Raw genomic sequence first — 57671 nt, 5'->3', positions numbered from 1 at the left:
ATCCCCAGCGCATCACCAACAAGACCAACGGCATCACATTCCGCCGCTGGCTGATGCTGGCCAATCCGCGCCTGACCGCGCTGTTGCGCGAGACCTGCGGCGAGGCCGTGCTCGACGACTTCTCGCAGCTCGAACGGCTCGAAACCCACTCCAGCGATCTCGAATTCCAGCAACGCTTCCGCGACGTCAAGCACCACAACAAGCTGGCGCTGGCGCGGTTGATCGGCGAGCGCAACAACATCAAGGTCGATCCATCGGCGCTGTTCGACGTGCAGATCAAGCGCATCCACGAATACAAGCGGCAGCTGCTCAACATCCTGGAGACGATTGCGCTTTACCATGCGATGAAGGACGACCCGCAGGCCAATTGGGTGCCGCGGGTGAAGATCTTCGCCGGCAAGGCGGCGGCAAGCTACCGCTACGCAAAGCTGATCATCAAGCTGATCAACGACGTCGCCGAGATCGTCAACAACGACGCCTCGCTCGGCGGCAAGCTCAAGGTCGCCTTCCTCGCCGACTACAATGTCAGCCTCGCCGAGGTGATCATACCGGCCGCCGACCTCTCCGAGCAGATCTCGACCGCCGGCATGGAGGCCTCCGGCACCGGCAACATGAAGCTCGCGCTGAACGGCGCGCTGACCATCGGCACGCTCGATGGCGCCAATATCGAGATCCGCGACTGGGTCCAGCCCGAGAACATCGCGATCTTCGGCATGGAGGCCGGCGACGTCATGGTCCGCCGCAAGCAGGGGCTGGACGCCTCTGACGTGATCCGCAAATCGCCGCGGCTGGAGCGCGCGATCCGCGCGATCGAGAGCGGCGAGTTCTCGCCGGGCGATCCCGCCCGCTTCGCCTCGATCGGACACGCGCTGCGCTATCTCGACCATTACATGGTCTCGGCCGATTTTGATTCATACTACGAGGCGCAGCGCGGCATCGACGCGCGCTGGCAGGTGGCCCCGGCCTGGACCCGCGCCTCGATCCTCAACGTCGCGCGCATGGCGTGGTTCTCCTCCGACCGCACCATCCGCGAATATGCCGAGGACATCTGGCACGTGCCGATACACCCGACCGCGTCGCCACTGTCCGGCGCAAAGCGCGAGGCGCAGGGGTAATCCCGGGACGCGGAAATCGACTACGTCTGACGTCATTGAACTCCGCACCATTGCCGGGATATTGGTGCCCGCGCGACGCCATTGCGGGCGCAGCGAGGCAAGCCATCCAGATATGCGCAGCGATGGTTTGGTTCGTCGGCGCTCCTCGCAATGACGGCAGCGCGAGTTCTTGAACCAAGGATTTTCATGCTCACCAAGACCCCGCACCTTTTCGATGAAGCAACCGCGGTCACTGCCGGCGACAGCCGCTGGCAGGGGCGGACCAGCCCGGACTACTGGGCGTTCGTCGGTCCGTTCGGCGGCTGCACGGCGGCGACGATCCTGCGGGCGTTGATGCAGCATCCGCAGCGCGCGGGCGATCCGCTGGCACTGACCGTCAATTATTGCGCGCCAGTTGCTGAAGGCGTTTTCGATCTCGACGTCCGCCTGGTGAAGGCCAACCGCTCGAGCCAGCACTGGTCGGTCGAGATGACGCAAGGCGCGGGTGACGTCGCGACGCTTGCGACCGCTGTGTTCGCCGAGCGCCGGCCGTCATGGTCGCACCAGCCGGCCGCCTTTCCCGGCGCGACGCCTTTCGAGCAGCTTCGGCCCTATCCAAAACTCGCGATGACCTGGGCCAACCAGTACGACTTCCGTTTCGCCGAGGGCGAACCGAAGCTCGGTGGCGGCGCGGCGAAGGAACCATCGAGCGCCTATTCAAGGCTCTGGATCGCCGACCGCATGCCGCGCAAGGTCGACGCGTTGTCGCTGATGTCGATGTCGGATGCGTTCTTCGGTCGGGTGTTCCATGCCCGGCATGAGCTGGTTCCGTTCGGCACGGTGTCGCTGACGACCTATTTCCATGTCGATGCCGCCGACCTCGACGCCGAGGACATCACCCGCTTGCTCGCGGTGGCCGACGCCAGGATTTTCCACAAGAGTTACGGCGACCAGCACGGTGAATTGTGGTCGCCGTCGGGCCGCCTGCTCGCCACTACCACGCAAATCGCCTATTTCAAGGCGTAGAGCGTTTCGAGCGAGAGCGTTTTCGAGCGAAGTGGATGCCGGTTCGCGTGAAGAAAACGCGTCAAGCTCAAGGTGGGAGACCTGCCGCATGTCCGAAGCCGACACGTCAAAACATCAGCGCATCGCCCTGCTTGGTGTTCCCATCGAGATCGGCGCGTCGCAGGCCGGCCCGCTGATGGGACCGGACGCGCTGCGCACCGCGGGAATCGCCCGCCTGCTCGAGCAGCTCGGCTTCCAGGTTGACGACCACGGCAACCTTGCGATCCCGGCCGTCGTCAACGACGGCCCGGTGCCGGCAAACACCAAGTTCTATGACGAGGTGAAGACCTGGACCCGCGCATTGTCGGAACGCGCCTACTGGCTGGCACATTCAGGCGCGATTCCGATCTTCATGGGCGGCGACCACTCACTGTCGATGGGCTCGATCAATGGCGTCGCGCGCTACTGGCAGGAGAAGGGCCGGCCGCTGTTTGCGCTGTGGGTCGATGCGCATACCGACTACAACACGCCGGCCACCACGATCACCGGCAACATGCATGGCATGTCGGCGGCGTTCCTGTGCGGCGAGGACGGGCTCGACGATTTGCTGGGCGGGCTGCCGCGCGCCACGATCCCGCCCGACCAGCTCGATGTGATCGGCGCGCGCTCGATCGATCCGCTGGAGCGCAAACTGCTGAAGCAGCGCAACGTCTCGATAGCAGACATGCGCCAGATCGACGAGTTCGGCGTCGCCGTGCTGACCCGCCGCGTGATCGACCGCGTGCGGGCGAAGAACGGCGTGCTGCATGTCTCGTTCGACGTCGACTTCCTCGATCCATCGGTGGCGCCCGGCGTCGGCACCACGGTGCCGGGCGGAGCCACCTATCGCGAGGCGCATCTGATCATGGAGTTGCTGCACGATTCCGGGCTGGTGCGCTCGCTCGATATCGTCGAGCTCAATCCCTTTCTCGACGAGCGCGGCCGCACCGCGCGCGTCGCGGTCGAACTGATCGGCAGCCTGTTCGGCCTGCAAATCACCGACCGCCAGACGCCCACCAACGCGGTGCTGCCCGAGATGGGTGAGTAGCGCGAACGGGGAATAGCGAAAGGGCGGAGGTCCGTTCGCTATTCGCAACTCGCTATTCGCTTCTCTCCGGCAACAAAAAGGCGGCCTCGAAGGCCGCCTCTTCATTGCGAGATTCGTGCGGCCTACTCCGCGGCGAGCTTCACTTCGGGGGCGGCGGCACGGACTTCGGCGTCGACCTGCGCTTCGAACTTGGCAAAGTTCTTCTGGAACATGCCGACCAGCGCACGCGCGGTCTTGTCGAACTCGGCCTTGTCAGCCCAGGTCTTGATCGGATCGAGGATGTGCGGCTCGACGCCCGGCAGCGAGGTCGGCACCGCGAAGCCGAAATACTTGTCGGTGCGGAAATCGGCGTTGCGCAAGCTGCCGTTGAGGGCTGCGGTTAGCAGTGCCCGCGTCACCCTGATCGGCATGCGACGGCCGGTGCCGTACTTGCCGCCGGTCCAACCGGTGTTGACCAGCCAGCAATCGACATTGTGCTTGGCGATCAGCTCGCGCAGCAGATTGCCGTAGATCGAGGGATCGCGCGGCAGAAATGGTGAGCCGAAGCAGGTCGAGAATTCCGGCTGCGGCTCGTTACCGAGGCCACGCTCGGTGCCTGCGACCTTCGCGGTGTAGCCGGACAGGAAGTGATACATCGCCTGCGCCGGCGTCAGCTTGGCGATCGGCGGCATCACGCCGAAAGCGTCGGCAGCGAGCATCACGACGTTCTTGGGATGCGGCGCGCAGCCGGTGCGCGAGGCGTTCGGGATGAAATCGAGCGGGTACGCCGAACGGGTGTTCTCGGTCTTCGAGCCGTCGTCGAAATCGGGAACGCGGGTGCGTTCGTTGAGCACGACGTTTTCCAGCACCGCACCGAAGCGTTTGCTGGCCGCGTAGATCTCGGGTTCGGCCTCGCCGGACAGCTTGATGCACTTGGCGTAGCAGCCGCCTTCGAAATTGAACACGCCGTCTTCGCTCCAGCCGTGCTCGTCGTCGCCGATCAGCGTGCGCTTGGGATCGGCCGAGAGCGTGGTCTTGCCGGTGCCGGACAGGCCGAAGAAGATCGCGGTGTCGCCGTCGGGACCGACATTGGCCGAGCAATGCATCGGCATCACGCCCTTCTCGGGCAGATAGAAATTCAGCGTCGTGAACACGCTCTTCTTCATTTCGCCGGCATAATAAGACCCGCCGATCAGGACGATCTTGCGGGCGAAATCGATGGCGACGACGTTCTCCGACTTGCAGCCGTGACGTTTCGGATCGGCGCGGAAGCTCGGCAGGTCGATGATGGTGAGCTCTGGAACGAAGTCCGCGAGTTCCGATGCCTCGGGGCGGATCAAGAGCGTGCGGATGAACAGCGAATGCCACGCGAGTTCGGTGAAGACGCGCGTCTTGATGCGGTGGGTCGGATCGGCGCCGCCGTAGAGATCCTGCGCGAACAGCGTCATCCCTTCGGCATGCTTGAGGAAATCGGCATGGAGCGTTGCGAACTGCTCTGATGTGATCGACTGGTTGCCGGCCCACCACATCGACCTGTCGGTCAGGGCGTCGCGGACCGTGAACTTGTCCTTCGGGCTGCGGCCGGTGAATTCACCGGTATCCGCGCAGAGCGCTCCGTCGGCCGAGAGCACTGCTTCTCCGTTGCGCAGCGAGTGCTCATAGAGCTGTGGCGCACCATAGTTCCAGTGAACGCCCTTGAGATTTTTTAAGCCGAATTTGTCGGCGCCGAAGGCACCGTTATGCACGCCCATTTCTTGCACGAAGAACCTCCTCGAACCCGCGTATCCTTGTTCGCGCGAATCTCTCAAAACGCGCCATGCCGCGGTGACCGTCTTGTGAATATAGCCTTCCGGCCCCAGTCCGGCGACCTAATAGTGAGGAACACCGGGCTTGCCAAGCTAGTCGACCGGGTTTTGGTTTATTCCAAGGCAGGCACGTCATCGGACGCAAATGCTCGCCGCAGTGCGATGGTATTTCGTTTTGCTTTCGCTTTCCTGTCGTTTCCCCGCGAGTTACGCGACTTCCGCCGTTGTTTTCCGGGAAACTACGGCATTTGCGATGCACAAACGGTGCCACCTTGGGTAGTCGCTGCGCAGCGCCGAAGGTAACGAGAATGGCGGCCATGCATTTCGTGCTGTATCGTCCGAGCGTGTCGGTGCAAGCGACGCGGAAAGCGCCCGCACGCGCGAATGGAAGACGCGTTGCGCAAGATCGGTCAACGCTTCGTCGCAAGGCTTGGCTTCGGCTATCGTGTTGCATGCTGATAGCGCTACCGGGTCGACATTGAACTTCCAGCTGCATCGTCGAACGCGATGATCGTCTCGCAATGCGCAGGCCCCGCGAAGGTTCCGCGACACCATGATGATTGCGCTATCAACGTCAAAGCGTATGCCTCGAAAGGTCTCTGCGAATCGGCGATCGCGCATCGCGTAATGTTCGACGTGATGCCGGCCGAACCGCGTCAACCCTTGCCGCGCGCTTCGCCAGCGAGGCGGACAAGCATCCTGCGCAGCCCGCTGCCGTCGGTGACCTTCTCGGGGAAATCGAGCCGCAGTGTCCTGCGATCGGCCTGCATATCCATACCCTCGGGGTCGCAGCCAATGCAGGTCCAGTCCGCGCTCTCCGCGCCGAGCAGGCGCGTGGCGTAGAGATTCATCGCCTCGCGGTGGTCCTCGTTCATGTGGGTCACCGCCCCCGGCTCAGCCTCCAGCAGATCAGAGGCCGCGCCAAGGTCGGTCAGGAACTGCTCCGGCCGGAGATCGACAATGCGACCAAATCCGGCCACCAGGTGGGCGCCGGTCGGCCTAATCCTGAAAAACGAAAAATCCTTAAACGCCACAAAGGCTTCCGCCGACGGATGGGCCGCAAGATAGCGCCTGCGGACAAGTTCGGTCTCGCCGTCAGCTGCCACCCCGGCATGTCCAGCCAGCATGACGCGGGCGCCCTCCAGCGGGTCGCCCGCGGCGCGCTCGTCGAGCATCAGCGACACCCGGCCGTCGGCCAGGATGTTCTTCGTATGCAGCGCCAGCCGTGAAATCAGAAGAATCGGCGAGCCGTCGGGGTGGCTGGCCAGATTGACCAGCGAGCAATAGGGGTCGCCGCTACCGGGCATCAGCGTGGCAAGCGCCCCCTGGCGGCTGCGGCGCAGCAGCGAGCGGGCAAGGCGGGCGGGGTCGAAGTCGGCGGTCGGTTGCATCGGTCTGTCACGTCATCCTGTTGCAGAATGGGCTCTTTTTTGCTGCAAAAAGGGCCTTTTCTCACGGTGTCAGGGTGCTATATGGGGTCAAACGCATGGGCCGCAGAAGCGTTTTTGCGGAACTCGGTCACACTTCAGCCCAGCTTGCACTGCTCGTTGACCGCGTTGGAAGCCCATTTATGCGGCGCGTCGCTGGATTGCCCGCCGTTAAGCCACTCTCATTGTGAAAGCAGCACATGCCCACAATCGCTCTGGTCGACGACGACCGCAACATTCTCACTTCCGTCTCGATCGCGCTGGAAGCCGAAGGCTATCGCATCATGACCTATACGGACGGTGCGTCGGCGCTGGATGGTTTCCGGACCTCGCCGCCCGACCTTGCGATCCTCGACATCAAGATGCCGCGCATGGACGGCATGGAGACGTTGCGCCGGCTGCGACAGAAGTCCGACCTTCCGGTGATCTTCCTTACCTCCAAGGATGAAGAGATCGACGAATTGTTCGGCCTCAAGATGGGCGCCGACGATTTCATCCGCAAGCCGTTCTCGCAACGCCTGCTGGTCGAGCGCGTCAAGGCCGTGCTCCGCCGCGGCCAGCCGAAGGACCCGACCGCGCCGCCGAAGGAGCCCGATGCGCGCGCGCTCGATCGTGGCCTGCTGCGGATGGATCCGGAACGCCACACCTGCACCTGGAAGAACGAGCCGGTGACGTTGACCGTGACCGAGTTCCTGATCCTGCAAGCGCTCGCCACCCGCCCCGGTGTGGTGAAGAGCCGCAATGCGCTGATGGATGCGGCCTATGACGACCAGGTCTATGTCGATGACCGCACCATCGACAGCCACATCAAGCGGCTGCGCAAGAAGTTCAAGGTGGTCGACGATGAATTCGAGATGATCGAGACGCTGTACGGCGTCGGCTATCGCTTCAAGGAAGCCTGATCTGCGCTTCCACAACAGCTTGTTGACTGACACGGCCCGCGCGAGTGAGGTAGACTGGCGCGGGCGATTGATTGCATCGCGGGACGACATCCAACCAACCGGCAGTTTTGCCTGTGCTTGATCGAACGCTGCCTGAGCAGGGCCTGAACAGCGAGGACACGCAGTCCATCGATCAGGACCTTGTCATCGACGAATCGCCGGACAAGGGCTGGCGGCGCCCGCTCGGCTGGCTGCGCCGCGCCGGCCAGTTCTTCTTCGCACTGTCGTTCTCGAGCCTGACCCGCCGCATCGTCTCGCTCAACCTCGCCGGCCTCGTCGCGCTGGTCGCGAGCATCCTCTATCTCTCGCAATTCCGCGCCGGCCTGATCGAGGCGCGCACGCAGAGCCTGATGGTCTATGCCGAGATCATCTCGGAGGCGATCGCGGCCTCCGCCACCGTCGAGGGCAACACCGTTACCATCGATCCGGATCGGCTGCTCGACCTGAAGCCCGGCGAGAGCTTTGGCCAGCCTGACGAATCGGCCGATTTCCCGATCAACCCGGAGCGCGTCGCGCCGATCCTGCGCCGCCTGATCGCGCCGACCAAGACCCGGGCACGCATCTTCGATCGCGACGGCGGGCTGATACTCGACAGCCGCAATTTGTTCGCCCGCGGTGACGTGCTGCGCTTCGAACTGCCGCCGCCGTCTGAAAAGCCGTCGCTGTATGAGAAGACCAAGACCGCCATCAAGACCTGGTTCAACCGCGGTGACCTGCCGATCTACAGCGAGCTCGGCCCGGAGGGCGGCAAAGGCTATCCCGAAGTGGCGCAGTCGCTCGAGGGCGTCAACAGCAGCATGGTGCGCGTCACCGAGCGCGGCGCGGTGGTGGTGTCGGTCGCCGTCCCCGTGCAGCATTTCCGTGCGGTGCGCGGCGCGCTGATGCTGACCACGCAGGGCGACGACATCGACCAGATGGTGATGTCCGAACGGCTCGCGATCCTGAAGATCGGCGGGGTCGCCTCCGCCGTCATGATCATGCTGTCGCTGCTGCTCGCGAGCACGATCGCAGGTCCCGTGCGGCGGCTCGCCGACGGCGCCGAACGCATCCGCCGCCGCATCCAGACCCGCGTCGAGATCCCCGACTTCACCGGGCGCCGCGACGAGATCGGCCATCTTTCCGGCGCGCTGCGCGACATGACCAACGCGCTCTACAGCCGCATCGAGGCGATCGAGATGTTCGCCGCCGACGTCGCGCACGAGCTCAAGAACCCGCTGACCTCGCTGCGCTCTGCAGTCGAGACGCTGCCGCTGGCGCGCAACGACAACAGCCGTGCACGGCTGCTCGCCGTGATCGAGCACGACGTCAAGCGGCTCGACCGGCTGATCTCCGACATCTCGGACGCCAGCCGGCTCGATGCCGAATTGCAGCGGCAGGACATGGCGCCGGTCGATCTGCGCCGGCTGCTGACGACATTGACCGGAGTTGCCAACGAGACGCGGCTCGGCCACGACGTCGCCGTCGAGGCGCGCTTCGAGGGCCGCGGCGCAATCGACACGTTCTCGGTGCCCGGCCATGACTCGCGGCTCGGCCAGGTGATTTCGAACCTGTTGTCGAACGCACAGTCGTTCTCCAAGCCCGGCCAGAAAGTGCGGATCGTCTGTCGCCGAGTTCGCGGCGAGGTCGAGATCATCGTCGACGACGACGGACCCGGCATCGGCCCGGATGCGCTGGAGCGGATCTTCGAGCGCTTCTACACCGACCGCCCGCACCAGGGCTTTGGCCAGAACTCCGGGCTTGGCCTGTCGATCTCCAAGCAGATCATCGAGGCGCATGGCGGACGCATCTGGGCGGAGAACCGCCTCGGCCCGGTCGATGAAGACGGCCAGCTCACGATGGCCGGCGCGCGCTTCGTCGTCAGGTTGCCGGCACAATGAGCCGCAAGACCAGCGTGCACGCGACGGCCGTTCTGGTCGGCAAGCGCGCTGTGCTGATCCGGGGGCCATCGGGCACCGGCAAATCGCGCCTGGCATTCGATCTGATCCTCGCCGGCCGCACCGGGCAGCTTCCCCCGGCCATTTTGGTGGGTGACGACCGTGTCTATCTCGACACAGCCGGCGAACAATTGTGGGTACGCCCAACGTCGGAATTGGCCGGCCTGATCGAGATCCGGGGCCTCGGAATCCGCCGCTGCGACTTCGTCGCCGAGGCTGTGGTCGGCCTTGTCGTCGACCTCGCCGCTGACGACGCGGAGCGGGTGCCGCCGCCGGATGCTCTTAAAACGAGCATCAACGGTGTTGAATTACCGCGAATCCCCGTCTCGGCTAGTTTCCTACCCCTGCCACTGGTTGTCGCCGCGCTAACGACAACCGAAAGTTCATGTTCCCGTAACCTTGCGGCCGATTGTGGGAAGGGAATTGGTAACCATATCACATCCACAATCGCGTCCGATTTGATCGGCGCAGCCTCCCATCTCTACCGCCAGGAACAGGGAGACTAGCCAAGAAGCCCCCTTGCGCGGGGGCTCTGGATGGTCAAAGTGGCGCGTTCGTGCGGTGCACCAAAGGGCGCCCGCGAGGAGTTTCCAATGATTGGTCTAGTGCTGGTGACCCATGGGCGCCTTGCCGACGAGTTCAGGGCGGCGCTCGAACACGTAATGGGTCCGCAGAAGCAAATTGAAGCAATTACGATCGGAGCCGAGGACGATTCCGATCTCTGTCGAAGCGACATCATCGAAGCGGTGAATCGCGTCGACAGCGGCGACGGCGTCGCCATCCTCACCGACATGTTCGGGGGTACGCCGTCCAACCTTGCGATCTCCTGCATGAGCCGCCCGAAGGTGGAAGTGCTCGCAGGCATCAATCTCCCCATGCTGGTCAAGCTTGCCAAGGTTCGCGAGGAGCGCTCGTTGCCCGACGCGATCGCGATGGCCCAGGAAGCCGGCCGCAAATACGTCACCATCGCCAGCCGCGTTCTCGCCGGCAAATGAGCGACGAGGCACCGGGCGCGAATCAGGCGGGCCCGGGCGTGCCTGCAGACGCAATCTCCCGCGAACTCTTGATCATCAACAAGCGTGGCCTGCATGCGCGGGCCTCGGCAAAGTTCGTGCAGATGGTCGAGCGTTTCAACGCCGAGGTCTGGGTCACGCGCGGCGGCGAGACCGTCGGCGGCACCTCGATCATGGGCCTGATGATGCTTGCGGCCGCCCCCGGGACCACAATCGTGGTCTCCGCAAAAGGTCCCGAGGCCGAAGCCGCACTCGAGGGCATCGCCGAGCTCGTCGCCAGCAAGTTCAACGAGGAAGGCACATAGGCGCCGCGCGTGCGGTGCGCTACCTCGCCCCGCTTTGCGGGGAGGCATCACTTCGCTGGCGGCACCAGATAGACTTTCCAGACGGTCGACGGGCCGGGATGGCCACCGAAGAAGCGTTGCGTGGTCATCACCAGCTGCTCCGCGCCCTTCGCATGCTCAGCCATCCAGGTCTCGCAAGGCGTGCGGTATTCCGGCTCCGCGGTGTCGCAGATGCCTATGAAGCCGAGGCGTTTGGCTTCATCAAGCGAGGTCAGTCCCGACGACCACGCCTCGTCAGGCACGATCGCCGCCGGATGATCCGGGCTGTAGAACGTCATTGGTTCGCCGACGTCAGAGCGTGCGGCCACCACCGCCCATCGTGAATGGAATTTGGTCTGCCAGGTCTCGGTCAGTTCACGGGCGAGCTCCGAACGCGCGGCATAGGTCGACGCGCCGGCGTGGCTCGAGGTCATCTCACGCCTGGCGATCGCGGGCGCCGCGAACAACATACCGACCGTGACCACGAACCAGATTACGGTGATCGCCAACAGCGCCGTGCGCGAGATTCGCAGCCAAGGAATCGCGACCAGCGCCAGCGGCAGCAGGAAGAACAGCGGGATGCCCCAGTCGGTCTTGATGTAGACAGTGAACGCCAGCGCGCCGAGCGGCGGCCCGATCGCCACAATCGATTGTATCAGCCAGATGTTGAGTGCCTGCGGCGGATTGACGCCCGGATCGGGTTCATGCAGCCATATCCGCGCCGGACGCCATCTGAGCGAGCTCAATGACAGCGCCAGCAGGCCGAGCAGGACAGGCACGGCAAGCAGCGCAAGATTGTGCCCGACATAGCCGATCACGAGCTCGACGTTGAGCGCGCGGTTGGACAGCGAATAGACGTCGCCGGCATAGGTGAGCGGCAGGAAGTCCACTTCCTCGAGCCAGACCAAATGCGGGATCATCGCCACGGCCATCGTGCCGATCGCGACCCACGGCGCGGGCGAGCGCAGAAACTGCATCCGCTGCGGATGGATCAGCGCGGCAAGTCCAATCGCGCCGATCACCGTCAGCACCCAGTATTTGGCCATCAGCGCCAGCGCCGCGGCAAAGCCGAGCCAGAGGCCCGATTTCACGCTGCGCTTCTCGAACGCGTTCAGATAGGCCAGCACCAGCAGCGGCAGCGGCACCAGCTGCGCGAGGTCGGCATTGAATTTGAAGCCCTTGAAATTGAAGATCGGGTAGAGCGCGAGCATCACCACCATGAAGAACGCGCGGCGCCGGTCGACGACCCGCAGCGCGATCAACCAGCACACCACGAGCGCGAAGCTGAGGGTCGCCATAGCCAGCGCGTAGGTCGACCAGTTGGTGATCGGAAACAGCCTGAACCAGACGCCGGCGATCCAGCCCGACAGCGGCGGATGCTTGCCATAGCCGAGTAGGAAGCGCTGGCCCCAGGCATAGGCCTCCGCGACGTCCATGTGCACGTCCTGCGCGGCCTTGAGCTTGACCAGGATCAGCGTCCACAGCACCGCGTGGACAAGCGCGAAGCTGATCACGAGCCAAAGGCCGGTTTTGCGATCGGTGGCGCGCGCGGCGAGCCATGCGGCGAGGCGGCGGATGGACGCCCGGTGCTTCGCGCGCCGCGCGGCAGGGAGGTAGGAGGCAGTCGACATGGTCCCGTGCCTAGCGCGTTTTTGCACCGAGTGAAATCAGCTTGGCGTGAACGACGGCCGCTTCCGGACTCATTTGCCGAAGAGTTCCGGACGGTATTCGAAGTGCATGGTATCGTAATGGTACCACTTGCCGCCCCAGATGAAGCCGTGACGTTCGAAGGTGTCGACGATCTGCTGCGGCATCCTGTTCTTGTAGGCAATGGTTTTGGCTTTGCTCTTGCCCGCCCATAACCAGTAATCCGAAAATTTCAGGTTGAGGTCGATGGCAGCCGCATAGCCGTGCATGCTGGTCCGGCCGGTATCGGCGACCGCACGGCATGACAGCACGCCGGCGATCGGAAACGCGGCTGCGCGCACCGCGGGTTCGAGCGCATCGATTTCGGCGGAGACCTGCTTGAGCCGCTCGGCCACGCCGTTGACCCGCGTGACCTGGACCGGCTTGCCCCATGAGCGCGGCAGCCAGATGATCGTCACGAGATTGCGTTTGACCTCGCCCGCGTTGCAGTCGCCATACATCTTCTTGAAGAAAGCCTCGTTGCGGAATCGGCCGGGATCGACATTCAGGGCCGGCGGAGCAGACGCACCGACGGGATAGGGCAGCCGGATCTGGTCGAGGATCGAGGCGTTCCGCAGCATTTGATCGAACGATTTGTCGGCAATGCCGTCGTCGACCGGCATGACCGTGCCGTCGCGCCAGGTGATGGTGTCGTCGTCGTGGCCGGACAGCGCATCGGGATAGGCACGGACGAGGCGGTCGAGCTGCTCGCTCCTCGTTTCGGCATGGGAACGCATCGGCATCAGCGCGAGCCATCCGGCGGCGAGAAGGGTCCAGCGCATCGAAAGGTCCCGGATTTCAGGCCGCCAGACCTAACAGAAACAGGCCCGAAAATCGATCACGCCAGGCCCATGGGCCTGCTCCGGCGATTCGCCGTCATGCCCCTGCAAAATACCGCAATTTGGTTGCCCGCGCGGGGGTGCGGATGCTATCCCGCGCCCCATGACAACTGCCCCGATTTCCAACATCCGCAACTTCTCCATCGTCGCCCATATCGACCATGGCAAATCGACCCTGGCCGACCGCCTGATCCAGATGACGGGCGGGCTGTCGGACCGCGAGATGGCGGGCAAGGAGCAGGTGCTCGATTCCATGGACATCGAGCGCGAGCGCGGCATCACCATCAAGGCGCAGACCGTGCGCCTCAACTACCGCGCCAAGGACGGCAAGGACTACATCTTCAACCTGATGGACACGCCCGGCCACGTCGACTTCGCCTACGAGGTCTCGCGGTCGCTGGCGGCCTGCGAGGGCTCGCTGCTCGTGGTCGACGCCAGCCAGGGCGTCGAGGCACAGACGCTCGCCAATGTGTACCAGGCACTCGACAACAATCACGAAATCGTGCCGGTCCTCAACAAGGTCGACTTGCCGGCCGCAGAGCCCGAGAAGGTCAAGCAGCAGATCGAGGACGTGATCGGTATCGACGCATCCGACGCCGTGATGATCTCGGCCAAGACCGGGCTCGGGGTATCAGACGTGCTGGAGGCGATCGTCACCCGCCTGCCGCCGCCGAAGGGCGATCGCGACGCGACCCTGAAGGCGCTTCTGGTCGACAGCTGGTACGACGTCTATCTCGGCGTGGTCGTGCTCATTCGCGTCGTCGACGGCGTGATGAAGAAGGGCCAGCGCATCCGCATGATGGGTACCGGTGCGGCCTATGACATCGAGCGCGTCGGCTTCTTCACGCCGAAGATGGAGCAGGTCGACGAACTCGGCCCCGGCGAGATCGGCTTCATCACCGCGGCGATCAAGGAAGTCGCCGACACCCGCGTCGGCGACACCATCACCGATGACAGGAAGCCGGTCAGCGAGATGTTGCCGGGCTTCAAGCCGGCGATCCCGGTGGTGTTCTGCGGCCTGTTCCCGGTCGACGCCAACGACTTCGAGACGCTGCGCGCCGCCATGGGCAAGCTGCGGCTCAACGACGCCAGCTTTTCCTTCGAGATGGAAACATCAGCCGCACTCGGCTTCGGCTTCCGCTGCGGCTTCCTTGGCCTGCTGCATCTGGAGATCATCCAGGAGCGGCTGTCGCGCGAGTTCGACCTCAACCTGATCGCGACCGCGCCGAGCGTGATCTACCGGATGAAGCTGACCGACGGCACTGAGCTCGAGATCCACAATCCCGTCGACATGCCCGACGTGGTGAAGATCGCGGAGATCGACGAGCCCTGGATCGAGGCCACCATCCTCACCCCTGACGAATATCTCGGCAGCGTCTTGAAGCTGTGCCAGGACCGCCGCGGCGCGCAGAAAGAGCTGACCTATGTCGGCTCGCGCGCGATGGTGAAGTATGACCTGCCGCTCAACGAGGTGGTGTTCGACTTCTACGACCGCCTGAAGTCGGTCTCCAAAGGCTACGCCTCGTTCGACTATCACCTTACCGACTACAAGCCGGCCGATCTCGTCAAGATGCAGATCCTGGTCAACGCCGAGCCGGTCGACGCGCTGTCGATGCTGGTGCATCGCACCCGCGCGGAGGGCCGCGGCCGCGCCATGGTCGAGAAGATGAAGGAGCTGATCCCGCCGCACATGTTCCAGATCCCGATCCAGGCGGCGATCGGCGGCAAGGTGATCGCACGTGAGACCGTCCGCGCCCTGCGCAAGGACGTCACCGCGAAGTGCTACGGCGGCGACATCACGCGCAAGCGGAAGCTTCTGGAGAAGCAGAAGGAAGGCAAGAAGAAGATGCGGCAGTTCGGCAAGGTCGACATCCCGCAGGAAGCCTTCATCGCCGCGCTGAAGGTCGATAGCTAAGGCGAACGCTCGGCAGCATCGAGCTGCGGGGCAAGGAAGCCTATCTCGAACTCCTTGCGCTTGAACAAAAGACGACGTGACAAGTTTGCCAGAGGTACTCTCGTTGGCCCCAGTGCATGAGTCCGGTTCTGCCCCTTCGCGTCATTTCGCGCGTGCACAAGAATCCGGTCGCTTTCGGAGTGAAGCCGACATCGAGTAGTCGGCAGGAAACGGCCGGCTAAGTCGCGAGTTGACCCAAACCGGACCTTCACTTGGGCATGCTCCGCGTGAGATTTGTCGACAAGCGGCACATCGGGATAAGTTACTCGAACACCGCTTTGGTGGCTGGCTCGGCGCGGATCAAGTCCGGTCATTTCCGTATTGTGCTAGACTCGACCATCAATCCGGAGCCAGATGATCATTGCTGCCAGGCACGCGCTGACAAACCGGGAAAACGATCTGATGCCTCGTCCCAATCTTGCGGTCTATTTTCGCGCAAGGGGCGTTCGGCTGTTTTGGGCGCTCGCGGCCAGCGTAGCCTGTGGGCTGGCCTTGGCTCTTTTTATTTTCGTCTCTGGGTCTATGGCTCAAGGTGGGACCACTAAGCTCCGGGTTGCGACCCGAATAGTGCCTCCCATGGTCATTGAGAAGAACGGGAATCTAAGCGGCTTCAGCATTGAACTCTGGAACAGCATCGGCGAGCGACTGAATCGCGAGACCGAGTACGTTGTCGTGTCCGATGTCAGCGAATTGCTTGACGCCGTCGGAAGCGGACGGGCAGATCTCGGGATTGCAGCCATCTCGATCACGTCCGAGCGCGAGAACAGGTTCGACTTCTCTCAACCGATCTTGAATTCGGGTTTGCAAATCCTGGTGCGTGGCACTGCTGGCGACAGTGAGGCAAATCCCTTGCGCGAGCTGATGCAGCTGTTCCTCTCTCGCACTATCTTGATCTGGCTCGGCATTGCGCTGCTCTTGATCCTAATTCCGGCGCATCTGATTTTTTTGGTAGAGCGACGTCATCCCAACGGAATCATTCCAAGCACAAACTATTTTCCGGGAATCTTCCATGCGATGTTCTGGGCTGCGGGCACGCTAGCGACCCAAGCAGATCAAATGCCTCGGCACTGGATGGCGCGGATTGTGGCAGTGCTGTGGATGTTCACGGGGGTAGTGTTCGTGGCCTTTTACACCGCGCAACTTACGGCGTCGCTGACAGTGCAGCAGATCAGGGGACCAATCAACAGCCCGCAGGATCTCGTTGGCAAGAGCGTCGGTACGACTCGGGGAAGCACGGCGACCGCCTATCTGAATGAGGTCAAGGCTCAGGTTCTTGAGTTTGAGAAGGTCGATGACCTCTACAATGCCCTGTTGAACCAGCAGGTGGACGCAGTTGTGTTTGACTCACCCGCGCTGCTCTACTACGCAACTCATGGCGGCAGGCGACTAGCGCGGGTCGTTGGCAACGTATTCCACAAGGAAGACTACGGCATCGTTTTTCCGACCGGCAGTCCATTGCGTAAGCACGTGAACGAAGCGCTTCTGGCATTGCGGGAGAACGACGCGTACCAGAGGATCCACGAGGAGTGGTTCGGCAAGCGTTAGGCCGGTCAGCCGCGCTTGAGGACGGTGCCGCATAGCCATTGCTGCCTCTTTCTTGAAATGCCCGCCCCAGCAGGACTGTGGCCGTTGCGCACAAAATGCACCTCTGGCCTCTCCGTCCGCTTTGCCGGCCAGGCAGTTCTTTCACTAAAGTCGGGTTGTGCCCATCGCGACATTTGCTTCGGTTGCACAGAGGCGATAGGTATCGGGGCAAACCGGACATCGACGAAGATTGATGGGTACGCGCCCCAGACCTCTCCGTTCAACTGCGGATGGAAGGGCTGTCGGCGTCGGCGCGCCTCAAGCCAGCGACGCCGCCAATTCAATGTTGCCACTCGACGTGTTCCCGCAGCCGATTTCGGAATCCACATGATCGTTGCGCCTTGGGGAGCCTTCATCGACGTTACGAAGGTGGATAGCTGAGGCGGCACCGCCGGTGCCCTCGATGGCGATCCTTGTCCCAGCAACAAAGCGCACCACGATTTGAATCGCGTTTGCGCGGCGTGACGACTAAGCTGCGATCATGTTGCGCATTCTGTCCCTCTTCGTCGTCATTCTCCTGTTGTTCCAGCCAGACGTGAGTTCGGCCGCCACGAAGAAGCGGCAGTCCGCCCACTGGCACGGCTACGGCTTCCTGCCCGGCTACCGCCAGCCGCCCAACCCCACCATTCCGGTTTTGGGCCCGCGCGGCGCCGCGCGCGGCTATCCGGACTATTCGCCGCAATACTGGTATGGCGGTGACTGGTATTATTTCGGCCGGCCCGGATTTTATCGCGGCCGCTACAATGGCGGCAGTTACGGCCCGTGCTGGACCTGGACGCCGATCGGCCCGCACTGGAATTGTGGCTAGCTAGCCGTTCAACCGCGACATTTTGACTTTACCTTGATGCGCGCCGAAATCGGGAGCGGCATGCGCCTGCGCGATCTTGTCCTTTGCCGCCTGATGGACCACCATCAGGCAGCGCACCCAACAAGACCAACAGCGCAGAGGAAACACATGAGCAAGGCCGCTCGGTTCGATTATGGCTGGGTCGTCGTCGGCGCGGGCGCGCTCCTGACCTGCGTCGGCTTCGGCGCGATGCTGTCGCTCGCCGTGTTCCTGCAGCCGATCTCGGATGCAATGGGCTGGTCTCGCGCCGGCATATCGGCCGCGGCGACACTGGATTTCCTCTGCATGGGATTTGCGGCGTTTGCCTGGGGCGCATTGTCCGACCGGTTCGGCACCCGCATCGTGGTGCTCGCCGGCAGTCTCCTGCTCGGGATAGGGCTGGTGGCGGCGAGCCAGGCGCAGAGCCTGTGGCAATTCCAGCTTTGCTTCGGCGTGCTGATCGGCATTGCCGTCGGCAGCTTCTATGCGCCGATGATGGCGCTTGCGAGCGCCTGGATCGAAAGGCACCGCAGCCTCGCGGTGTCATTGGTGTCCGCCGGCATGGGCGTATCACCGCTGACGGTCGCGCCGTCCGCAAGCTGGCTCATCACGGCCTATGACTGGCGCACCGCCATGCTCGTCATCGGTGTTGCCGCGTGGGCGCTGCTGATCCCTGCGTCATTGCTGGTGCGCGCCGTACCGCAGGGAACGAGTACCGCCGCTGCCGACACCGCCGACACGCCGGTGACGGAATGGACCGCGGCACAGGCACTGCGCACGCCGCAATTCATCACCCTGGCCCTGGCGCATTTCGCCTGCTGCGCGGCGCATTCGGGGCCGATCTTCCACATGGTATCCTATGCGATGGTTTGCGGCATCGCGCCCTTGACCGCAGTCACCGTCTACAGCCTCGCCGGTTTCTCGGGTCTCGGCGGCCGCCTGCTGCTGGGCACGCTGGCCGATCGTCTCGGTGCCAAGCCGGTGCTGGTCGGCGGCCTGCTGGTGCAGGCGCTATCGATCGCGACCTATCTCGCGGTGGCGCGGCTCGGCGAATTCTACGCGCTGTCGGTCGTGTTCGGCCTCGCCTACGGCGGAGTGATGCCGCTCTATGCCGTGCTGGTGCGCGAGTTCTTCGGCGCGCGGATCATGGGCACGGTGTTCGGCGCGGTATCGGCCTTCGCGAGCCTCGGCATGGCGCTGGGACCCTGGGCCGGCGGCTACGTGTTCGATACGTTCCATGGCTACACCTGGCTGCACGCCGGTTCCTTCGCGATCGGCCTCGGCGCAGTCGCGGTGGCGTTGAGCTTTCCCTCGAAACGCCAGCCCTCCCTCGATCTCGGCCGCGCGCCAGCCTGAGGACCGATACGCTTTGTCAATGGTCGCGCACCAGCGATACATGGCTGATGTGCGACGGTGTCATCCCACCTTGCCCTCTCGGGCCGGATAAGCCACCATCGCGCACCCGCACAACAAGAACTCGAAAAGGGCCGAGGACACCCATGAACAGGCCGCAGGGTTTCGACCTCGTCGAGCGGGCGCGCGCGCTGGCGCCGCTGATCACAAGCGAAGCCGACGAGATCGAACGGACGCGGCGGCTGACGCCGGCCGTCACCTCCGCGCTCGTCGAGAACGGGCTCTATCGCGCGTTGCTGCCGAAGAGCTTTGGCGGCGCCGAAGTGGCGCTCGACACCTTCATGCAGATGCAGGAGGAAATCGCAAAGGCCGATGCCTCGACGGCCTGGTGCCTCGGCCAGTGCAGCGTCTGCGCCATGACCGCGGCCTATCTCGACCCTGATGTCGCCAACGAAATCTTCAACACGGCGCCAGGCATCCTGGCCTGGGGCGCCATCGGCCACGAGGTTCGCGCCGAGCCGGGCGGCTATCGTGCCACCGCGCGCTGGGATTTCGCCTCCGGCTCGCGGCAGGCGAGCTGGCTCGGCGCCCATGTCCGCGTCGTCGAGGCCGACGGCTCTCAGCGCAAAAAGGCCGACGGATCGCCGGAGGTTCGCACCATTCTGTTCCCGATGATTTCGGCCACGATGCACGACGTCTGGGACGTGATCGGGCTGAAGGGCACCGGCACCGATTCCTATTCGGTCGACAATCTCTTCATAGCGGAGAAATTCTCGGCACTGCGCGACGATCCCGCCGCGGTGCGTGAGGCTGGACCGCTCTACAAGCTCTCCACCAACATGGTGTTCAGCATGGGCTTTGCCGCGACTTCGCTCGGCGTCGCCCGCGCCATGCTGGCCGCGGCGACCGAGCTCGCGCGCGGCAAGACCCCGCAGGGGACGAAGGCGATGCGCGACAACAATGCCGTGCAGGGCCAGATCGGCCGCACCGAGGCGACCCTGCGCGCCGCGCGCGCCTATCTCTACACGACGGCGAGCGAGGTCTGGCGCGATCTGTCGCGCGGCGACCCCATCACCGAGGCGCATCGCGTCGCGATTCGCATTGCCTCGACCTGGACCATCCATCAATCGGCCGCCGTGGTCGATATCGCCTATCACATGTCTGGAGCGACCGCGGTGTTCGCGAAGAACCCGTTCGAGCGCCGATTTCGCGACATGCATGCGATCGCGCAGCAGATCCAGGCGCGTGACACGCAGTATGAGGATGCCGGCAAGGCGATCCTGTCGGGCAATCTGGGCGCCCCGCCGACAACGCGCTAAAGGACGGTACCAAATAGCGCCGGCGGCGATGGTCGCGGCACCAATATCGCGGTAGCAACATCCGGTTGTTAAGCATTTTCTGGGACCTTGCGGACGGCGCTAATGCCTGGAGTTCCGATGGTCCCATGTTCAAGCTTCGATCAATTGCCGCCCGACTGATCCTTGCGATTTCACTGACCGTTGCGGTCGCCTGCGCCATCCTCGGCGGCTTCTCCATCAGCCAGCAGCGCGCGCTGACCCGGCTCGCGCTCGATCAGCAGCTCAAGCTGCAATATGACAGTGTGATTGCAGCCGTTGACTATGAGGGGCGCGCCGCCCTTGCCGTTTCGGCGGTGATCGCCGGGTTGCCGCCTGTCGGAGATGCCATCGTCAAGGGTGACCGCGACGGCCTCGGCAAGCTGCTCGGTGATCCCTGGGCGTCGATGAAGGCGCAAGGCATTCCGCTGATCACGTTCTGGCAGGCCCCGGCGACGAGCTTCTATAGGGTCCATGCGCCGAAGGTGTTCGGCGACGACGCCTCGGCGCGTCGTACGACCGTGGTGGAATCGATTAAGGCCGGTAAGCCGATCGTCGGTGTCGAGCCCGGCCGCGAGGCGCTATCGATCTTCGGCATGACCCCGATCATGCGCGACGGCAAGACCATCGCCAATGTCGACATCGGCGTCGCCTTCGGCAAGGAGTTCGTCGACCGCGCCAAGCAGCGCTTCGGCATCGACCTCGCCGTGCATTCCTTCGACGGCCAGAGTTTTCGGCGACTATCCTCGACCTTCGGCAACACGGCGGTGGCGACCCAGGACGAGCTGAAAAGCGTGATGAACGGCGCGGCGCTGCTGCGCGACGCTGTTGTCGACGGCCATCCCGTCGAGCTCTATCTCGGACAGATCAGGAATTACGTCGGCCAGCCGGTTGCCGTGCTCGAGATCGTCAAGGACACCACCGACTACGAGGCGGCGGCGGCGAGCGCGCAGCGCAATCTGATCCTCGGCACGGTCGCGATCCTGGCCGCAGCCGTGCTGCTCGCCTCCCTGCTCGGCCGCGGGCTGTCACGGCCGCTGACCGCGATCACGGCGGTGATGAACCGGCTGTCCAGCGGCGACACCAGCGTCACGATTCCCGGCAGCGAGCGTCATGACGAGCTCGGCACCATGGCCAAGGCGGTCGACGTGTTCCGCCGCAGCATGATCGAAACCTCGTCACTGCGCGAGGCGCAGGAGGCCGACAAGGCGAAGGGCGAGGCCGAGAAGCGGGCGCTGCAGCAGCAGATGGCCGACCGCTTCGAAGCCGACGTCAGGGGCGTGGTCGCCGCGGTTGCGCGCGCAACCGATGACATGCAGGGCGTCGCCCGCGAGATCGCGACGAGCGTCAACGGCACCTCCGAGCGGACCTCGGCCGCGGCCACGGCCTCCGAGGAAGCTTCGGCCAGTGTCAACACAGTCGCGGCGGCGACGGAGGAGCTGGCGTCCTCGATCACCGAGATCGGCCGTCAGGTCACCCACTCCAGCCGCGTCGCCGAGAGCGCCGTGGCCAAGGCGCAGGAGACCACCGACATGGTGACGAGCCTTGCCGCATCCGCCGAGAAGATCGGCGACGTGCTGCGCCTGATCAGCGCGATTGCCGACCAGACCAACCTTCTGGCGCTCAACGCCACCATCGAGGCGGCGCGCGCGGGCGAGGCCGGCCGCGGCTTTGCCGTGGTCGCCGCCGAAGTGAAGGCACTGGCGAGCCAGACCGCGAAGGCCACCGAGGAGATCGCCGGCCAGGTCAGCGCGATCCAGTCGGCCACCGGCGACTGCGTCGGCGCGATCAGCGACATCGGCGGCACCATCCGCGAGATCTCCGGCGTCGCCACCGCAATCGCGGCCGCCGTCGAGGAGCAGGACTCGGCGACGCGGGAAATCGCCCGCAGCGTGCAGCAGGCGTCCGCCGGCACCCGCGACGTCTCCACCAACGTCGCGGGCGCCAGCAAGGCCGCCGGTCAGTCCCGCGCCCTTACCGGCAACTTGCTGGACGCCGCGAGCCAGCTCGGCGATCAGGCCTCCGCGCTGTCGCACAGCGTCGACACCTTCCTCTCCCGGCTGCGCAACGCAGCCTAGCGCGGTGCATGTGACGCTCAACTTCCTGTGCTAGAAGACGGGGTTCATGCGCGGAGCCTGTCATGCCCAAGTCGACGAAACGATCAACCAACAGGCCAACCGCACCCACGGCCTCCGCGAAAGCGCTGTTCGAAGGCTATCCCGCGCCGGTCAAAGCAAGATTGTTGGCGCTGCGCCGGCTGATCTTCGAGACCGCGAAGGCGACCGGGGGCGTCGGCGCGCTGGAAGAGACGCTGAAATGGGGGCAGCCGAGCTACCTCACAACAGAGACCGGCAGCGGCAGCACGATCCGGATCGATCAGGTGAAGCCGGCGGCCGGCCAATACGCGGTCTACTTTCACTGCCAGACCAATCTGGTCGAGACGTTTCGCGAACTCTATCCCGAGCTCAAATACAGCGGCAATCGTGCCATAGTTCTCGATGTCGCGGATAAGCTGCCGGAAGCCGAGCTGCGCCACTGCGTGGCGCTGGCGCTGACGTATCACAAGCGGAAGGCGGGCGGAACATAACCCCCTCAATGCGAGGAGCGACGAAGCAATCATCGTGCCGCATCCGCGGAGCAATGGATTGCTTCGCTTCGCAGGCAATGACGGCGTGGAGGCAACTCGCGCTACGCCACCAGTGCCGACGTCTCCTCCACCCCCCGCTGGGCGCCCAGCAGGCTGACGACCTCGGCATTGGGCCGGGCGCGGCTGAACAGGAAGCCCTGGCCTTCGTGGCAGCCTTCGGCGCGCAGGCAGCTCAGCTCGGACTCGGTCTCGACGCCCTCGGCGGTGATGGTGACGCCGAGCCCCATGCCGAGGCTGATGATGGAGCGCACGATCGCCTGCGCGTCGCGGTTGGAGCCGAGATCGCGCACGAAGGACTGGTCGATCTTGATCTTGTCGAACGGGAAGCTGCGCAGATAGCTCAGGCTGGAATAGCCAGTGCCGAAATCATCCATCGAGATGCGGACCCCGAGCGCACGCAGTGCGTGCAGCGTCGCAAGCACCTGGCTGCTCTTCTCGAGCAGCAGCGTCTCGGTGATTTCGAGTTCGAGCCGCCGCGCCGGCAAGCCCGACTGCTTCAGGGCATCGGTGACCAGCGGCAGCAGGTTGCCGGTGCGGAATTGCAGCGGCGACAGGTTGACCGCAACACGGACGTCGTCCGGCCACTGCGCCGCATCCTTGCAGGCGCGATACAGCATCAGCCCGCTCAGCGCGTTGATCAGGCCGGTCTCCTCGGCGACCGGGATGAACTCCCCGGGCGAGATCATGCCGCGCTCCGGATGCGGCCAGCGCACCAGGGCCTCGAAGCCGGTGATGCGGCCGCTGCCGAGATCGACCAGCGGCTGGTAATACGGCCGCAGCCCCTCGCTCTGGATCGCGTCGCGCAGATCGAGCTCGATCTTGCGGCGGCTCTGGGCCCGCGCGTCCATCTCCGCCTCGAAGAAGGAGAAGGTGCCGCGGAAGTCGCTCTTGGCACGCGATAGCGCCATGTCGGCGCTCTTCAGCAGCTTTTCGGAATCCTCGCCATCGCCGGGCGACATCGCGATGCCGATGCTGGCGCCGATCACCACCGAATGCCCCTCCAGCAAGTAGGGCTCGCCGATCGCTTCCAGGATGCGCCTTGCCAGCAGCACCGCATCCTCGGGCCGCACCACGTCGCTTTGTACGATGGTGAATTCATCGGAATTGAGGCGGGCCAGCGCGTCCTCGTCACGCAACGTGGAACGCAGCCGCTTCGCCACACCCCGCAGCAGCCTGTCGCCGATGCCGTGGCCGAGCGTGTCGTTGACCGCCTTGAAATTGTCGAGCCCGAGCATCAGCACCGCGACCTTGTCGGAGCTGCGGCGGGTGTGCAGCAGCAGCTCGTCCATCTTCTGGCGCAGCAGGTTGCGGTTCGGCAGCCCGGTCAGGCCGTCATGCTGGGCCATGAAGGCGAGCCGCGCCTCGGCGCGCTTGCGCTCGGTGATGTCCATCAGCGCGAGCAGCATCGCCGGCTGGTCGCCATGCATCAGCTGGCGCCAATAGATCGCAAGATCGATCAGCGTGCCGTCGGCGCGCACGTGCTTCCAGGTCCGCGCCGCCTGTTCGTCGCTGCTGCGCCCCAAGGCCCAGGGCAATTCGGCATCGAACGCCTGCAGACTTCGGATCGTCAGCTTCTCGAACTCGGCACGGGCATAGCCGTAATGGGCAATCGCCGCGTCGTTGACGCCGAGGATCCGTTCGCCATCGAGCGCGCACACGATCATCGGCACCGGGTTGCCGTCGAACAGCAGGCGGAACGAGGCCTCGCGCTGCTTCAGCTCGGTGATGTCGACGCGCAGGCCGACGATGCCGCCATCCGAGGTGAGCCGCTCCTCGATCAGGACGACGCGGCCATCGGCCAGCGTCTGCTCATGCCGCTCGCCCGGCTGGTACATCTTCTGCAGCCGCTCCGCGACCCACTCCTCCTCGCGGCCTTCGGCTTCGGGATAGTCGCCGCGCTCGACGCCGATGCGGATGGTGTCTTCCAGACGCGCGCCGTGCTCGAACAGGTCAGAACTGCGCTTGTAGATTTCTGCGTATTTCTTATTCCAGAGGATGTAGCGTCCCTCGGCGTCGAGGAACACGATGCCTTGCGGCAGGATATCGATCGCCTCGCGCAGCCGTTCGTTCGACTTGCTCGCCTCCGCAATCGCTGCCTCAGCCTGCGCGCGCTGACGCGCCACCTCATCGAAGTCTGCCGAGGCGCGACGCCAACGGCCCGGCGATTTCGCTGCAAGATCGCGACGACGGGTCAGCTTGGCCTGCTTCGGTTTCCTGGTTCTCTTTGGCCGCATCATCGGTATCGCACGCCTCACGCGCGTCACAACTCGCCAGGCTTTCTGCGATAAGTGTCTGAAAAATTGGTGTCTATTGGCAGGCGACCACGTTGAACGAGGATTCGCGGCCTGCCTGCTTTGAAGGCGAATTCGCGCAGGCCGCGAACGGCCTTTGCCCTGCAAGCGCGATCGACAGCCAATTCGCAAGCCGATGCACCGTGCCGTGGTGAGAAATGCATACACGGATGTGCGGTTGCACAATGAACGCGCGGGATTCTCGATCAGCGCATCAATATGTGTCAACGAGCGACACGGTTATCGCGGGGTTAAGGGCGACGCAGTTCACCTCTCCCGCGGCTGCAAACTTCCGCAAATACCAGTGGTGCGCCATCATCTGCGGACCGCAAATGCCGTTCGCGGGTGATCAAGCGATTGCGATCAGGGCCCGGTTCGCGAATGTCGAATCCGTGTTAGCCTTGCGCAGACAGAGTGATCCGATGACGCCCCGCCTGCTTCTGATCCCGCTCCTGCTATCCATCCTTGCGGCCTGCACCACAACCGCGTGGGCGCAGGACAAGGGCTCGCTCAACCCGAAACCGCTGCCGCCGCTCGCCAACCCGAACGACCCGAAGATCGGGGCCAAGGAGCTGTTCGCGCGCAAGCTGCTGCCGGCGGCGATGCCGACGCAGTCGATCGGCGGTTACGCGAAGGGCTGCCTTGCCGGTGCCGTGCAGATGCCGCTCAACGGCGACACGTGGCAGGTGATGCGGCTGTCCCGCAACCGCTATTGGGGTCACCCCGACATCATCGCGCTGCTGAAGCGGCTTGCCGCCAAGGTTCACAAGGATGCCGGCTGGCCGGGAATCCTGGTCGGCGACATTGGCCAGCCGCGCGGCGGGCCCGCGCTGAGCGGCCATGCCAGCCACCAGATCGGGCTCGATGCCGACATCTGGCTGACGCCGATGCCCGATCACAAATTGTCGCGCGAGGAGCGCGAGGAAATGTCGGCGGTGATGATGGTGCGCGACGACCGGCTCGACGTCGATCCGCGCGTCTTCACCCCGGGTCATGTGCTTTTGCTCCGCGACGCGGCGCAGGAGCCGGCCGTGCAGCGCATCTTCGTCAACCCGGCGATCAAGAAGGCGCTGTGCCGCGAGGCCAGGGGCGACCGCAGCTGGTTGTCCAAGATCAGGCCGTGGTGGGGGCACGACTACCACTTCCACATCCGCCTCAAGTGCCCGCCCGGCAGCCCCGCCTGCGAGGGACAGAAGCCGCAGTCCGCCGACGAGGGCTGCAAACCGTCCGACCTCGCCTACTGGTTCAAGGATTCGGTGCTGCATCCAAAACCCCCGCCGAAACCGCCGAAGCCGCGCCCGCCGATGACCCTGGCGCAACTGCCGGCGGCCTGCAAAGCCGTGCTGAGGGCGCCCGACGCGAAGCAATAGCGGTGCAGAGGCGGATTTCGCCAATGGCATTCACTGTCGCTGCAACCTCAGTTAGTCTTACCTTTCGAACGCAGCGGTGACGACCATCGACCGGAGAGCCGACATGCTTCCCAGAATTGCGATGACGGCAGCACTGATCGCAACACTGCAATTCCTCGCAGGGTTGGCCACACAAGCGTACGCCGCCGACGACCAGGGGTCGCCAAACGTCCCCTCTTCGGAAATCCACGCATCGGATATCCGCTCTTCAGACATCCCTTGGCCGACCAAAGCGTGGCCGATTTCGACGCCCGAGGAGCAAGGCATGGATTCGGCAAGCCTCGCCCGGCTCGTCGAAAGCGTCGGCAGCTACAGGCATGACAGCCTGATGATCATCCGGCACGGGCATATCGTCACCGAAGCCTATTATGCCCCCTATTTCGCCGGCATCCGTCATGACCTGAGATCGGTTACCAAGAGCGTCGTCTCGACGCTGGTCGGGATCGAAGTCCAGCGCGGTGAACTGGACAACGCCAATCACGGGATTCTCGACCTGTTCTCCGACAAGCCGCACGCCAACGACGATGACAACAAGCGGGCGATGACGGTCCAGCACCTGCTGGACATGACGTCGGGCATCAAATGGCTGGAGAAGGCCTATACGCCGGACGAAACGATCATGCAGATGTATCGAAGCCCGGACCGGACCGCGTTCGTGCTCGATCAGCCGATGTCGAATGCGCCGGGAAGCCAGTTCTACTACAACGGCGGCAATCCCTATTTGCTCTCCGCCTTGATCACCCGGAAGACCGGGCAGAGCGCGCTCGACTTCGCGAGGAAGGAACTGTTCGCGCCGCTCGGCATCACCAGCGAAGCGTGGGGCCGCGTCGACGCCCAGGGCGTCAGCGACGGCGAAGCCGGCCTCTATCTTTCACCGCACGACATGGCGCGGATCGGCTATCTCTATCTCCACGACGGAATGTGGGATGGCAAGCAATTGATCCCGCCGTCATGGGTCGAGCGCGCGAAGGCCGGCCCGGTTCAGGCGAGCTACGGATTCCATTATGGAAACCTGTGGTGGTCGCTACCCGAGAAAGGCGCCTACATGGCGCGTGGCCGCCATTCGCAACTGATCCTGTTGCTTCCGAAGCTCGACATCGTTGCGGTGACGACCGGCACATTGCGGGACGATGAATACTATTCGGTTCCGCGCCTGATCGACGATATCTCGCGCGCGGTGAAATCCGATACCGCGCTGCCCGCCGACCCGATCGCGCAATCCCTGCTGGCCGCATCGATCCGGCAGGCTGCGACGGAACGGCCGTCGGCGCTCGGCGGGACGCCTGAACTCGCAAAGCTCGTCTCGGGACGGACCTATCGGCTCGACGTGAACGAGCTGCACGTCAAGACCTTCACCCTTAACTTTCTGGACTCTGACTCCTCCTGGGTCATCACGACCGACAGCAGCAGGGCGGATCGTCCCGAGGAGCGCTTCGCGGGACTGATGGGGCTCGACGGCACCTTCCGGAAGAGCCCGCCGGCGAACTACGGCATCAATGCCGCCAGGGGCCGCTGGCTCAACGAACATACCTTCGCGATCGAGCGCCGGATTCTGGGGCATGGTGAAGTCCAGACCTGGTCCCTGACATTCGACGGCAACAAGGTGACGGTCGCGTTCGAGAACACCGACGGCGCCAGGGCCGAACTGCATGGAGAGGCAACGGAGTGAACCAGGTTTTCATTCTCCGTCGAGATGCGCTAGGCTTTGACGTCGTCGCGCCGTAAGCGCGTTCGAGCAATGGATCGGGGCCGCTGATCTGTTTCGTCTGTCATGATTGCAAGTGGACCCGACATGCGCAAATCACTCCTCACCGCATTGCTGTTGATCGTCTCCGTGCCCGCTTATGCAGCGGAGGAGCCGAGCGGCTGCGACAAGTTCAAATGGTCGATCGACCACGAGCGCGCCGCGCTCACCGCGCCCGATCGCACCAAGCTTGCATCGGGAAGCGAACAGGCGTCGCTGCCGTCGACGGGCATCACGCTGGCACTGGTTGCTCCGGCCGATGCCAAGCTTCCCTCGCCGCCCGAACGAGGGCCGAAGGATGGCACCTTCGCCGGCTTCACCAGCATCAAGGCCGCGAAGGCCGGGCTCTACACCATCAGCCTGTCGGCCGGCGCCTGGGTCGACGTGGTGCAGGACGGGCACTTCCTGAAGCCGAAGGCATTCAGCGGTGCAACCGATTGCGACGGTATCCGCAAGACCATGAAGTACGAGCTCGCGGCGAGCCCCTTCCTGCTGCAGGTCAGCGGTGCAAAGGATAATTCGATTTCGATCGCGATCCTGCCTTCGGAATAGCTCGATCCGTTGGACAAAGGGCCGCCTTTACCCCATTCACCAGCCTGATATTGTTGGGCTATCGCGATATTCCGGTGGCCGTAAGCCGCCGGGAAACCGGCAGAACAGCGCTTCGGCCTTCGCAGCTCAGAAACCCACCAACGCCCGACTTGCGCGTGCCCGTTCGCGTGCGAGTTCGCACGGAGCGCTCCCCATGTCACGTATTGCCGGACTCTTCACCGCCTTCGTCATCCTGCTCGGCGCGATGCATGCGCCCGCCAGAGCTGAGGACAAGACGCTCACCGTCTTTGCCGCGGCCTCGATGAAGAATGCGCTCGATGATATCGACGCGGCCTATACCGCCAAGACCGGGATCAAGATCAACGCCAGCTATGCCGCAAGCTCGGCACTCGCCAAGCAGATCGAGCAGGGTGCGCCGGCCGACGTGTTCGTCTCCGCCGACACCGACTGGATGGACTATGCGATCAAGCAGAAGACCATCAACGAGCCGACCCGGGTCAACCTGCTCGGCAACTCGATCGTGCTGATCGCGCCGAAGGACTCCAAGATCGACAACGTCAGTATCGGCCCCGGCTTCGACCTCGCCAGGCTCGCCGGCGACGGCAAGATCGCGACCGGCGACGTCAAGGCGGTGCCGGTCGGCAAATACGCCAAGGCCGCGCTGGAGAAACTCGGCGCTTGGCAGGCGGCAGAGCCGAAATTCGCGATGGCCGAGAGCGTGCGCGCAGCCTTGACTCTGGTGGCGCGCGGCGAGGCCGTGCTCGGCATCGTCTACTCCACCGACGCCAAGGTCGAGCCTGATGTCAAGGTCGTCGGCACCTTCCCGGCCGACACCCATCCCGCCATCATCTATCCGGTCGCCGCGACCACGACCGCGAAGCCGGAGACATCCGATTATCTCGCCTTCCTGCGCACCTCGGCGGCGAAGGCGATCCTCGAGAAGTATGGCTTCAAGTTCCTGGTCAGCCCGACGACATAAATCGCGTGATCGAGATATCGCCCACCGAATGGACGGCGATCCTGCTCTCGCTCAGGGTCGCGGTGATCGCGACGCTGGTGGCGACCCCGTTCGGGATCGCACTGGCATGGCTGCTGGCGCGCCGCGATTTCTGGGGCAAGTCGCTGCTTGATGCCGCCGTGCACCTGCCGCTGGTGCTGCCGCCGGTCGTCACGGGCTATCTGCTGCTGCTGACCTTCGGCAGGCGCGGCCTGGTCGGCGGCTGGCTCGCCGACCATCTCGGCATCGTGTTCGCTTTCCGCTGGACCGGCGCCGCGCTGGCCTGCGGCGTGATGTCGTTTCCGCTGCTGGTGCGGCCGATCCGGCTCTCGATCGAGGCCATCGACCAGCGGCTCGAGCAGGCCGCCGAAACGCTCGGCGCCGCGCCCTGGCGGGTGTTCGCGACCGTGACCTTGCCGCTCGCGCTGCCCGGGGTGCTCGCCGGTATGGTGCTCGGCTTCGCCAAGGCGATCGGCGAGTTCGGCGCGACCATCACTTTCGTCTCCAACATTCCCGGCGAGACCCAGACCATTTCGTCGGCGATCTATTCGCTGATCCAGACGCCGGACGGCGACAGCGCCGCGGCGCGTCTCGTCGTCATCTCGATCGTGCTCGCGCTCGGCGCCCTGGTCGCGGCGGAATGGTTCGCGCGCCGCGCGACCGCCCGCCTGCACGGACAATAGCCATGCTGCGCGTCGACATCACCAAGCGGCTCGGCGAGTTCACGCTGTCCGCCTCCTTCACCAGCGAAGGCCGCGTCACCGGCCTGTTCGGCGCGTCCGGCTCCGGCAAGACCTCGCTCATCAACATCATTGCGGGGCTGCTGCGTCCCGACCGCGGCACCATCGTGATCGACGGCGAGACCGTCGACGATAGCACAGCCGGCATCCACGTCCCGACCTGGCGCCGTCGCATCGGCTATGTGTTCCAGGACGCGCGGCTGTTTCCGCATCTCGATATCAGGCAAAACCTCGACTACGGCCGCAGAATGAACGGCCATGCCGACGACCCCGCGCAACGCAAGCGCGTCGTCGACCTGCTCGACATCGCCGCCTTGCTCGACCGGCGCCCCGGAAAGCTCTCCGGCGGCGAGCGCCAACGGGTCGCGCTCGGCCGGGCGCTGTTGTCGAGGCCCCGGCTGTTGCTGCTGGACGAGCCGCTTGGCGCGCTCGACGAGGGCCGCAAGCTGGAGATCCTCCCCTATCTGGTGCGGCTCCGCGACGAGGCCGGCGTCCCCATGGTCTATGTCAGCCATGATGCGGCCGAACTGCGCCAGCTCGCCACCCGGATCGTCATGTTGCGCCACGGCCAGGTGACCGCCTTCGGGGGCGTCAAGGTGCTGACGGCCTCCCCCTAGCTGGCCGTTTCCCCCAATCCCGGCATAAGATAGCCAAGCTTGTCCGCTAGGCGCTCAGCCGAGCGTCGGGTCGGACGCATCGAGAAGGGCCCGCTGGTGCGATTCATAGGCTGGATATTGCTGCTGATCGGTGCCTTGCTGTGCGCGACCATCGCATGGGCGGCGCTCGGCTTCCTGCTGATGGGGATCGGCCTGATCTCGCTGCAGGTCGCCGAGCGGAGCCGGCGCCGGCCGGATTTCTCGGTGGTGACCCCGCCGGGCATCGACCGCGCCCTCAAGAGCCCCGGGCTGCAGCCGCCAAAATTCGAGCCTGTACCCGAATCCGCGCCGCCGCGCCAAGCCAGCCGCGTCGCAAGGCTCGCCAAGAGCCGCGGCGAGCCATACGACAAGGAGGCGTGGCGCGTGCTGATCGAGCGCGATCCCGACCTCGCAAAGCTCACTCAAGTGCTGGCCGATTATGGGCCGCAATATGTCGATGAGCTGGCGATCAGCTATCTCGCGGTGCCCGACAAGACCCGCTTGGGCGCGATCGTCGACGGGATCATCGCGCGCGCCCGCGACGGTCAGGGCGTCGCGCCGCCCGCTCCCGCCAGCGGATCGCGACCGCCGCCGCTGCCCCGGCCGGAGCCGCAAATCGCGATCGCCGCCGAGGGCATCCGTCTCGGCGCATCACGCCCGTCCGCTCCGGCCAGCACGGCCGATGAGCTCGAGGCCTCCCTCATCGCGGCCATCGAAGGCTCCTCCATCAAGGCCACCGCCGCCCCCGTCGAGCCGCCGCGACCCGCCCGGGAGAACCGGCCATCTCAGCCGACCCGGCGGGAGCCGGCCTTCAGCAGCGTGCCGAAGGATCCCAAGGCGGACCTCAAGCCAGCCCTCAAACCGGACCCCGAGCCGGGTCCCAGGGCGGATCCCAAGGCCGAACGGTCTCCGCCGCCGTTACCGGAAGACGAGCGGCACGCTTTCGAATTGTCGTTGCTCGCGGCCATCGCCGAGGCGTCCGTCAGCCGCGCCAATCCGCCAAAGCCCGCTGCGCCCGCCCTCGTGGCGAAGCAAGACCCGGAGAGCCGCACTGCGCCCGGGGAGGTCAACCCCCCGCCGGCCCCGCTGCCCGCGCCCGCAAGCGCGTCCGCCGCCCTCGAGGCCTCGCTCCTTGCCGCGATCACGGAAGCCTCGGCCAGGCGCGCCGATCCGCCAAAGCCGGTTTCCCCGACGGAGGTGACGCCGGAGCCCGACGCAAGCAGCACGTCGCAGAACCCGAAGCCCGCTCCACGGCCGGCCTCGCCGGCCGGTCATCCCGACGATTCGCTGCTTGCGGCGCTCGCGGAAATCTCCGGCGCGAACCTTCCTGGTCCCGCCGGTCCCGCCAAGCCGGAAGCGGCCAAGGACGCAGCCAACGACACCGCCAAGGACACAGCCAAGGATGCCTCCAACGAGCCCCTGAGCGCGCCTGACGATGACGAACTCGGCGAGATGATCAGGAAGTTTGCGCCGGATTCGAGCTTCCTGCGCAAGCAGTGAGGCGCGGTCTCAGACACCCGCCACCGACGCCCAGATGTCCGCGAGCTTGCGCCGGATCGTTTGCATGCGGGTTCGAGGCACGACCACCTCCTCGTCCTCCGGCAGGCGGAGGCCGACCACGTTGACGCGGCCGCCGCCGATATTGCGCGCCACCAGCACGATCGAGTCGAGCGTGAGCTCGGCGCCCTCCTTTGGGGCATGATCGAGATAGACGTCGAAATAATCCGACAGCGTCAGCTTGGCCTGCTGTTCGTCGACCTTGACGGCGTAGATCTCGGCGAGTTCGCCGAGCGTGTGCTCGCCCGACACCATGAAGTCGCCGAGCAGATGCGGATCGGGCGCGGTCGACGGCGCCATGTCGACGAAGAAGCGGTCGAGCGCCTCGGCGCGCTCCGGCGGCGCAAGCAGATAGAGGTAGTCGCCGGGCGCGATCGGATCGGCCTCGACAGGCGTCAGGATCCGCTCATCGCGGATCACCAGCGTCGGCTTTGACCAGGACGGGATCAGTCCGCGGCGAAAGTACAGGCTCTTCGGCCGCACCGGATAGCCGACCAGTTGCTGCTCGAGCTGGCCGGGCAGGTCGAGCTCGACGCGGCGCGGCCCGCGCTCGGCGCGCGGCAGCGCGACATGCAGCCGCCGCGCCGCCGGCGCCAGGGTCCAGCCCTGCAGCAGGAGCGAGATGATGACGACGACAAAGGCGACGTCGAAGTAAAGATAGGCCTTCGACAGGCCAACCAGCATCGGGATCGAGGCCAGGAAGATTGCGACCGCGCCGCGCAAGCCGGTCCAGGCGATGAACACCTTCTCCCGCCAGTTGAACTTGAACGGCGCGAGGCAAATCATCACCGCCAGCGGCCGCGCCACCAGCATCAGCGCGAATGCCACCAGCACCGCGCCGCCGACGCTCGAGAGCAGGCGATGCGGCGACACAAGCAGGCCGAGCAGCACGAACATCACGATCTGCGCCAGCCAGGTCGCGGCGTCGAGGAATGTCACCACCGAATTATGCGCGCGGGTCGGCCGGTTGCCGATGATGATACCGGCGAGGTAGACGGCGAGGAATCCCGAGGCATGAACGATCTGCGAGCCGCCGAAAATCACCAGTGCCGCCGTGGTGACGAACGGCGCATGCAGGCCCTGCGGCAGCGCCACATGGTTCAGCGCCAGCACCACCAGCCGGCCGCCGATCACCCCGATGATCGCGCCGAGCAGGGCCTCCTGGAGGAACTCCATCGCGATATGGGACGCCGAGCTCTGGCCGACCGAGATGAATTCGACAAGCATCAGGGTGAGGAAGATCGCGAACGGATCGTTGGTGCCGGACTCCGCCTCCAGCGTCGCGCCGACGCGCGGGCGTAGCCGCAGGCCCTGGGTGTGCACCAGCAGGAACACCGCCGCCGCGTCGGTCGAGGCGACGACGGCACCGACCAGGAGCGACTCGGTCCAGTTGAGATCGAGAACGTATCTGGCGACCGGCGCCGTGATCAGTGCGGTCAGCAGTACGCCGATGGTCGCCAGCATCATCGAGGGCGCCAGCACGGTGCGGATGCTGGGGAATCGCGTCTTCAATCCGCCGTCGAACAGGATCAGCGCCAGCGCCACCGAGCCGACCAGGTAAGTGGTACGGACATCGTCGAATTGCAGCCGGCCAGGCCCGGAATCGCCGGCCAGCATGCCGATCAGCAAGAACACCAGCAGCAGCGGGGCACCGAACCGCAATGCGAGCAGGCTCGACAGGATTCCGGCCATCACCAGAACCGCGCCGAGCAGGATCGCTATGCTGACCGAGTCGAGGGATGCCATGCGCCTGTCAGAGGGTCTCAAATACTTGCAATTGCATCCTTATCGTCGCCACACTTGGACGCCAACCCATTTCTGACAGCAGCGGCAATGTGCCCGGTTTGCCGGATCATGCTCAGCATCGCCGTGACACTGCGTTGTATCGATGGTCGCCCGGCCGCCTTTGTGGGATTCTGCCGGCCATTCGAATCACGTTTTGCTGACCTCGCGCTTCAGTTGAGACCTTGCCGATGGACACGAGCCTGAAGGACATCCTGGAACCGATCCAAACGGCGGCGCGCTCGTTCGGCGCCGAGATCGCTTCGCCCTGGTTCTATCTGCAGTTCGGCATCATCCTCGCCGCCGCGGGCATCGCCTACGCGGCCGACACCGCGATACATGCCCGCATCCGGACGGACTCGCTGGCGATGCGCTGGCCGCTGCCATTCCGCCACTTCTTGCGCGTGATGGTGGCAAGCGCCTCGACCGCCGTATTCACCGTGCTGATGATCATCTCGCGCATCGTGATGTGGCACGCGACCTGGCCGAGCCGCAGCTACCTGATCGCCGTCTCCGCCAAGCTGGCGCTGGCCTGGCTGGTGATCCGCCTCGTGACGTCGGTGATCGACAATGCCTTCATCGTCAAGCTGGTCTCGATCGCGGCCTGGGTGGTCGCGGCGCTCAGCATCGTCGGCCAGCTCGGCTGGGCTGCGGACACCCTGGATTCCGTCGCCATCGTGGTCGGCGGCCTCCGCCTGACGCCGCTGTTGCTGATCAAGGCCGGCGCGGTCCTGATCGTGGCGCTGTGGCTGACCAACATCGCCAGCAATTTCGCCGAAAGCCGCATCTACCGCGCCACCGACCTGACGCCGTCGATCCAGGTGCTGCTGGTCAAGATCATCCGCATCGGGCTGATGGTGGTCGCGATCGCAATCGCGCTGGATGCAGTCGGCATCAACCTCCAGGCGCTCGCCGTGTTCACCGGGGCCGCCGGCGTCGGCATCGGTCTCGGCCTGCAGAAGATCGTGGCCAATTTCATCAGCGGGCTGATCCTGCTGGTCGACAAATCGGTGAAGCCCGGTGACCTCGTCACGATCGGCGACAGCCAGGGCCGCATCTCGACCATGAAGACCCGCTACATCTCGGTCGCCGCCGGCGACGGCCGCGAGTTCCTGATCCCGAACGAGGACCTGGTGACACAGAAGGTCACCAACTGGACCTATACCGACAAGAACACGCTGGTGAAGATCGCTTTCTCGACCAATTACGACGCCAATCCGAGGCAGGTCTGCAAGCTCGCGATCGAGACCGCCGGGGCGCATCCGCGCGCCACCAAGGGCAAGCCCCCGAACTGCATCCTGACCGAGTTTACCGAAACCGGCATGAAGTTCTCCCTGACCTTCTGGATTGCGGACCCCGACGGCATGGACAATGTGAAGAGCGACGTCATGCTGTCACTGTGGGATGCTTTCAAGCAGGAAGGCATCAAGGTGCCCTACCCGGTGCGGGAACTCCGCGTCCGCGGCGGCGCGCTCCCGGTCGAGACCATTATCGATGCTTCCAGCTAGCATACACCTTTTGGGATCATCCCCATGCCCAAGCTTGGCTTGCACCCGCCGCCCCGATCATTAGATTAGGCCCTCAAATCAGCCCTTTGCTTGCGAAACCGACCCGCCCATGAGCTATATCGACGCCACCGACACTTCGCTCCGCAAAACCGGACAGATCAAGCTGCACGGCCAGAGCGGCTTTGCCGGCATGCGCAAGGCGGGCGCGCTGGTGTCGAAATGCCTCGATGCGCTCACCGACATCGTCAAGCCGGGGATCCCGACCTCGGTCATCGACGAGTTCGTCCGCAGGTTCGCCTTCGATCACGGTGCCTATCCGGCGACACTGATGTATCGCGGCTACCGCTACTCGACCTGCACCTCGATCAATCACGTGGTCTGCCACGGCATGCCTGGCGACCGGCCGCTGAAGGAAGGCGACATCGTCAATGTCGACGTCACCTTCATCGTCGACGGCTGGTACGGCGATTCCAGCCGGATGTATGCAATCGGCCCGATCGCCCGCAAGGCGGAGCGGCTGATCGAGGTGACCTATGAGGCGATGATGCGCGGCATTGCGGCGGTGAAGCCCGGCGCCACCACAGGCGATATCGGCCACGCCATTCAGAGCTATGTCGAGCCGCAGGGCATGAGCGTGGTGCGCGATTTCTGCGGACACGGCCTCGGCCGCCTGTTCCACGACGAGCCGAACATCATCCATATCGGCCGGCCCGGCGAGGGCGTGCCGCTGCGGCCCGGCATGTTCTTCACCATCGAGCCCATGATCAATCTCGGCAAGCCGCATGTGAAGATCCTGTCCGACGGCTGGACCGCCGTGACCCGCGACCGCTCGCTGTCGGCGCAGTTCGAGCACTCGGTCGGCGTCACCGCCGACGGCGTCGAGATCTTCACGCTGTCCGAGCGCCACGGCGAGCAGCCTTGGCTCACAGCATAAACGGGTTGCGGCCTGAACTGAGACGCGCCGTTAATCATTGCCCCGCATGCGGCGGGTGATCTCCTCTGCCGCATAATTCTCTCCGATCGAGAGCGCGCAGATGCGCGAGATGTGCACGCGAGGCAGGCCGGTCTCCTCGGCCCAGGCGTTGAATTGCGCCTGCACCTTGGCAAGATCTCGCTTCGACTTGACCTCCTCGGCGATGTCGAGACCGGCGTCGCGCAGGCAGGCGATGACGTCGCGCGAGGTGACGAAGCCGTCCCAGCCGAGGAAGCGCAGCAGCATCTGGCCGGTATTGCCGCCGAGCCGGCTGCCTCGCTTGACCAGGAGATCCAGCAGGCCGACCTCGTCCGACGACGGCCACGCCGCCAGGAACTTGCCGAAACTGCCGTGTTCGCGTGCGATCTCCTGCACGAAGCGGCCATTGTCGCGCACCGACATGATCTTGGCGCCGTTGCGCACGATCCGCGTGTCACTGGTGAGCTTCTCCCAATATTCGTCGGGCTTGAAGGCGAGCTTGGCCGGTGCAAAGCCGAGGAAGGCCTCCTCGAAGCCGGGCCATTTCGCATCGATCACGCTCCAGGCAAAGCCCGCGCAGAACACACGCTTGGTCATCTCCGCCAGCACACGGTCATCGCCGATCTTCGCCAGCACCTTGGCGCCCGCGACCGGTGGCAGCAGCTTCTCCAGCGCCTTCGCCCCACCCTTGCGCTTCTCGGCGCGCGCCCGGATCACCTTGAATGAGGTCACGTCAACACCTCCCTCGGCCATGCCGGGCCGCAGGCGAACGGTAGTTCAGCGGTTCGACCAAGGCAAACCACCAAGAGAAACCGGTGCGGTCTGCCGCGATCCGGTCAGCCCTTGCAAAACCCGGCGGGCACGGCATGGTTGGGAGCGATGCCCGCCAAGCCCCCCCACAGCCCCGACGTAACGGACGAAACGCCGCATTATCACGGCCACCGCGAACGGCTGCGCGAGCGCTTCTATGGCGCGGGCCCCGAGGCGCTGAGCGACTACGAACTGTTGGAGCTGGCGCTGTTCGCGGCGATCCCGCGCGTCGACACCAAACCTCTGGCAAAGGCGCTGCTGAAGAAGTTCGGCTCGCTCGCCGAGGTCGTGCATGCGCCGGCGGCGCGACTGCGCGAGGTCAAGGGCGTCAAGGATGCCACGGTCAATCAGCTCAAGCTGCTGGCCGCGGTCGCTGACCGGATTGCCAAGGGCGAGGTCAAGCGCAGCGTCGCGCTATCATCGTGGAATGACGTGATCGACTACTGCCGAACCGGCATGGCCTTCGCCGACAAGGAGCAATTCCGCCTGCTCTTCCTCGACAAGCGCAACCAGCTGATTGCCGACGAGGTGCAGCAGACCGGCACGGTCGACCACACGCCGGTCTACCCGCGCGAGGTGATCAAGCGCGCGCTGGAATTGTCCGCGACCGCGCTGATCCTTGTGCACAATCATCCAAGCGGCGACCCGACGCCGTCGCAGGCCGACGTCCAGATGACCAAAGCGATCATCGAGATCGCCAAGCCGCTGGGAATCGCGGTCCATGACCACATCATCGTCGGCAAGAACGGGCATGCGAGCCTGAAGGGGATGAGATTGATATGATTCGGCTGCGTTGAGACGCCTCCACACGACCACCGTCCGTTCCTGCCCCCACCCACGGAGAAGTCGATCATGTCGAATGGTCCCAGCGCGGTGCTCTCTTCCAATGAGATCGGCGCGATTGTGCGTGATGCCGTTGCGGAAGGACAGGCGGGCCGCAAGCAGGCGGCATCGCAGACAATCCAGCCCTTGCGAAAGGCCCAGCGCCACCAACCTGGAGCCGCGATGGCATTGTTGTGGATTATCGACCAACGAGGCCTCGCAAGGGAGGAAGCGGCAGACGTTCTTTCAGAGATAGCAGACGCCCATAATGACGATGTGGTAGTCCTCTCGGCGCTTGGCCTGTGCCTCGAAGCCGTCCGCGACATCGATGATCTGAACGCGCCACCGCCCGGACAATCAATATTCCAGACGATGGTCGAGAAGCTGGAGCGCCTGGGCAAGGTCCACGAGAGGCAGGCCGAACAGGAGCGGATCCTCCGCGGGCTCGCCACGTCGGCGCGAATGATGGCGCGCCAGAAGGACACGATTGCCGAGAGCAGCCTCCGGAAACTGACCGAAATTGATCCGCAAAACAGCGCGCACTACTACAATCTGGGCCTCTTCTACAAGACACGGGGCAGATTCGCGGAAGGCGTGGTGGCAAACCGGGCGGCTGCAAGCCTGCACCAAGAAATTGTCGAAAGCACCGAGTGGAATCTCGGAATCTGCGCCACGGGCGCCAGAGACGCTGCGACGGCTCTGGATGTGTGGAAGCGCATGGGCCAGAAAATCGAGCTTGGACGCTTCGGGCTGCCGGAAGGCAGATATTCGACCTGCAAGGTGAGGCTCGCCGAACGGCCTCTCGCGGAGCGTACCGCAGACCTTGACGATCCAGGCCAGGAGGAAACGATATGGATCGAACGGCTGAGTCCGTGCCATGGCATCATCCGCAGCGTGCTGTACGGCAATCTCGGCGTCGACTATGGCGATGTCATCCTGATGGACGGCGCCCCGATTACGCATCACACCTATGGAGAGCAGCAGGTCCCGGTCTTTCCCCATCTGGCAACGCTTCTGCGGCGGAACTACCAGTTCTTCGATTTCGCGGGCACGCAGGAGACCGCACGGCAATTGGCCGACCTGAGCGAAGAATTGGATGGCGACGCCGTCATCTATTCGCACTCCGAGAGCTTCAAGCTCATGTGCGCAAATTGTTGGCGCAACCCCGATATCGATCACGCTGATCACGAGGCAATGGAAAAGCACGTCGTCACCGGACGCATTGCCGCACCGTCCGACTTTGCGCCTGCACGGCTTCTGGAGCTGATCGACAAAGCCATCGAGAAGCGCGGAAACTGCCAGCTCTATGCACCCGATCTTTGCGCAGCGGCGGGAGCGTCGGTGCGCGAGCGGATCGACCGACGCCGGTTTGCGCTGCTGAGGGACAACTAGCGACACCACCTCGCATAAACTTAAGTGTTAAGAACTGGATGGCGCCATTAGTCCGCCTCCGTCTCGTACTTGATCCTCGATTTTCCGATTGTCGCTTTGCCAGCCCGATCGAAACTGACAACGACCTTGCGTGTGGCCGTGATCGTGTGGCCTGCTCCGTCGATCATGGTAACAATGGTCACGACGAGCGAGCCGTCCTTCTTCCATTCCTCCGCTTCCTGCCAGTTCATGTTGGCGAAATGCGGGAATTTATGGCCGTGCTTGAGCCGCTCCGGGATGTTCGCCTCGGGCAGGTCAGGCAGATCGATCTTTCGAAACCTGTCGCCGGTTCGGAAATAGACGTCCACTCCTTGAATCGGATGACCCAACCTTGTCATCAATGCGAACCGGTTCGAATCGGGTGCCCAGAGCACATGCCAGCCAGTCTGGCTCGAATCGTCCTCAGCAATCCGCTGCAGTTTTTTACGGGATTTCTGATCGATCAGGTCAATGGTGTTCAGGTCCTCGCTATGGGTCGAGAGAAAGGCAAATTTCCCGTCCTTTGACGGCCAATCGATGCTTCCTTTCGTATCGCCCGCGGAGGAACCTGGAGAGGCGACCGGCTCCTCCGCCCACACCGTCGTCATGGGCGCGACCAGGCCGACCAGGCAAAGCAGCAGCCGGATCACCTTCTGCATGTGCGTCGCTCCGGTCAATTGGCCTCGTCATGCTGCGATCGTAGCCGCCTGGCCGTCGGGGGCCGGCAATTCATGCGGCCTGTGCCCGCAAAACCAATGGGCGAAAGACGATGTGATAGTAATGCGGCATCGAGGCCTGCTGCAAATCAACGGGCCGGATCGTCGCGACGCTTGCCTGCGACTGGCAACGATAGATCTCTCCTTCCCGATTGATTCCGTCCAGATCGAGCGAACCCGACGCGTCACGACGCACGCGTCCGTCGCGGCTCAACAATTCGATCTTGTCGATTTGCAGCCATTCGTAGTGCTCGCCGAGGAACATCTTCACTGTGACGCCGCTCGCATAGGGCAGCGTCACCGAGAAATAACCATCGTGGGTATGCGGCACCCTCAGCGAGAACGCCTTCGATTCCTGCTCCCGTCCCAGCCAGATTTTCAGTGGCGAGAAGCGCACGTTCATGTCTTCCGGAGCCAGATCCAGCTGGAAGGCCCGCTGCATCAGGCCGCTGAATGCGGCGTCAAGCCCGAGGCCGCGCGCCTCATAGGTCCCGAGCCGATGCGGCGACGGCACGCCCCGCGCATGCTTCAAGCCGGTCTTCAAATCATAGATCGTCTTTCGGCGGTCCGGCGTCCCCATATCCTTGTCGTGCTGGAAGTTCCTGAAATAGTCCAACTCCGCCTCGACCGGCATGTAGACATGTCGAAACAGCGCGGCATGGGCAGCCCGCTGCAAAATTGAATAATCGTGCGTCACGCCGGACTTGGCAAAGAAGGTCTTCGCATCGTGGATGAAGCGCAGGCACTCGGCCTGGATGTCGGTGACCTTCTGGTACTGCTCGTCACTCAGCCTGATCTCCTCGAGAACCGGCTCTCCCTCCAGATCGTAGTCCTTGACCGCTCCTTCCCTGAAGGTGCAGCTCTGCTCGAACAGGCTGTGATCGCACCAGGACGTTGTAATCAGCGACTTGCTGTTCGACGGACGGTCGGGCTCGTCAGAGGCGAGTACGTAGCGGCCCAATATGTCGACGTTCAATTCCTCGCTGAAGGTTCGGGTCAGATAATCCTGCGTTACACCGGTGTAGCCCGTATCCGCCAGGATGATAGTATCGCCCTGCTCCAGCTCCATCTCCTTCAGCATGTAGCGCTTCAGGCGGTCTCGATAGGCGGACGAGTTCTTGAATATCAGTCCCAGAATATCCTTGTCGTGCAGCAGCTGATGAAAGGTCGCCTGCGGGTCGGCCGACTGATGGGCGATCTGTAGCAACACCTCGGTCAGCTCGCGCGGAAGCAGGAGCTGCTCGGCAACGACATGGAAATTGTAGTGCTCGGGCCTGATTCCGCTGATGTAATGGTCGACATCGGCGCGCGTCCTGAAGGAAGCCGCGACCGCGATGAGCTTGCGGAGCCGGACCAAATTGCCGACGGGCTTGCGCGCATAGGCTTCGCACGCACGCGAGAGAAGGTACCCGTCGCGCAACAGGAAGAAGACCTTTACCCGCTTGCCCTGCCGTTGCAGTTGCTCCACCTCGTCCATGAGAAAGCGGGCATAGGCGTACAGAACCGGACCAAACGACATGTAGCCGATCATCGTCTCCGGCGCGTACGGCTGCAGTTCCGCCACCGAAAAGACCGGCCGGAACGGACTGTAACGCGGCAGAGCCGGAGTTTCCTGCGCGGCCTGGCCGAGCACGGCGAGGGAAGTTGCCGCATGCTGCAAGCGCAGAAAATCCGCAACCTCCCGGTCGAACTGGAGGAAATGCAGCGCGCGCATGCCCAGCTTGCGCGGCGCCAGCGCATCAGCGGCTTCATTGTCGCCGATATGGAGGATTTGCGATGCGGGCACATCGCACTCCTTGATGACGATCGGAAAAAGCGCGTCGCTTTTCGCCGTTCCATAATCGACGGAGCAATAAATCTTGCTGATTGCCTGCATTGCGTCTGCGGGCAGATTCCGCGTCAGAAGGCGCCTCAGCTCGCCCTCGCGCAGATACATGTCACTCACGATGATGATTTTGATGCCGCGGGCGTGCGCCTGCCTGATCAGCTCCACACACGGAAAGAACGCGAAGCAAATATTCGCTTCGGTCTCGACCTCAGCTTCGGCCAGTTGCGCCTGTGTTTCGGCGGAAAGCGACGAAAACGAGCGATAGATGTCGCCGATATCGATCTGCCTGGATCCTGTCTCCAGGAGCTTTGCCCGATAGGCGCGCGCGGCGGCACTCATGCGCTGTTGAGGTGTGATCCCCAGGCTGCTCACGGCAGGATGGGCAGACAGCGCGGCGAACACGTCCCTCGGCGTCGCCGTCTTGCGCCACAACAATGTATCGAAGCAGTCGAGCGAAAGCACCTTGATCGAGTCGCCGTAGTCATCGAGCACATGGGGGAGATCGCTGGCCGCGACTTGCGTCTTCTGCGAGTTCAGGTTGGACAAAGAGCCGTGCATCACTCCCCCATAAAGCCGCTCAGGATCGACGATCCCTAGGATTGATAGTCATTGCCCTTGATATAGAGCGTCAGCGCAAGCGTATCGCGCACCTGTTCATGCTCGCCGAGTTGCTTCACACTGTGCCAGCTCTCGTCGGTTCGCACGAATGCGTAGGCCGAATTCGGCTGGAATAGATTCGTTTTCAGCAACTGGAAGCCTCCCGGCTTCTTCAAATGGAATGAGGTGCCCAGATGAATTTGGGATCGGTCCTTGGGAAGGTAGAATTGCAATGTCGCGATCTTGTAGGGCGCATCCGGATGCACACCGATGAAATATCCGGGATAGTCGCGGTAAAAGATCGGAACCAGCGCCATTTCGGGGATGTTTTTCCCAAACTGTAGCCGAATGCGGCTCGCGAATTTTCCTACAATGGAATCCACCAGCCGATCCGACGTCATCACGCTGCGCATGTCGCTCCAGAAGGGGCGATCTTCCGGCTTCATCCGCTGAATGGTCTTTTCCGTGAGATCCAGCAGCTTCCGCGTTCTGCGCCCATCCGGAAGCATTGCATCAGGATGATCGATGAACTGAAAGACGTCATCTCCCGGCAGACGCCGCGAGACCTCGCGGTAGACGTCGGGATCGAACACGTCCTCCATGTACAGATTTTCGGAGGGCAACGGATCGATATCGGCCTGCTGGATCTTGCCGACCAGTCGCTCCAGTATATGCTGCATGGTAATCCCCCTTACGTGGCAACTCCCGAGAGTGCGACGCTCCATGGTGTCAGCGGACATCCGGCGGCGCTATCTTATCGGCGGCTTGCCTGATGAAGCTGATTGCGGAGCCATGCGTTCTCCTGCTCTAGCGCCTGGTTCCACGCCAACAATCCGAAGCGCTTCGAGTTCACCCGGGACCAGAACGCGCTCGGCGCGCGCCGCCGCAGCGGAAGGACGGCGATGGCGATCGCGCACTGGCTGCCCATATCCATGACTTCGCCGAGCTCGGCGAGGCCGAAAGGAATGGGCGATTCGCTCGAGCCCGCAAAATCGCCCGGATCGCTGCGCGCGGCTTCGAGCGCGGTGTCGAAGCCTATCTGGAAGAATGACAACGCTTTAGCTTCGTCCTCGAATGTCAGCGCGATCCGGGCTGCATGAAAGGCCGCCGCAATGGTCTTGGTGGTCAGGATGGGGGAAAAGGATCGCCAGTCCAGCCGGGCCGCCAATGAAAACCATTTGAGCGCGTCGTCCAGCGCGCCGGATAGTTCCGACAGACAGCCTGCGAGAAAGGCCAACGAGATGCGCCAACGCTGCACATGAGGGTTCGTGGTGTCTTCGGCGCTTCGACAATAGCTCTCTATCCTGCGAACCAGCTCGCCCGCCTCTTTTGCCTGGCGACGTTCGAGAATGCGGTAGCCCGTGACGCAAAGCGCGGCGCCCTGATCTGCAGATCCCGGGCGGGCATTTTCGGCAACCCAGTGGGCGAGCCGGCCCAGCACCGCGTTGTCGCTGAAGCGCTCACCGACCTGGACCAAGGTCCGGTACAGCCATGGATTGTCGTAGTGTGAGCCGAAATCGACGACCACCGCTCCGCTCGCGGACAGGGCGTCGGCAAACGCGGGGTGGCGGTATGAAGCGCGCAGCTCCTCGGCCCTCGCAAAGGGATTGGCCGATGCCACGACCAATATCCATTCTCCTTCGACACCGCTTTCGAAGGGGACGCGCCGCAGCTGACGCGGAGTCTGCGGCCATTTGAAGCCGCCGGGCGCTGTCTGCACATAGCGGGATTCAAGAACGAAGTCCTCGGCCAGACCTTCACACAACTTGCTCCAGTCGAAGACATGGTAGTGGTAGGGGTTGGGGTCGTTTCCGGTATCGTCCATCCACCTGTCCGGAACGCTCGCAACCAGCCGCCCGTCGGGCTTCAACACCCTCGCGAATTCCTTTGCTACGGCTTTCCAGTTCTCGACATGTTCGATCGTCTCCATCGAAACGATGAAGTCGACGGAGGCGTCGGGGATATGGGCGAGGGCGGACGCGTCTCCGGCCTCGAAACGGACGTTTTGCTCGCCGTAATTCGCGTTGGCGTAGGCCACCGTATCTGCATCGACATCCACGCCGATGACCTTCGAGGCTTGTGTCGTCGCGGCGATCACCGCGGAGCCGTAGCCGAGCCCGCACGCGCAATCGAGAACGACGTCACCAGGTCGGACCAGCGAGGCAGCAAGTGCATAGCGGACGACATGGGCATCGGCGCGCGAGCCGCTCTCGCGCAGCATGTCCATGTGGAGATTGCGCTCTCTCAGCAGATCTTCGACGGGCCACCCGGCAGCGGCCTGCGCCGGGACGCGCTGGTAGATGGAATGCAGCGGGAGCATGTCGTCGCGCATTCCCTCGTAGTCCGACATAGCGAGTGAGGCCGGGTGGCGTCGCCACCCCCGAGCGAACAGTTGGTTCTCGAGCGGTCTGCGGACCCCGGAAAAGCCGGGACCTATCAGGAAGAGGTTCTGGAGATGATCGAGGCTTGCGAGGGTATCGATCAGGAGGAGCGCATCCTTCTCGGCGGCGACCTCGACGACAGCAATCGGTTTGTGCGGAACAGGTACCTCGGCCCGGGATGAAATCCAGCGGGAGTTTTCGAATGAGTGCTGACCGACCGCATAGGCATCGCACCCCAGAAGGAGCAATTCCTGAAGCAGACTCGAATCACGGGCATTCCACTGCACGATTTGGCACGGGCCAAAGACGCGCGTGATTGCAGCGGCGGTTTCAATCGACATCTGACCCGGACCGGCGAGGGCTTGACAGGGTTAATCGTCATTTAAACGTCCCCACCTTGAGAATCAGGCGAATTAATCAAGCAGGTATCTCGACATGAGTCCGGATTTCCGCGGCACGATGTGTCCGAGTCCTGCTCTTCGTTCCGCCCTCTCCTCTCGCGGAGGGCGCAGGGAATGCCGGGTGCCAGTTGCACAGGGTCCGGGGCAACAAAAAGCACCGGGGTAGGCGTGGCTACCGGCGCTAGGCATGCAACGTTTCCCGCGCGGCGGCGTTTCTTGCAGGTTGCATTGACGGCTGTTGTTCGGCTTGGGGGTTGCGATGACCGATTTCGTCGTTGAGGAAGGCCTGCCCTATCCGCTCGGTGCCCATTGGAGCGGCAACGGCACCAATTTTGCGGTGTTCTCGGCCAACGCCACCAGGGTCGAGGTCTGCCTGTTCGACGGCGCGCGCGAGACCCACCGCTTCGAGCTGCCGGAATATACCGACCAGGTGTTTCACGGCTTCATCAACGGCGTCCAGCCGGGCACCTTCTATGGCTATCGCGTTTACGGCCCCTATCAGCCGGACGGCGGCCACCGGTTCAATCCGAACAAGCTCCTGCTCGACCCCTACGCCTGCGCCCATGCCGGCGCGCTGACCTGGAATCCGGCGGTGTTCGGCTACAAGATGGAGACGGGCGACGACCTCACCTTCGACGAGCGCGACAGCGCGCCCTTCATGCCGAAATGCGTGGTGGTCGACCCAAATTTCGACTGGGTGCAGGAAGCGCAGCGGCAGAACGTGCATTGGGACGAGACCGTCGTCTATGAGACCCACGTCAAGGGTTTTACCAGGCAGCACCCCGGCATCCCCGAAACCCTGCGCGGCACCTATGCCGGCTTCGGATCGAACGCCGCGATCGACTACCTGAAGGCGCTCGGCATCACCTCGGTCGAGCTGCTGCCGGTGCATTCATTCGTCAACGACAGCAATCTCCTGGACAAGGATCTCGTCAACTATTGGGGCTACAACACGATCGGCTTCTTCGCGCCGGATCCGCGCTATGCTGCCGACGTCCCCAACAGCCTGCGCGAATTCAAGGAGATGGTGTCGTGGCTGCACGGGGCCGGGCTCGAGGTCATTCTGGATGTCGTCTACAACCACACCGCCGAGGGCAATGAGCGCGGCCCGACGCTGTCGTTCAAGGGCATCGACAATGCGAGCTACTACCGGCTGCTGCCCGACAAGCGGCGCTACTACATCAACGACACCGGCACCGGAAACACCGTCAATCTGTCGCATCCGCGGGTGATCCAGATGGTGATGGACAGCCTGCGCTACTGGGCCGGCCACATGCATGTCGACGGCTTCCGCTTCGACCTCGGCACCATCCTGGCGCGCGAGGTCTATGGCTTCGATGAACAGAGCGGCTTCCTGAAGGCGATGAACCAGGACCCGCTGCTATCAGACGTCAAGCTGATCGCGGAGCCCTGGGACTGCGGTCCTGGCGGCTACCAGGTCGGCGGCTTTCCCGCCGGTTGGGCCGAGTGGAACGACAAGTTCCGCAACACGCTACGGGATTTCTGGCGCGGCGAGGCGCCGCCTTCCGCACTGGCGCCGCGGCTGCTCGGCTCGCACGATGTGTTCAACCGCGAGGGCCGCCGTACCTGGGCCAGCGTCAACTTCATCACCGCGCATGATGGCTTCACGCTGAACGACTGGGCGAGCTACAACACCAAGCACAACGAGGCCAACGGCGAGAACAACAATGACGGCTCGTCCGACAATCACTCCTGGAATTGCGGCGCCGAGGGCCCGACCGACAATCCCGGCATCATCGCGTTGCGCGAACGCCAGAAGCGCAACATGCTGGCGACGCTGTTGGCCTCGCAGGGCACGCCGATGCTGCTCGGCGGCGACGAGTTCGGCCGCACTCAGCGCGGCAACAACAATGCCTATTGCCAGGATAACGACATCTCCTGGTTCGACTGGAACCTCGGCGCCGATGCCGAGAAGCTGCTCGCCTTCACGAAGCGGATGATCAAGCTCAGGCGCGACTATCCGATCCTGCGCCGCAGTCGCTTCCTCTCCGGCGACCGCGATGCGCAGCTCGACATCCGCGACGTGGTCTGGATCAACGCGTCGGGCGCGGAGATGACGCCGGCCGACTGGACCACCGGCTGGATCAAATGCTTCGGCGCCCTGCTCGATGGCCGCGCGCGCAAGACCGCGATCGCGCGCACCGGCGAGGACGACACCGTGCTGATGGTGCTGAACGCCTTTGAGGGCGAGGTCGATTTCAAGCTGCCGCTGACGTCGGCCGGCCCGCGCTGGTCGCGGCTGCTCGATACGGATGTGCCGGAGGAGCCGGCGGGCGGGCATTTCGAGTTCGGCAGCACGTACAAGGTAACGGGACGCTCGCTGCTGCTGTTCACAGCCGGCGAGCCCAAATCATGATGGGCTGGGTCGAACGTCAGCCACCCGTCGACCCCGCTCCCCTCTCCCGCTTGCGGGGGAAGTGGAACGAGTTTGCGGTCCGTATACACCTCCTCCTCCCCCAAACGTCCTCCTCCCCGATCCTGCCAGCCAATTGACATTCGCTCGCCGGATGCCAGACTTCGGCAAAAATACAGGGTGGAGACTTCTGGATGGCCAATCTCGCGGCCTCTAATCATGTCGCCCGTGTTTTGTCGGCGGCCAACCATCTGGCCGGCGTCGACACCGAGTCGCGGATCGCGACCTCCTGGCGGCGATGCCTGGTCAATCACAAGCTCGATCCCGCCCGGCGCGGCCCGCCGCAGACGCTGACGGAGGCCGAGGTCCGGCATGTCGCCGAGCCGATGGAGGAACTGATCCGGGTCGCGCTCCCGGAACTGGAGGACCTCGCGCTGGTGCTGCGCGACGCCGGCTATTGCGTCAATCTCGCCGATCCCAACGCCACCATGCTGGTGAGCCGCCTGCCCGAGGGCGACTATGCGCGGATGTTCCTGGAGTGGAAGATCTACACCGGCTCGAACTTCGCCGAGACCTTCGAGGGCACCAACGGGCTCGGCACTGCGTTGGCCGAGCAGCGGCCGATCCTCGTGCACGGCGACGAGCATTTCCGCGAGCAGTGGAGCATGTTCACCTGCGCGGTGTCGCCGCTGTTCGATCACACCGGCCAGCTCGCCGGCGCCGTCAACATCTCCTCATGCCGCAGCGATCTCGGCCGCGGCGCGCATGAGCTCGCGCTCGCCGTCACTACGCAGGCGACGCGGCGGATCGAGCACGCCTTCTTCCGCCGCCATTACCGCGCCTCCTGGATCGCAACGCTGCCCGCCAGCGAAAGCGGCGGGCTGATCGCCTATGACGACGACCGCCGGGTGGTCGGCGCCTGCCGCAACGCGCGCAGTGCGCTCGGATTGACCGATGCGATGATATCTGACGGCATCGATCTGTCGCATCTGATCCAGCTCGACGACAGCGCGACGCGCGCGCCGGAGGGGAGCGTCGCGCTGCGCCGTGCCGACGGCACGCCGTGGGGTTCGGGCCGCGTCGCGCCGCCGCTGCGCGCGCGATCGCGATCCGTGCCAGCGCCGGCGCGCGATCAACCGGCCGGACAGTTCAACGGCCTGCACAGGCTGGCCGGTCGCGATCCCGTGCTGGTCAGAGGCGTCAAGCGGCTGATGACGGTCGGCAATCTCGATCTGCCGATCCTGCTGCACGGCGAGACCGGCGCCGGCAAGGACGTGTTTGCGCGCGCCATCCATGCCGCAAGCAACCGCGCCGGCCGCAACTACGTCGCGCTGAACTGTGCGGCGATGCCGGAGAGCCTGATCGATGCCGAACTGTTCGGCTACGAGGCCGGTGCCTTCACCGGCGCACGGCGCGAGGGATCGAAGGGCCTGATCGTGCAGGCGAGCGGCGGCACGCTCTTCCTCGACGAGATCGGCGACATGCCGCTGGCGTTGCAGACAAGGCTGCTGCGCGTTCTGGAGAACCGCGAAGTGTGGCCGCTCGGCGCCTTGAAACCCGTTCCGGTCGACATCCGCCTGATCAGCGCCACCCATCGCGACCTCGCGCGGATGGCCGAGGCGGGCTCCTTCCGCTCCGATCTCTATTATCGGCTGCGCGGCATGGAGATCCGCCTGCCCGCGCTGCGTGAACGCGCCGACAAGACGGATGTCATTGCGCTGATTGCCGATGAAGAAGCCCCGAATTGCCGTATCGCCCCCGGTGCCTGGGCGCAACTCGTCGCCTATCCCTTCCCCGGCAACATGCGCCAGCTCCGCCACGTGCTGCGGCTCGCCGGCTGCACCGCGGAAGGCGGGGTCATCACCGAGGCCGATCTCGATCTGCCGGCGGTGGGCGCGCGGACAGCGCAGGATCAGGCAAGCACCGAGCGTACGGTGATCGTCGACGCGCTACGCGCCCATGGCGGGCGGGTGAGGGACGCCGCGAGGACGCTCAAGCTCAGCCGCGCGACGCTGTATCGCAGGATCAAATTGTTGAAGATCGACCTGGATGGCTAGTGCTGCTATTCATAAGCGAGGCTCACCGCGCGCCAACTGGAGGGGCTTGTGCACGGCACGAACTGCGAACGCCAGACGGTCGCCAGAACGGTTCCTGCCTGGGTCAGATCCGGCATTCTCGATCGGATCGATCCTGCGGGGGTGAAGCAACGGGCGCGCGCGCCGTCAATTCTCCTGAAAGCCGCTGCTGCCGCCGCGGCGCTGCTTTCATTCTCCGGATCGGTCAACGCACAGACCACCATGGATGCGCAGGCTCAATGCACGCTGTCCGCGATGCGTGACACGCGATCCGCCCTGGCCATCCAGTCGATCCGTTCAGCCTGCAATTGGCTCGCGGTCAACGGCAACTCCTTGTTGAACGAATCCAGCAGGGGCTACTATCTGTGTCTGGTGCGGCAGCTGTCGGGTGCGCAGGCCGATGAAGCCGCTTCGGCAATTATCTCGGCATGCCGCACGTCCAATCCGCTATAAGCGCCGGCTCGGACTCTACGAAAACTCGTTCCAGCTGACGCGTCGCGCGTCGAGATCGCCGAGCACGACGGGATCGCGGATGTCGCGCACGCTATGGAAGCCGCTCTTCAGATAGACCAGCGGATCGACCGCTGTCGCGCTGCGCACATGCTGCACCTCGCCGATGAAGACCGAATGGGTCCTGGTCTCGAGCTCCTGGGTCAGCACGCAGTCGAACGCTGCCACCGCATCTTCCAGCACCGGCGCGCCGGTGGCGCCCGTGGTCCAGCGGCCAAAGCCGAAGCGGTCATCGCCGTTGACGCCCTTCTGGCCCGAGAAGGTCAGCGCCAGCAGCGCGTGCTCCTCGTTCAGGAAGTTGATGACGAAATGGCGCTCTTCCAGGATACGGGCGTGGGCGCTGGCGCTGCGGTTGACGCAGACCAGCACCGACGGCGGATTGTCGGACAGCGAGCAGGCCGAAGTCACGGTCAGGCCGGTGCGCTTGCCGGGCTCCGAGCCGACCGTCACCAGCGCGACCGCGCCGGCGCAATGGCGCATCGCCTGCTTGAAACTCTGTGCATCGACGCTCATCCGCAGCCCCTGTGCCGAAATACCTTTCCCCAAGATAAGGGACGCGGGGGGCGAGGCAAGCCCCCGCACCCCGCCCAGCTGTCATGCGGCCTTCTCGAACTCGGCGCCGAGATGCTTGAGCCGCGGCATTACCTCGTTCTTGAGCAAGTCCAGCGAGCGCCGCCAGGCCTCCGGCTTGTGCTTGTAGTCGAAGCCGAACACCAGGAGCACGCCGAAACCACCGACCTCCTGGTAGATCTGCTCGATCTTCTCGGTGACGGTGGCGGGCGAGCCGACGATCCAATTCCGGCGCGCGCAATATTCGACCGTGACGTCGCTGTCCGGTACGTCGGGCGCGTGCTTCAAATAGTCCTTGAAGCCGAAATGGCCGAGCAGCGGCAGGAAATACTCGCTCATCATCCGGCCCATCATGTCGCCGGTCGACAGCTTCCACGCCTCCTGGTCCGTGTCGGCGACGAACACCTCGCGCACCAGCCGCCAGTCCTTGCGGCTCGGCTTGCGGCCGGTCTTGGCGGCGCCGGCTTCCACCGAGTCCCAATGGCTGCCGACATAGGCCGGGTTGAGGTTGAGGCTCATCGGGATGAAGCCGCGCTCGCCGGCGAGCTTCAGCGTGTCCGAGTTCTTCGACAGCCCCGCAACGCCGATCGGCGGATGCGGCGCTTGCTGAGGCTTGATATGCGGCTTCAGGAAATCGAACATCGTGTCCGGTTTGCTCACCGTCCAGAATTTGCCCTTGTGCGTCCATGGCGCCGGGTCGGTCCACAGCTTCAGGATGATCTCCAGCGCCTCGCGCGTCATGTCGCGGTTCTGTCCCGACATGCCGTCGACATTGAACATCGCCCAGTCGCTCGGCAGGCCCGAGGCCGCGACGCCGAAGTTCAGCCGGCCATTCGAGAGGTGATCCAGCATCGCGACGCGGTTGGCGAGCTCGGCCGGGTGATGATACGGCAGCAGGAAGCCGCCGGGCCCGATGCGGATGTTCTTGGTTTGCAGCAGCGCCTGCGCGACCAGGAGATCGGGTGACGGATGCGGCTCCCAGGGCGCGGTATGATGCTCGCCGATCCAGGCCTCCTGGTAGCCGAGCTCATCGAGCCAGCGCAGGGTCTGCAGATCCCAGTCGTGGCCCTCCTTCAAACCGCACTCCGGCGGATGCGAGGGCATGGTGAAATATCCAAGCTCCATGGCGTTTCCTTTCTTCTCGCTGATGGGTTCAGTCGTGCAATGCGTCTTGCCGCGCATTCCACCAACAATTTAGCAAGCGGCGTGCCAGCGGGGGCGAATCGCGGGGAATGGCTGGAAGGGCTGGTTTTCGCGATGCTGCACGCCGATGTGCAGGTACACACGGCGTCAGCCTGTCTCATCGTCGCGAGACGCTGTCGCAACGGTGAGACTGTCATCGCAGTGGATCGAACGCGCCGCGGCGGGACTGCGCTCCGTCGCCCCGTTCTTACGGGGCGAGGTGAAGCGAAGCCTACTGCTCTACCCCGTCGCGCGGCGCGGCATCGCGCTGTCGTCGCGCTCCGGCGGCGCAGGGATCTGCATCAGGATGGTCTGGCCCATCGAAGCGATCTCGATGCCGTTCTCCTGGAAGCGGCGCTTCATGCGGCGGTTGAACTCACGCTGCACCGGCCAGCGGCCGCCATCGGTGCATCGGATCTGGCCGACGATCGTCACGACGGAGCCGTCGACCTTGTCCACGCCCCAGAGCTCAAGATCGCCGCGGATCACCGCGCGGTACTCCGCCTCGCGACGCATCTCGGCGACGATGTCCTTCAGGATCTGGCCGGCCCGGTCGGTGTCCTCCTTGAAGGCGACGTTGACGCTGACCGCCGCGTTGCCGGCGCCACGGCTGGCATTGGTGATGGTCGTCACCGCGCTGAACGGCACGACGTGAACTGCGCCGTCGCCGGCGCGCAGCCTCATGGTGCGGATCGAGACGTTCTCGACCACGCCCGAAAGTCCCGACACGGTGACGGTGTCGCCGACCTGGACGGTATTCTCCAGCAGCAGGAACAGCCCGGTGATGAGGTCCTGCACCAGCTTCTGCGAGCCGAAGCCGATCGCGATGCCGACTATGCCTGCGCCGGCGAGCAGCGGCGCGACGTTGACGCCGATCTCGCTCAGCGCCGTGAGGCCCACGACCGCGACGATCAGGCAAAGCAGTGCGGTGCGCAGCATCGGCTGGAAGGTACGCAGCCGCGCGGCGCGGGCGAAATGCCCCTCGCGCGACAGCGCGTTGATCTGGCGGTCCATCACCGCATTGGCGACCTCCCAGATCACGGCCGCCGCGAGCGCGGCGATGCCGATCGTCACCACCGCCGAGATCAGGCGGCCGCCGATCTGGCCGCCATAGAACCAGACGATGGCATCGACGCCCCAGACCTCGAGCAGCGCGACAAACCCGATCAGGGCGATGACGGCCGCGACGATCCTGCGCAGCAGCGGCAGGTAACGGTTGGCGCGCATCTCGAGCCCCGGGAAGCGCTGCAGCAGATCCGGTGAGATGCGGAAGCCGCGATCGATCAGGCTCAGCACCACCATGGTCACGAGCCGTGTGATCAGCAGCACCGCGATGGTGCCGACGAAATATTGCAGCAGCAGCGAGTAGCCGTTGCGGATGTTGAGCGCCCACACTGCCCACAGCGCGAGGTCGAGCGCGATCGCCAGCACGTGCCAGAGCCCGGCGACGCGGTTGCGGATCCGGGCCGCGAGGCCGATACGGTCGGCAGGCGCGCGGATCGCATCGGCGACCTGGCGGCGGCATTGCAGGATGATCACGACGATGAAGAGATGCACCACCAGCATCACCAGCCGCAGCAGCGCGGCGTAGCCGGCGCGGTGCAGGCCGAGCAGCAGCGCCACATTGGCAAAGCAGATGCCTGACACACCGACGGCGACGATGCGGCGGGCCCAGATCTCGATATAGGCCGCGGTCTCGGCGCGCACCCGGAACAGGCCGAAGGGACTGACGAGCGCGCGCACCGCACAAATCAGCGCACGCGAGAAGGCGTAGGCATTGACCACCGCAAGGATCACGAGCCGCGTGGTCGACTGATCACCGATCTCGGTGCCGAGCAGCGCAGTAGCGATGCCGACGAACACGAGCACGGGCAGTAGTTCGAGCACGAGCCGCCCGAGCACGAAGGGCAACCGGATCAGCGACTGCCAGGCGTGCGCCAGGCTGAGCCTCCGGCGGTGCAGTTCGGGTTCGTGAGTCACATCCGTGACCGACGAGGGCGGATCGGCGCTCGCGAGCACCTGCGCCGGCACCCGCGCGGTCTGTGGCAAATGCTGCTCCAGGAACGCGACCGGCCGCTTGATCAGGCGGAACACCACCCATTCGGCGGCAAGCGCGCAGCCGAACACCAGCGCCAGCTTCCAGGCGATATCGATCATCAGGCCATAAGCGTCCGGATCATTGGCGGTGCGGACGATCCAGTAATAGAAGGCGGGGAAATGCGTCACCGTGCGCGCGACATCGGCGACCTCGTGCGAAATGTCGGTGACCTGCTCCGAAACCATCAGCAGGAGCTGCGCGCCGAGGCTGTCGTCGGCGAGCGGGATCGGAGACGACTGCGGCTCCGGCGCAGGCTGGGCGGCCTTCGGCGAGGCATTGGCGATCGCGCGTAGCGTGTCGATCATCTCGCCGCGCTTCTTGTCGTCCTGCAGCGTCTCGAGCGCACGCTTCGCCTGCTCCGGCGTCAGCACGTCGCTGGTACTGGCTTGGGTGTTGGCTGGCGGCGGCGCCGGCCTGGCGCCGGGCTGCGCGACAGCAGGAGAGATGACCAGCGTGAAGGCGAGAACGATCGCCAAGCGAAGATGGTTCGACACGAGGGCCCCTTCCCAAAATAATTGCGCCACGGCAAATTCTTGGGGGGAATCTGCCCTCGCGCTCGCGTCATGTCGGAAGCGCCCTTTTCGCCCTCATGATGTGTCGGAAGTTTGCCGTCGTGGCGGCGATGTCTTGGCATTTGTCGCTGCACAAAATCGTCACAAGCGTTGCGCGGCGTTTACCGGTCCGGACGGTGCGGCGGTGCCGATCGAGAGGCTCTCACCGACACCATCACACGCCCAGGATGCAGTTGAATATCTTTCGCTTGACGGGTTCCAATTCGTATGATGTTCTGTTTTTGTTCTTGTTGTTTCCAGATGTGTACCGAGGTCTCCATGCACGACGTGTTCGCCGACGACGGCCCCGTTCAACTTTTCATTCATGACGACGATGAAACGCCGCTGGAATTCGTGCAGGACTTGTTGCGCACGGTGTTCGGCAAATCCAAGCAGGAAGCGATCGCCTCCGCGGCCTTGATCGAAGCCAAGGGCGCCATTCCGTGCGGCCCTTATCCGGCTCCCGTCGCACGGGCCTTGTTCAACTCCGCGAAGTGGCTGATCCGTTCCAATGGCCAGCCCTTGATGATCACCACCGAGTCCGCTGACGCCAGCCGGCCCTGCGATCTCTGCGAGGCACCGAAGGCCGTGAGCGAGATTTTTCTGTCGGGCACGACGGCTTCCCTGTGCTGCGATTGCCTGCTTGCCGCACGCCGCAGTTCGGAAGAATTGCCGGGTGACGCGTTCAAGTTTGCTGCCACAGCGCTCGATTGGCATTTTGCCGGAATGCCACGCAACCAGATCCTGACGCGATCGCGGCAATTTCCCGGTCACATGCGCGCAGACGTCCAGATCGCGATCGACAGGCAGCTCGCCAAGCCGATTCACTTCTTCGGCATTCACGAGCAGTATCGCTACGAGACGCTTGATTTCGCGGCGTTGATGAAAGCCGGCCGCTACGCACCGGCGATCGCACCGCCGCAGTACCACGACGTCGATATCGGCGAGGCCGAACCGGTGAAATGCCTCGTCAACGGGTTATGGCTTTGCAGCAGCGACGAGCTGCGCTACGCCGTGCTGCTCACCTTCCATCGCGAGTACAATTACGAATCGTCGCTCAGGATCGAGCTCATGGTACCTGCCGGTGCCGCCGGCAATGCCTTCGTGCAACGGACCTTTGCCGAGCTGGAGACCGCCGTGGATGTGGCGCGGTCGTATCGCGGCAAGATACTGTCGCTGGAAGTCGGCCCGAACTATCGCGGCCGTGCGCGCGGCGTGGCCGTGCATCGCCTGCCGACGGTTGACCGCGACGAGGTGATCCTGCCGGAACGGACGCTGCGGCTGCTCGACGGCAACTTGCTCGACTTCGTCGGAAGCCGCGATCTCTTGCGCAAGCTCGGCCAGTCGACCCGCAAGGGCATCCTGCTCTACGGCCCTCCCGGCACCGGCAAGACCCACACCATCCGCTATCTCGCCACCAACTTGCCCGGCCACACCACGCTGATCATCACCGCCGAGCAGGTCGGTCTGCTCGATGCCTATATGAGCCTCGCGCGCCTGTTGCAGCCGGCGATGGTGGTGATCGAAGACGTCGACCTGATCGCGCGCAGCCGCGAGGACATGGGTGGACCGTGCGAGGAATCGCTGCTCAACAAGCTGCTCAACGAGATGGACGGGCTGAAGGAGGATTGCGATATCCTGTTCGTGCTCACCACCAACCGGCCGGAAGAGCTCGAAAGCGCGCTCGCCGGCCGTCCCGGCCGCATCGACCAGGCAATCGAGGTGCCGCTGCCCGACACGGTCGGGCGTGACAAGCTGATCCGGCTCTATGGCAAGGGCCTGCCGCTCGAGCCGTCTGTCATCGATGAAGCGGTGCAGCGCACCGCCGGCGTCAGCGCCGCCTTCATCAAGGAACTGATGCGCCGCATCGCCCAGACCAGCATCGTGCGCGACGGCGGCGAGACGGTCACGGCGGCCGATATCGACGACGCCCTCAACGAGATGCTGTTCGATGGCGGCCGGCTCAACGTGAAGCTGCTCGGCGGCGCCCAGGGCATGAGCGCGTCGTAACGGGAGCGCGGGGAAGCGCGCTCTCTCCGTTCACCCCCGCGCTGCCGGCGGCAACAGCAGGTCGCGCTCGCCGGCGGCGACACGGGCGAGTTCGGCGGACATTCGCTCCAGCACGCGGTCCCAGGCCTGGGGCTTGTGCTGGCGGAACAGTCGCATGGTCGGATACCAGGGCGTGTCCTCGCGGTCGCGTAGCCAGCGCCAGTCGAGCGCATAGGGACAGAGCATCCAGACCGGACGACCGAGCGCGCCGGCCACATGCGCCACCGCGGTGTCGACGGCGATGACGAGGTCAAGCGCCGAGACCGCAGCGGCCGTATCGGCGAAATCGCCGAGCGCCG

General features: G+C 64.3%; 45 protein-coding genes (2 of these 45 only partly in view). 30 read left to right on the top strand and 15 right to left on the bottom strand.

Annotated elements, in window-relative coordinates; translation table 11 throughout:
* The 3 genes from JQ586_RS09545 to rocF all read left to right on the top strand — a co-directional run.
* Positions 1 to 1115 carry the end of a glycogen/starch/alpha-glucan phosphorylase gene (locus JQ586_RS09545; RefSeq protein ID WP_212394272.1) on the top strand. The gene continues 1396 nt to the left of window position 1, outside the view, so only the last 1115 of its 2511 coding nucleotides appear in the window; the start codon falls outside the window, past its left edge; its stop codon occupies positions 1113 to 1115.
* A gap of 186 nt (positions 1116 to 1301) precedes the next feature.
* Complete coding sequence (locus JQ586_RS09540; protein ID WP_212394271.1) at positions 1302 to 2120, top strand: acyl-CoA thioesterase II; 819 nt, start codon at positions 1302 to 1304, stop codon at positions 2118 to 2120.
* An 88-nt stretch (positions 2121 to 2208) separates the two neighbouring features.
* A complete protein-coding gene (gene rocF / locus JQ586_RS09535) occupies positions 2209 to 3186 on the top strand; it encodes an arginase (protein ID WP_212394270.1) in 978 nt (325 codons plus the stop codon).
* Positions 3187 to 3308: 122 nt separating this feature from the next.
* Here the strand turns inward: rocF and JQ586_RS09530 are convergent, their stop codons facing one another.
* Both JQ586_RS09530 and JQ586_RS09525 read right to left on the bottom strand, forming a co-directional pair.
* Complete coding sequence (locus JQ586_RS09530; RefSeq protein WP_212394269.1) at positions 3309 to 4925, bottom strand: phosphoenolpyruvate carboxykinase; 1617 nt, start codon at positions 4923 to 4925, stop codon at positions 3309 to 3311.
* 701 nt (positions 4926 to 5626) lie between these two features.
* Positions 5627 to 6361 (bottom strand): HugZ family protein, encoded by a 735-nt coding sequence (locus JQ586_RS09525; RefSeq protein ID WP_212394268.1) that lies wholly within the window; start codon positions 6359 to 6361, stop codon positions 5627 to 5629.
* A gap of 236 nt (positions 6362 to 6597) precedes the next feature.
* Here JQ586_RS09525 and JQ586_RS09520 point away from each other — a divergent pair, with 236 nt between their 5' ends.
* The 5 genes from JQ586_RS09520 (at position 6598) to JQ586_RS09500 (ending at position 10590) form a co-directional block, all read left to right on the top strand.
* The gene (locus JQ586_RS09520; RefSeq protein ID WP_139479670.1) at positions 6598 to 7299 is read left to right on the top strand and encodes a response regulator transcription factor; all 702 of its coding nucleotides are present in this window, start codon (positions 6598 to 6600) and stop codon (positions 7297 to 7299) included.
* Positions 7300 to 7412: 113 nt separating this feature from the next.
* Complete coding sequence (locus tag JQ586_RS09515) at positions 7413 to 9215, top strand: sensor histidine kinase (RefSeq protein WP_212394267.1); 1803 nt, start codon at positions 7413 to 7415, stop codon at positions 9213 to 9215.
* Positions 9212 to 9778 (top strand): HPr kinase/phosphorylase, encoded by a 567-nt coding sequence (locus JQ586_RS09510; RefSeq protein ID WP_212394266.1) that lies wholly within the window; start codon positions 9212 to 9214, stop codon positions 9776 to 9778. Before JQ586_RS09515 ends, JQ586_RS09510 begins: the two co-directional genes overlap by 4 nt.
* Positions 9779 to 9865: 87 nt before the next feature.
* The gene (locus JQ586_RS09505; RefSeq protein ID WP_021076632.1) at positions 9866 to 10267 is read left to right on the top strand and encodes a PTS sugar transporter subunit IIA; all 402 of its coding nucleotides are present in this window, start codon (positions 9866 to 9868) and stop codon (positions 10265 to 10267) included.
* Positions 10264 to 10590: an HPr family phosphocarrier protein gene (locus JQ586_RS09500; protein ID WP_212394265.1), complete on the top strand. Its 327-nt coding sequence runs from the start codon at positions 10264 to 10266 to the stop codon at positions 10588 to 10590. Before JQ586_RS09505 ends, JQ586_RS09500 begins: the two co-directional genes overlap by 4 nt.
* A 47-nt stretch (positions 10591 to 10637) precedes the next feature.
* On the opposite strand, the gene JQ586_RS09495 is transcribed toward JQ586_RS09500, so the two are convergent.
* Both JQ586_RS09495 and JQ586_RS09490 read right to left on the bottom strand, forming a co-directional pair.
* Entirely contained in the window at positions 10638 to 12239 is a 1602-nt protein-coding gene (locus tag JQ586_RS09495; RefSeq protein ID WP_212394264.1) for a glycosyltransferase family 39 protein, read from the bottom strand.
* A 69-nt stretch (positions 12240 to 12308) separates the two neighbouring features.
* On the bottom strand, positions 12309 to 13076 hold the full coding sequence (locus JQ586_RS09490; protein ID WP_212394263.1) for a M15 family metallopeptidase: 768 nt from the start codon (positions 13074 to 13076) through the stop codon (positions 12309 to 12311).
* A gap of 160 nt (positions 13077 to 13236) precedes the next feature.
* Here JQ586_RS09490 and lepA point away from each other — a divergent pair, with 160 nt between their 5' ends.
* The 7 genes from lepA (at position 13237) to JQ586_RS09455 (ending at position 22771) form a co-directional block, all read left to right on the top strand.
* Positions 13237 to 15048 carry a translation elongation factor 4 gene (gene lepA, locus JQ586_RS09485; RefSeq protein WP_212394262.1) on the top strand — a complete coding sequence of 604 codons (1812 nt, stop codon included), beginning with the start codon at positions 13237 to 13239 and terminating at the stop codon, positions 15046 to 15048.
* A 393-nt stretch (positions 15049 to 15441) separates the two neighbouring features.
* Positions 15442 to 16632, top strand: a complete 1191-nt coding sequence (locus tag JQ586_RS09480) for a transporter substrate-binding domain-containing protein (RefSeq protein ID WP_212394261.1) — start codon at positions 15442 to 15444, stop codon at positions 16630 to 16632.
* 520 nt (positions 16633 to 17152) lie between these two features.
* On the top strand, positions 17153 to 17479 hold the full coding sequence (locus JQ586_RS09475; RefSeq protein ID WP_212394260.1) for a hypothetical protein: 327 nt from the start codon (positions 17153 to 17155) through the stop codon (positions 17477 to 17479).
* Between the two features lie 147 nt (positions 17480 to 17626).
* Positions 17627 to 18853, top strand: a complete 1227-nt coding sequence (locus tag JQ586_RS09470; RefSeq protein WP_212394259.1) for an MFS transporter — start codon at positions 17627 to 17629, stop codon at positions 18851 to 18853.
* A gap of 143 nt (positions 18854 to 18996) precedes the next feature.
* Entirely contained in the window at positions 18997 to 20169 is a 1173-nt protein-coding gene (locus tag JQ586_RS09465; RefSeq protein WP_212394258.1) for an acyl-CoA dehydrogenase family protein, read from the top strand.
* A gap of 125 nt (positions 20170 to 20294) precedes the next feature.
* Positions 20295 to 22262, top strand: coding sequence for a methyl-accepting chemotaxis protein (locus JQ586_RS09460; RefSeq protein ID WP_212394257.1), 1968 nt, complete (start codon positions 20295 to 20297; stop codon positions 22260 to 22262).
* Positions 22263 to 22324: 62 nt separating this feature from the next.
* Positions 22325 to 22771 (top strand): DUF1801 domain-containing protein, encoded by a 447-nt coding sequence (locus JQ586_RS09455; protein WP_212394256.1) that lies wholly within the window; start codon positions 22325 to 22327, stop codon positions 22769 to 22771.
* Positions 22772 to 22872: 101 nt separating this feature from the next.
* On the opposite strand, the gene JQ586_RS09450 is transcribed toward JQ586_RS09455, so the two are convergent.
* Positions 22873 to 25065, bottom strand: a complete 2193-nt coding sequence (locus tag JQ586_RS09450) for a bifunctional diguanylate cyclase/phosphodiesterase (RefSeq protein ID WP_212394255.1) — start codon at positions 25063 to 25065, stop codon at positions 22873 to 22875.
* A 479-nt stretch (positions 25066 to 25544) separates the two neighbouring features.
* Between JQ586_RS09450 and mepA the strand changes: the two genes are divergently transcribed.
* The 7 genes from mepA to JQ586_RS09415 all read left to right on the top strand — a co-directional run bounded on the left by mepA (position 25545) and on the right by JQ586_RS09415 (position 32699).
* Positions 25545 to 26492 carry a penicillin-insensitive murein endopeptidase gene (mepA, locus tag JQ586_RS09445; RefSeq protein ID WP_212394254.1) on the top strand — a complete coding sequence of 316 codons (948 nt, stop codon included), beginning with the start codon at positions 25545 to 25547 and terminating at the stop codon, positions 26490 to 26492.
* Between the two features lie 304 nt (positions 26493 to 26796).
* Entirely contained in the window at positions 26797 to 28200 is a 1404-nt protein-coding gene (locus JQ586_RS09440) for a serine hydrolase (protein ID WP_212394253.1), read from the top strand.
* 123 nt (positions 28201 to 28323) lie between these two features.
* Positions 28324 to 28827: a hypothetical protein gene (locus tag JQ586_RS09435; protein WP_212394252.1), complete on the top strand. Its 504-nt coding sequence runs from the start codon at positions 28324 to 28326 to the stop codon at positions 28825 to 28827.
* 193 nt (positions 28828 to 29020) lie between these two features.
* Positions 29021 to 29806: a molybdate ABC transporter substrate-binding protein gene (modA, locus tag JQ586_RS09430; RefSeq protein ID WP_212394251.1), complete on the top strand. Its 786-nt coding sequence runs from the start codon at positions 29021 to 29023 to the stop codon at positions 29804 to 29806.
* A 5-nt stretch (positions 29807 to 29811) separates the two neighbouring features.
* Positions 29812 to 30507: a molybdate ABC transporter permease subunit gene (modB, locus tag JQ586_RS09425; protein WP_212394250.1), complete on the top strand. Its 696-nt coding sequence runs from the start codon at positions 29812 to 29814 to the stop codon at positions 30505 to 30507.
* Between the two features lie 2 nt (positions 30508 to 30509).
* On the top strand, positions 30510 to 31181 hold the full coding sequence (gene modC, locus JQ586_RS09420) for a molybdenum ABC transporter ATP-binding protein (RefSeq protein ID WP_212394249.1): 672 nt from the start codon (positions 30510 to 30512) through the stop codon (positions 31179 to 31181).
* A gap of 39 nt (positions 31182 to 31220) precedes the next feature.
* Entirely contained in the window at positions 31221 to 32699 is a 1479-nt protein-coding gene (locus JQ586_RS09415) for a hypothetical protein (RefSeq protein ID WP_212394248.1), read from the top strand.
* A 9-nt stretch (positions 32700 to 32708) separates the two neighbouring features.
* Here the strand turns inward: JQ586_RS09415 and JQ586_RS09410 are convergent, their stop codons facing one another.
* Positions 32709 to 34502 (bottom strand): potassium/proton antiporter, encoded by a 1794-nt coding sequence (locus tag JQ586_RS09410; protein ID WP_212394247.1) that lies wholly within the window; start codon positions 34500 to 34502, stop codon positions 32709 to 32711.
* Positions 34503 to 34729: 227 nt separating this feature from the next.
* Between JQ586_RS09410 and JQ586_RS09405 the strand changes: the two genes are divergently transcribed.
* Both JQ586_RS09405 and map read left to right on the top strand, forming a co-directional pair.
* Complete coding sequence (locus tag JQ586_RS09405) at positions 34730 to 36046, top strand: mechanosensitive ion channel family protein (protein ID WP_212394246.1); 1317 nt, start codon at positions 34730 to 34732, stop codon at positions 36044 to 36046.
* A gap of 109 nt (positions 36047 to 36155) precedes the next feature.
* On the top strand, positions 36156 to 36980 hold the full coding sequence (gene map / locus JQ586_RS09400) for a type I methionyl aminopeptidase (protein ID WP_212394245.1): 825 nt from the start codon (positions 36156 to 36158) through the stop codon (positions 36978 to 36980).
* A 30-nt stretch (positions 36981 to 37010) separates the two neighbouring features.
* Here the strand turns inward: map and JQ586_RS09395 are convergent, their stop codons facing one another.
* Complete coding sequence (locus tag JQ586_RS09395; RefSeq protein ID WP_212394244.1) at positions 37011 to 37730, bottom strand: DNA-3-methyladenine glycosylase I; 720 nt, start codon at positions 37728 to 37730, stop codon at positions 37011 to 37013.
* 147 nt (positions 37731 to 37877) lie between these two features.
* On the opposite strand from JQ586_RS09395, the gene radC reads away from it, so the two are divergent.
* Together radC and JQ586_RS09385 are read left to right on the top strand one after the other, a co-directional pair.
* A complete protein-coding gene (gene radC / locus JQ586_RS09390) occupies positions 37878 to 38591 on the top strand; it encodes a RadC family protein (protein ID WP_212394243.1) in 714 nt (237 codons plus the stop codon).
* A gap of 69 nt (positions 38592 to 38660) precedes the next feature.
* Positions 38661 to 40022: a prenyltransferase gene (locus tag JQ586_RS09385; RefSeq protein WP_212394242.1), complete on the top strand. Its 1362-nt coding sequence runs from the start codon at positions 38661 to 38663 to the stop codon at positions 40020 to 40022.
* A 47-nt stretch (positions 40023 to 40069) separates the two neighbouring features.
* Here the strand turns inward: JQ586_RS09385 and JQ586_RS09380 are convergent, their stop codons facing one another.
* The 4 genes from JQ586_RS09380 to JQ586_RS09365 form a co-directional block, all read right to left on the bottom strand.
* The gene (locus JQ586_RS09380; RefSeq protein ID WP_212394241.1) at positions 40070 to 40699 is read right to left on the bottom strand and encodes a hypothetical protein; all 630 of its coding nucleotides are present in this window, start codon (positions 40697 to 40699) and stop codon (positions 40070 to 40072) included.
* Between the two features lie 70 nt (positions 40700 to 40769).
* On the bottom strand, positions 40770 to 43130 hold the full coding sequence (locus JQ586_RS09375) for an HAD family hydrolase (RefSeq protein WP_212394240.1): 2361 nt from the start codon (positions 43128 to 43130) through the stop codon (positions 40770 to 40772).
* A 47-nt stretch (positions 43131 to 43177) separates the two neighbouring features.
* The gene (locus JQ586_RS09370; RefSeq protein ID WP_212394239.1) at positions 43178 to 43921 is read right to left on the bottom strand and encodes a hypothetical protein; all 744 of its coding nucleotides are present in this window, start codon (positions 43919 to 43921) and stop codon (positions 43178 to 43180) included.
* A 14-nt stretch (positions 43922 to 43935) separates the two neighbouring features.
* Positions 43936 to 45903 carry a bifunctional 2-polyprenyl-6-hydroxyphenol methylase/3-demethylubiquinol 3-O-methyltransferase UbiG gene (locus JQ586_RS09365; protein ID WP_212394238.1) on the bottom strand — a complete coding sequence of 656 codons (1968 nt, stop codon included), beginning with the start codon at positions 45901 to 45903 and terminating at the stop codon, positions 43936 to 43938.
* Positions 45904 to 46222: 319 nt separating this feature from the next.
* Here JQ586_RS09365 and glgX point away from each other — a divergent pair, with 319 nt between their 5' ends.
* The 3 genes from glgX (at position 46223) to JQ586_RS41295 (ending at position 50865) form a co-directional block, all read left to right on the top strand.
* A complete protein-coding gene (glgX, locus tag JQ586_RS09360; RefSeq protein ID WP_212394237.1) occupies positions 46223 to 48340 on the top strand; it encodes a glycogen debranching protein GlgX in 2118 nt (705 codons plus the stop codon).
* Positions 48341 to 48531: 191 nt separating this feature from the next.
* A complete protein-coding gene (locus JQ586_RS09355) occupies positions 48532 to 50394 on the top strand; it encodes a sigma-54-dependent Fis family transcriptional regulator (RefSeq protein ID WP_212394236.1) in 1863 nt (620 codons plus the stop codon).
* 48 nt (positions 50395 to 50442) lie between these two features.
* A complete protein-coding gene (locus JQ586_RS41295) occupies positions 50443 to 50865 on the top strand; it encodes a VF_A0006 family four-cysteine protein (protein ID WP_249147435.1) in 423 nt (140 codons plus the stop codon).
* Positions 50866 to 50880: 15 nt separating this feature from the next.
* Here JQ586_RS41295 and JQ586_RS09345 read toward each other — a convergent pair whose 3' ends face one another.
* The 3 genes from JQ586_RS09345 to JQ586_RS09335 form a co-directional block, all read right to left on the bottom strand.
* On the bottom strand, positions 50881 to 51435 hold the full coding sequence (locus tag JQ586_RS09345) for a flavin reductase family protein (RefSeq protein WP_212394235.1): 555 nt from the start codon (positions 51433 to 51435) through the stop codon (positions 50881 to 50883).
* An 81-nt stretch (positions 51436 to 51516) separates the two neighbouring features.
* Positions 51517 to 52617: an LLM class flavin-dependent oxidoreductase gene (locus tag JQ586_RS09340; protein WP_212394234.1), complete on the bottom strand. Its 1101-nt coding sequence runs from the start codon at positions 52615 to 52617 to the stop codon at positions 51517 to 51519.
* A 297-nt stretch (positions 52618 to 52914) separates the two neighbouring features.
* Complete coding sequence (locus JQ586_RS09335; protein WP_212394233.1) at positions 52915 to 55266, bottom strand: mechanosensitive ion channel domain-containing protein; 2352 nt, start codon at positions 55264 to 55266, stop codon at positions 52915 to 52917.
* Positions 55267 to 55602: 336 nt separating this feature from the next.
* Here JQ586_RS09335 and JQ586_RS09330 point away from each other — a divergent pair, with 336 nt between their 5' ends.
* Complete coding sequence (locus JQ586_RS09330) at positions 55603 to 57333, top strand: ATP-dependent Clp protease adaptor ClpS (RefSeq protein ID WP_212394232.1); 1731 nt, start codon at positions 55603 to 55605, stop codon at positions 57331 to 57333.
* Between the two features lie 30 nt (positions 57334 to 57363).
* Here the strand turns inward: JQ586_RS09330 and JQ586_RS09325 are convergent, their stop codons facing one another.
* Positions 57364 to 57671, bottom strand: partial view of a tetratricopeptide repeat protein gene (locus JQ586_RS09325; RefSeq protein ID WP_212394231.1) — the 3' end only. 1813 nt of this gene lie beyond the right edge of the window; 308 of the gene's 2121 nt are visible here — the last part of the coding sequence; its start codon lies beyond the right edge, outside the window — the gene reads right to left on this strand; it ends in the stop codon at positions 57364 to 57366.

It is taken from the genome of Bradyrhizobium jicamae, from assembly GCF_018130215.1.
Classification (GTDB): domain Bacteria; phylum Pseudomonadota; class Alphaproteobacteria; order Rhizobiales; family Xanthobacteraceae; genus Bradyrhizobium; species Bradyrhizobium jicamae_A.
This window is presented reverse-complemented; position numbering and strand designations above follow the sequence as displayed.

Excerpts from the sequence above, each read along its gene's own strand:
- JQ586_RS09460 (WP_212394257.1), top strand. The coding sequence starts at position 20,295 with ATGTTCAAGCTTCGATCAATTGCCGCCCGACTGATCCTTGCGATTTCA.
- JQ586_RS09495 (WP_212394264.1), bottom strand. The coding sequence starts at position 12,239 with ATGTCGACTGCCTCCTACCTCCCTGCCGCGCGGCGCGCGAAGCACCGG.
- JQ586_RS09510 (WP_212394266.1), top strand. The coding sequence starts at position 9,212 with ATGAGCCGCAAGACCAGCGTGCACGCGACGGCCGTTCTGGTCGGCAAG.
- JQ586_RS09450 (WP_212394255.1), bottom strand. The coding sequence starts at position 25,065 with ATGCGGCCAAAGAGAACCAGGAAACCGAAGCAGGCCAAGCTGACCCGT.
- JQ586_RS09455 (WP_212394256.1), top strand. The coding sequence starts at position 22,325 with ATGCCCAAGTCGACGAAACGATCAACCAACAGGCCAACCGCACCCACG.
- rocF (WP_212394270.1), top strand. The coding sequence starts at position 2,209 with ATGTCCGAAGCCGACACGTCAAAACATCAGCGCATCGCCCTGCTTGGT.
- JQ586_RS09370 (WP_212394239.1), bottom strand. The coding sequence starts at position 43,921 with ATGTCCGCTGACACCATGGAGCGTCGCACTCTCGGGAGTTGCCACGTA.
- JQ586_RS09435 (WP_212394252.1), top strand. The coding sequence starts at position 28,324 with ATGCGCAAATCACTCCTCACCGCATTGCTGTTGATCGTCTCCGTGCCC.
- JQ586_RS09470 (WP_212394259.1), top strand. The coding sequence starts at position 17,627 with ATGAGCAAGGCCGCTCGGTTCGATTATGGCTGGGTCGTCGTCGGCGCG.
- glgX (WP_212394237.1), top strand. The coding sequence starts at position 46,223 with ATGACCGATTTCGTCGTTGAGGAAGGCCTGCCCTATCCGCTCGGTGCC.
- JQ586_RS09385 (WP_212394242.1), top strand. The coding sequence starts at position 38,661 with ATGTCGAATGGTCCCAGCGCGGTGCTCTCTTCCAATGAGATCGGCGCG.
- JQ586_RS09340 (WP_212394234.1), bottom strand. The coding sequence starts at position 52,617 with ATGGAGCTTGGATATTTCACCATGCCCTCGCATCCGCCGGAGTGCGGT.
- JQ586_RS09465 (WP_212394258.1), top strand. The coding sequence starts at position 18,997 with ATGAACAGGCCGCAGGGTTTCGACCTCGTCGAGCGGGCGCGCGCGCTG.
- JQ586_RS09410 (WP_212394247.1), bottom strand. The coding sequence starts at position 34,502 with ATGGCATCCCTCGACTCGGTCAGCATAGCGATCCTGCTCGGCGCGGTT.
- JQ586_RS09540 (WP_212394271.1), top strand. The coding sequence starts at position 1,302 with ATGCTCACCAAGACCCCGCACCTTTTCGATGAAGCAACCGCGGTCACT.
- radC (WP_212394243.1), top strand. The coding sequence starts at position 37,878 with ATGCCCGCCAAGCCCCCCCACAGCCCCGACGTAACGGACGAAACGCCG.
- JQ586_RS09355 (WP_212394236.1), top strand. The coding sequence starts at position 48,532 with ATGGCCAATCTCGCGGCCTCTAATCATGTCGCCCGTGTTTTGTCGGCG.
- mepA (WP_212394254.1), top strand. The coding sequence starts at position 25,545 with ATGACGCCCCGCCTGCTTCTGATCCCGCTCCTGCTATCCATCCTTGCG.
- JQ586_RS09500 (WP_212394265.1), top strand. The coding sequence starts at position 10,264 with ATGAGCGACGAGGCACCGGGCGCGAATCAGGCGGGCCCGGGCGTGCCT.
- modA (WP_212394251.1), top strand. The coding sequence starts at position 29,021 with ATGTCACGTATTGCCGGACTCTTCACCGCCTTCGTCATCCTGCTCGGC.
- lepA (WP_212394262.1), top strand. The coding sequence starts at position 13,237 with ATGACAACTGCCCCGATTTCCAACATCCGCAACTTCTCCATCGTCGCC.
- JQ586_RS09475 (WP_212394260.1), top strand. The coding sequence starts at position 17,153 with ATGTTGCGCATTCTGTCCCTCTTCGTCGTCATTCTCCTGTTGTTCCAG.
- JQ586_RS09490 (WP_212394263.1), bottom strand. The coding sequence starts at position 13,076 with ATGCGCTGGACCCTTCTCGCCGCCGGATGGCTCGCGCTGATGCCGATG.
- modC (WP_212394249.1), top strand. The coding sequence starts at position 30,510 with ATGCTGCGCGTCGACATCACCAAGCGGCTCGGCGAGTTCACGCTGTCC.
- JQ586_RS09505 (WP_021076632.1), top strand. The coding sequence starts at position 9,866 with ATGATTGGTCTAGTGCTGGTGACCCATGGGCGCCTTGCCGACGAGTTC.
- JQ586_RS09345 (WP_212394235.1), bottom strand. The coding sequence starts at position 51,435 with ATGAGCGTCGATGCACAGAGTTTCAAGCAGGCGATGCGCCATTGCGCC.
- map (WP_212394245.1), top strand. The coding sequence starts at position 36,156 with ATGAGCTATATCGACGCCACCGACACTTCGCTCCGCAAAACCGGACAG.
- JQ586_RS09520 (WP_139479670.1), top strand. The coding sequence starts at position 6,598 with ATGCCCACAATCGCTCTGGTCGACGACGACCGCAACATTCTCACTTCC.
- JQ586_RS09525 (WP_212394268.1), bottom strand. The coding sequence starts at position 6,361 with ATGCAACCGACCGCCGACTTCGACCCCGCCCGCCTTGCCCGCTCGCTG.
- JQ586_RS09480 (WP_212394261.1), top strand. The coding sequence starts at position 15,442 with ATGATCATTGCTGCCAGGCACGCGCTGACAAACCGGGAAAACGATCTG.
- JQ586_RS09440 (WP_212394253.1), top strand. The coding sequence starts at position 26,797 with ATGGATTCGGCAAGCCTCGCCCGGCTCGTCGAAAGCGTCGGCAGCTAC.
- JQ586_RS09330 (WP_212394232.1), top strand. The coding sequence starts at position 55,603 with ATGCACGACGTGTTCGCCGACGACGGCCCCGTTCAACTTTTCATTCAT.
- JQ586_RS09380 (WP_212394241.1), bottom strand. The coding sequence starts at position 40,699 with ATGCAGAAGGTGATCCGGCTGCTGCTTTGCCTGGTCGGCCTGGTCGCG.
- JQ586_RS09405 (WP_212394246.1), top strand. The coding sequence starts at position 34,730 with ATGGACACGAGCCTGAAGGACATCCTGGAACCGATCCAAACGGCGGCG.
- JQ586_RS09365 (WP_212394238.1), bottom strand. The coding sequence starts at position 45,903 with ATGTCGATTGAAACCGCCGCTGCAATCACGCGCGTCTTTGGCCCGTGC.